Here is a 57671-nt window from a genome sequence, read left to right as displayed (position 1 = left end):
ACACCGTCAGCAACGGCGCCTTCACCATCCCCATGATGAAGCGGTCGGGGTATCCGGCCAACTACGCGGGCGCGGTGGAGGCGGCGTCCTCGACCGGCGGGCAAATCGCGCCGCCGATCATGGGCGCCGCGGCGTTCATCATGATCGAGTTCACCGGCATCCCCTACCTGCAGATCCTGCAGGCGGCGATCATCCCGGCGGTGCTGTTCTTCGTCGCCCAGTTCGTCGTGGTGCACTACGACGCCAAGCGCATGGGCATCCGCGGGATGCCGCGCTCCGTGCTGCCGAACGTGCGTCTGCTGATGGCCACCCGCGGCTACCTGCTGGTGCCGATCATCGGGCTGTTCGCGCTGCTGTCGGTGGGCTACTCGCCGATCTTCTCGGCGATGGGCGCGATCGGGCTGACCGTGGCGGTCAACCTGCTGACGCAGATCGTGATGTTCGTGCTGCGGCGCTGGCGCGGCATGGAGGACCGGCTGACGCTGTGGACCCTGCTGGACGGGCTGGTCGACGCGGCGCGTGTGGCGCTGCCGATCATCATGGCGTGCGCGGCGGCCGGCATGATCGCCGGCGTGATCACGCTGACGGGCCTGGGACAGAAGCTCAGCGACGGCCTCGTGGGGCTGGCCGAGAACATCCTGGCTCCCGGCGTGCAGGTCGTCACCTTCGACGTGTTCCCCGCGACGACGGTGCTGCTGGTGTGCACGCTGGTGCTGACGATGCTGGCCTGTCTGATCCTGGGCATCGGCGTGCCGACCACGGCGAACTACGTCATCACCGCCACCCTGGCGGCTCCGGCGATCATGGCGATCCTGGAGCCGGGGGTCGAGGAGAACACGGTCGCGGTGCTGCTCATGGCGCACATGTTCGTGTACTACTTCGGGGTGATGGCCGACATCACGCCGCCGGTGTGCCTGGCGGCCTACGCCGCCTCAGGCATCTCGGGCGGCAATCCGCTGCGCACCGGCGGGCACGCGGTGCGCATCGCGATCTCGGGGTTCCTGGTGCCCTACATGTTCGTGTTCTCCCCGGAGCTGCTGCTGCAGGACGTGACGTGGATCACGGGCACCTGGGCCGTGGCGACGTCGCTGCTGGGTGTGTGGCTGGTGGGCCTCGCGGTCGTGGGCTTCGTCAACACCCGGCTGCACTGGTCGCTGCGGCTTCTGGTGGCCGCGGCCGGGTTGGCGATGCTGCACTCGGGCTGGGAGAGCGACCTGTTCGGGCTGGTCGTCGGCGGCGCCGTGCTGGGCTGGCAGTTCCGGGCGGGCCGCGGTGCGGGCTCGGACCGCTCCGAGGTGCCCGCGGTGCCGTAGGGGCCGGGCCGCCGCTCCGCACGAAGGGGCGGCGGCCTTGACCTCAACTTCACTTGAGGTAGCAGGCTCGGGCCATGGCATCGACACAGCAGGCACCGATCATGTTCCGCAACACGATGCGGGTGCACCCCGAGCGGTTCGAGGCGTTCCGCGGCGCGATCGCGAGGGCGGTGGCCTTCACCGAGCAGCACGCCCCCCAGCTGATGGTGGAGGTCTACCTCGACGCAGAAGGCGCGCAGGCCTACAGCTTCCAGCTCTACCCGGACTCCGCGGCCGTGCTGGAGCACTGGCGGATCTCCGACCCCCACATCCGCGAGGTCATGGAGTACAGCACCGTGCTGGGGCTGGACGTCTACGGCGAGCCGGACGCGGCCGTGCGCGAGGGGCTGGACTCCTTCTCCCGCGAGGCCGGAGTGCCGGTGACGGTCCACCCGCGCGTCGCCGGCTTCACGCGGTCCGCGCCCGCGCCGCGCTGAGTACCGGGGCGACGCCGAGCCGGGCGGTCGGCCGGGTCCGGGCCGCCGCCCGCACGCGGGGCGGCGGCCTTCGCCGTAACGGAAGCCGGAAGCCGGAAGCCGCCGGGACGGCACCGGGCGGCACAGGCACTAGCCTGGGAGCCGTGAGCCAGACTCGTACCTACCAAGTGCGGACCTACGGCTGCCAGATGAACGTCCACGACTCCGAGCGCCTCTCCGGCCTGCTGGAGGACGCGGGCTACGAGCGCGCAGCCGAGGACACCACCGCCGACGTCGTCGTGTTCAACACCTGCGCGGTCCGCGAGAACGCCGACAACCGCCTCTACGGCAACCTCGGCCACCTGCGCCCGGCCAAGGACGCCCACCCCGGCATGCAGATCGCCGTGGGCGGGTGCCTGGCGCAGAAGGACCGCGGCGAGATCGTGCGCCGCGCCCCGTGGGTGGACGTGGTCTTCGGCACGCACAACATCGGCTCGCTCCCGGTGCTGCTGGAGCGCGCGCGGGTGCAGCGCGAGGCCCAGGTCGAGATCGAGGAGTCGCTGGAGACGTTCCCCTCCACGCTGCCCAGCCGCCGGGAGTCGGCCTACGCCGCCTGGGTGTCGGTCTCGGTGGGGTGCAACAACACCTGCACGTTCTGCATCGTGCCCGCCTTGCGCGGCAAGGAGAAGGACCGCCGGCCCGGCGACATCCTGGCCGAGGTGCGCGCCCTGGTCGACGAGGGCGTCGCCGAGGTCACGCTGCTGGGCCAGAACGTCAACGCCTACGGCAGCGAGTTCGGCGACCGCCAGGCGTTCTCCAAGCTGCTGCGGGCCTGCGGCGAGATCGAGGGTCTGGAGCGCGTGCGGTTCACCTCGCCGCACCCGCGCGACTTCACCGACGACGTCGTCGAGGCCATGGCCGAGACCCCCAACGTCATGCCGCAGCTGCACATGCCGCTGCAGTCGGGTTCCAGCCGGGTGCTCAAGGCGATGCGGCGCTCCTACCGCCAGGAGCGCTACCTGGGCATCGTGCGGCGGGTCCGCGAGGCCATGCCCGATGCCGCGATCACCACCGACATCATCGTGGGCTTCCCCGGCGAGACCGAGGAGGACTTCGAGGAGACACTGCACGTGGTGCGCGAGGCCCGCTTCGCCGCTGCGTTCACCTTCCAGTACTCCAAGCGGCCGGGCACACCGGCAGCCGAGATGGAGGGGCAGCTGCCCAAGGAGGTCGTCCAGGAGCGCTACGAGCGCCTGGTGGCCCTGCAGGAGCGGATCTCGGCGGAGGAGAACCGGAAGCTGGTGGGCCGCGAGGTCGAGCTGCTGGTGGCCGAGGGCGAGGGCCGCAAGGACGGCGAGCGGCGCCGGTTGTCGGGCCGCGCGCCCGACAACCGGCTGGTGCACTTCGCGGTCGACGACGGCACCGCGGCGGCGCTGCGTCCGGGGGACTTCGCGTCGGTCGAGGTCACCTATGCCGCGCCGCACCACCTGGTGGCCGACTCCGGCGTGCGCCGGGTGCGGCGCACACGGGCGGGCGAGGCCTGGGCGGCGCGCAACGGCCGCGAGCCGGCCCCTTCGGGCGTGCTGCTGGGCATGCCCACCGTCGGCGCTCCCGAGCCCGAGCCCGCCGCGTCCGGGGGCTGCGGGATCGCGTGACCCGGTCCGCGCCGCGTCACGGCGGGCCCCGATCCGGTGGGCGCGGCCCGGTTCAGCCGCGGCCCAGGTGCAGCGGCAGCCGGACCAGGCGACGCAGGCCCGGCCGCGGATGCCACTCCGGCCCGCCCTCCGGCACGGCCGGAGACAGCTTTGGATAGCGCTCGAAGAGGCGGGTGAACGCCACCTCGCCCTCCTGGCGGGCCAGCGCCGCGCCCAGGCAGTAGTGCATGCCGTGGCCGAATCCGGTGTGCTGCTCGCCGCGGGTCGCGTAGGTCCGGCTGATGTCGAGGCGGTCGGGGTCCTCGAAGCGGCGCGGGTCTCGGTTGGCGCCGACGACCATCGCCATGACCGGTTCCCCCTGGCGGATGAGCTTCCCGCCGAGGGTTACGTCCTCGGTCGGCCAGCGGGGCCGGCTGCCGAGGACGGGGCCGCACCAGCGCATCAGCTCGTGCACGGCGCGCGGGGCGACCTCGGGGTCCCGGCGCAGCAGCGCGAGCTGGTCGGGATGGGTGAGCAGGGCGAGCGTGCCGTTGCCGATGAGGTTGGCCGTGGTCTCGTGGCCGGCGATCACCAGCGAGAGCACCATCGTGATGAGCTCCTTCTCGGTGAGCCGGTCGCCGTCCTCGTCGCGGACCGCGATGAGGGCGTCGAGCAGGTCGTCGCCGGGGTCTGCGCGCCGCTTGGCGATCATTGCGCGGACGTGCTCGACCGTTCCCACGAGCGCGCGGTCCATCCGCTCCGGCGAATCCGTCTGGATCAGGTCGTTGCCCCACCTGCGCCACAGCGGCCGGTCCTCCTCGGGCACGCCGACCATCTCGCAGATGACGGTGATGGGCAGCGGGTAGGCGAAGTGCTCGATGAGGTCCACGGTGCCGTCGTCGCCGGCGTGGTCCGGCAGCCTGTCGAGCAGGTCGTCGGTGATCTGCTCGACACGGGGCCGCAGTGCGTTGACGCGGCGGACGGTGAAGGCGCGGGAGACCAGCTTGCGCAGCCGGGTGTGGTCGGGCGGGTCGGCGTCGAGCAACGTGTCGGCCATGTAGGCCACGTACTCCTCGGACAGGCCCATCCTGACGAGCAGCTCGGCGCGCTTGTCGGTCTCGATCCCCGGGACGGAGAGCGGGTCGTTGGCGAAGCGCGGGTCGTCGAGGACGGCGCGGACGTCCTCGTGGCGGGTGACGATCCACAGGGGCGACCCGTCGAGGTTGCGGCCGAGGGTGACGGGCTCGGTCTCGCGGAGCCGGCCGAACCCGGTGTAGGGGTCGGCGAGCAGCGCGGGGTCGGTCAGTGCCGCGCCGCCGGGGTCGGCGGCGGAGTCGCGGCCGGTGGGTGTGCTCATGGCTGGGCCCTCCTTGGGGCGTCAGGTGCGCTTCTGGTTGGCGATCTCTTCGTGTACGCGGGCGAGCAGCCGCTCGAACAGCGTGATGACGTGGGGCGCGGCGGCGCGTGCGGGAGCGGGGTCGTCGCCGGGCACCTCCAAGGAGGCGCTGACGACGCGGGCGAGCATGCGGGCGTCGGCCGCGGTGTGGTCGCCGCCCTCCGCGCGCATGAACTCGGCCGCGCGCTGGGTGGCCACATAGCCGTAGAAGACGCGGACGAAGGCGTGCAGCTGCTGATCCAGCGGCGTGTCGGAGCGCAGTACCCCGTGTTCGCGGAGCGTGGCGAAGTACTCGGTGACGACGGCGATGCGCGCCCGCGTGTAGTCGCCGAGCTCGCGGAGGCCGCTGCTGACCAGCGAGCCGAGTGTCTCGCTGTCGCGGGTGAGGGTCGCGCGCAGGATGGGGTTCTCGGTGGCCGTGGTGTAGTTGGCGCTCGCCACCGCGCTGGGCCGGATCAGTTGGGGGTCGCGTCGGAAGGACGCGATCAGTCCGTCCATGAGCGTCGCCTGCACCCGCAGCAGCACCGTCAGAAACAGCAGCTCCTTGGTGCGGAAATGCAGGTAGACGGTGCCCTTGCCGACGCCCGCGCGCTTGGCGACGTCCTCGATGGTGATGCGGCGGTACCCCCAGGCGACGAGGAGCTCGGCCGCGGCGTCGAGGATGCGCTCGGCGCGCGCACTGTGCTCGGGGTCGGCGGGCTCCGGGGCGGATGCGGCCGGGTCGGGCTCGGGCACTGGTCCTGCTCTCTCCTGCGTCATCGCGGCATGGAATGCTGACTGTGTGACCGAATTTCAAAATTGGTCACGCGGTCACCTCCGACGGTAGCAGCGGACGCGCGCTGTGCAAGGACGTGCTGCGCACGGATTCCGCCGAGACGCGGTCGGCGGCCGCGGTAGCCTCGCGCGTGTGCTGATCGCCGCGGCCGTGTGCCCTCATCCGCCACTGCTGCTGCCGCAGGTCGCGCAGGGCGCCGCCGGCGAGCTCGACGGGCTGCGGGCGGCCTGCGACCGGGCCGTGGCGGGACTGGCCGCTTCCGGCCCGGACACGGTGGCGGTCGTCGGGTGCGGCGGCGCCGACCGGGTGCACGGCTCCGACGCCGCCGGGGGCCTCGACGCCTACGGTGTCCCGGTGCGGGTGGGGGAGGGGCCGCCGGAGCTTCCGTTGTCGCTGACGGTGGGCCGGTGGTTGTGCGATCGCTCGGACCTGCGGCCGGATCGCTACGTCGAGGTCCTCCCGACGGCGGCGCCGCGGGAGTGCGCCGAGCGGGGCGCCGCGCTGGCGGCCGCCGCGGACCGGGTCGCCCTGCTGGTGATGGGCGACGGCAGCGCCCGCCGCGGCGAGCACGCACCGGGCACGGCCGACCGGCGCGCCGCCGGGTTCGACGCCGCGGTCGCCGAGGCGCTGGACGCCGCCGACACCGCGGCGCTGGCGGGGATCGCTCCCGCTCTGGCGGCGGAGCTGATGGCCGGCGGCCGCGCGGCCTGGCAGGTCCTCGCGGGCGCGGCAGCGGGGGCGGGGCTGGGCGGCGGGCTGCTCGCCCACGAGTCACCCTACGGCGTGGGCTACTTCGCGGCGCTGTGGCGCTGATCGCGCGCGAGCCGCGGCCCGCGCGCGGCGGTCACGCGGCCTCGGTGGGCTCCACCGCGGCCAGGCGCGCGCCGAAGGGGTCGGCGAGCAGGCACCAGCGGCCGTAGGGGGAGTCGGCGGGCGCGCGCACGACGCTGCCGCCCGCGCCGCGGGTGTAGTCGGCCGCCGCGTCCGCGCTGCGCACCGCGAAGTAGGTGAGCCAGGCGGCGTGGCCGCTGCGGGGGCGGCCGTCGCCGCCGTAGACCCCGAGGACGGGCCAGCCGCCGCTGTAGAGGGTGACGAACTCGAACCCCTCCACCCGCTCGGGCTCGCAGCCCAGGACCCGCACCAGGAAGGACGCGGTCTCCTGGATGTCGTCGCTGGCGATCTCGCTCCACGCCGGACTCCCCGGGCCGGAGGCCTCGCAGCCGCGCAGCGTGCCCGGCTGCCACAGCCCGAACTCGGCGCCGGCCGGATCGCGGGCAAGGGCCATGGCTCCCAGGTCGCCGATGTCCTGGCGGGCCGAGGACAGGCGCCCTCCGGCCTCGGCGACGGTGCGCAGCGCCGCGTCGAGGTCGCGGGTGGCCAGCAGGACCGTCCACGCGGCGGGCTCGGCCGGGCCGGTGTCGCTGCCCCAGCGCTGGCTGATCCCGGCGACCCGCCGCCCGCGGAGGCGGGCCTGGGTATAGGGCAGGTCGTCGAACTCCCACCCGAACAGCCCGGCGTAGAACTCCTTGGCGCGGCCCAGGTCGGGCACCGAGAGCTCGAACCAGCAGGGCGCCCCCGCCGGGTACTCCACCGCAGTCGTCATGGGCGGGTCGTACCCGTGTTCGCAATCGCGCATTCGGGCGGTTCCGGGCGGAACGGGGTGCTCTCAGGTGCTCACCAGTTCCAGAGCGCGTGCGACGAGGCCGGGGTCGTCGTGGTCGAGCCAGCGCACGCGGGGGTCGCGGCGGAACCAGGACTCCTGGCGCCGGGCGAAGCGGCGGGTGGCGCGCACGGTCTCCGAACGGGCCTCCTCCTCGTCGCAGTCGCCCTCCAGGTAGTGCAGTACCTGGGCGTAGCCCAGCGCCCGCGAGGCGGTGCGGCCCTCGGCGAGCCCGCGCTCGCGCAGCGCGCGCACCTCCTCGACCAGACCGGCGCTCCACATCCGGTCCACGCGGTCGGCGATCCGCGCGTCCAGCTCCGGGCGCGGCACCCGGACGCCGATCTGGACGCACGGGTAGCGCGACGTGTGCTCGGGCAGCGTCGCGGTGAAGGGCCGCCCGGTCAGCTCGATGACCTCCAGCGCCCGCACGATCCGCCGGCCGTTGCCGGGCAGGATGGCCTCTGCGGCCCGCGGGTCGCTCTCGGACAGGCGCGCGTACAGCGGTGCCGGGCCGCGCTCCTCCAGCTCGGCCTCCAGCCGGGCGCGGATGGCGGGGTCGGTCCCGGGGAAGTCCAGCTCGTCCAGCGCGGCGCGCACGTACAGGCCCGAGCCGCCCACCAGGACCGGTGTGGCGCCGCGCTCGCGCAGCCCGTCGATCCGGGCGCGGGCCAGCTCCTGGTACTCGGCGACGTTGGCGGTGCGGGTGACGTCCCAGATGTCGAGCAGGTGGTGGGGTACACCCCTGCGCTCCTCCGGGGCGAGCTTGGCGGTGCCGATGTCCATCCCGCGGTACAGCTGCATCGAGTCGGCGTTGACGATCTCGGCGCCGCCGGAGGCCGCGCCCAGGCGCAGGGCCAGTTCCACGGCGAGGTCCGACTTGCCCGCGGCGGTGGCTCCCACCACCGCGACCACCGGGTCTTGGGTACCGTCCCGGTGCCCGTCCACTCGGTCCCGCCTCTCCATGTCCTGACTGCCGCGTTCCGCTGCTGCGCGCGGGGCTGCCGGGCCGCCGGCGCCCCCGCTTCCAGTGTGGCAGCGGCGGCGCCCCGCCTGGTCCCGGGCGGGAGCGCCGCAGCCGTGGGCGGGCGCCGCCGCCCCGCGCCGCCGCCGCTGCTCACCGGCACGGCGGCGGCCTCGTGCGCGCTTAAGATTGGGCCCATGCGATTCGCCAAGGGGCACGGCACCGAGAACGACTTCGTGATCCTCCCCGACCCCGACGGGGCGCTGGACCTGCGCCCGGCCGCGGTCGCGCGCGTGTGCGACCGCCGCGCCGGGATCGGAGCCGACGGGGTGCTGCGCGTCGTGCGCACCGCCGCCCTGGGCGAGGCGCTGACCGGCCCGGCGGCCTCGGCCGCCGAGTGCGAGTGGTTCATGGACTACCGCAACGCCGACGGAAGCGTCGCCGAGATGTGCGGCAACGGCGTGCGCGTGTTCGCCCGCTACCTCGCCGACCGCGGCCTGGTCCCGGGCGGCGAGCTGTCGGTGGGCACCCGGGCGGGGGCGCGCCGCGTGGTGCTGGAGGACGACGGCGACGTCACCGTGGACATGGGCCGCCCCGAGGTGCTCGGCGAGGGCAGCGCGGTGCTGGCCGGCGGCCCGGTGCAGGGCGTGCGCGTGGACGTCGGCAACCCGCACCTGGTCTGCCGGGTGCCGGGCGGCCCGGCCGGGGTGGACCTGAGCGGGCGGCCGCGGCTCGACCCCGCGCAGTTCCCCGAGGGCGCCAACGTCGAGGTGTTCGCCGAGGCGGCGCCGGGGACCCTGGAGATGCGCGTCAACGAGCGCGGCTCCGGCGAGACCCGCTCCTGCGGAACCGGCATCGTCGCCGTCGCGGCCGCGGCGACCCCGCCCGGTGCGGAGGCCGCCTGGCGTGTGCGCGTTCCCGGCGGCGAGTGCGTCGTCCTCCTCGACGCCAAGGGCGCCCGCCTGCGCGGCCCGGCGGTCCTCGTGGCCGAGGGCGAGCTGCTGATGGACGTGGAGTCCTGACCACGGCTGTGCCGGAGCCCCTCAGGCGAAGAGCTGGTCCGCCGAGTGCCCTCCGATCGCGTTCGCCGTCGGGACACGCTCAACGGAACAGTTCATCGACCGACGCGGCGGTGAGCGCACGCATGAGCCAGGTCGTCAGCGTGTCCTCACACGTACACGCCAGGATGCGCTCGCGCTCCTCCTCCGCGACCTCGACCCCGTGCGCCTCGAGGATCTTGAGGATCGACTTGGCCTCGCCACGTGCCTCGCCGCGTGCCTCGCCGCGCACCTCACCTTCACGGACGTACCTGCGGGCGAACTCGCTGCGGTACTTGTGCCCGGTGGTCGCCATCAGTTCCTCCCAGTTGCACGCGTGTTCGATGCTGGGCATGGCGGAAAGTTACCGGGATCGGACCAGGTCGGCTGCTGTTTCGCGGGAAAACCGAGTGTTTCCGCGGCAGGGTTGTGCACCCGGCGTGTCCGATATCCGGGCGAGGTGCGGCGCGGAGCGGCCGCGCGGGAGCATGCCGCCGCCTTGCACCGTTGCGACCTGCGCGGACCGGTTCCGACGGGGTCCGGCGGACGGCGCACGCCCCGATCTCCGGGCGCCGGCGCCCGGAGATCCGGTCTCGGCCGATACCGGGGCGGATCCGGTCGGCCGGTCCGGGGTCAGCGGGGGAGCAGCGTCGCCGGGTCGAGGCCGCGGATGGAGGCGTCGAGGACCTGGGCGGTGTGGGCCACCGAGATCGGTGTGCCCGCGCGCTCCATGGCCGAGGCGATCTGCAGCGAGCAGCCGGGGTTGCCCGCCACCAGGAGTTCGGCTCCCGTCGAGCGCACGTCCTCGCTCTTGCGCACCCCCAGGTCGCCGGCGGCCTGCGGGCGCAGCAGGTTGTAGACGCCCGCCGAGCCGCAGCAGACCTCCGGGTTGGGCAGGTCGGCCACCTCCAGCTCGGGGATCGCGCGCAGCAGCTCACGCGGCTGGGCGGCGACGCCCTGGCCGTGCGACAGGTGGCAGGCGTCGTGGTAGGCGGCGCGCAGCGGCAGCGGACGCCGGGGGGCCCGCGGACCCAGCCGGACCAGGTACTCCGACAGGTCCACCACCTTCGCCGACAGCTCCTCGGCGCGGCGCACCTCCTCGGGGCCCGCACCGGCCTCCTCCATCAGCCGGCCGTAGTGCTTCATGGACGCGCCGCATCCGGCGGAGTTGACCACGACCGCGTCCACACCGGCCTTGGAGAAGGAGGCGACGGTGGCGCGCGAGAAGTCGGCCGCCTCCTCGGCGCGTCCGGTGTGCGAGGACAGGGCGCCGCAGCAGCCCTGGTCGCCGGGCACCACGACGTCGCAGCCCTCGCTGGCCAGCACGCGCGCCGTGGCGGTGTTGACCTGCGGGAAGAACGCCCCCTGCACGCAACCGGTGAGCATGCCCACCACAGCGCGCCGCCGACCGCGCGCCGGGACCACCTCGGGCAGGCGCGGCACGGCCCCGGCCAGCGGCGGTGCGATGCGCTCCATCGTCGCCAGGGCGGGGGAGACCCGCTCCAGTACCCCCGAGCGGCGCACCAGCCGGTTCAGCCCGCTGGCCTGGTAGGCCTTCAGCGGCGCCCGGAGCAGTTCCAGCCGCCGGCGGTACGGGAACAGCGCGAAGACCGCCTTTCGCAGCAGCCGTTCGCCGGGCGGTCGGCGGTGCTCGCGCTCCACGGTCGCGCGGGTCGACTCGATCAGCGCGTCGTAGGCGACGCCCGAGGGGCAGGAGCTGACACACGCCAGGCAGCCCAGGCAGTTGTCGAAGTGGCCCGTGGCGGCCTCGCTGAGCACGTCGTCCTCGCGCATCTGGCCCATCAGGTGGATGCGACCGCGCGGGGAGTCCATCTCCTCGCCCCACAGCACGTAGGTGGGGCAGGTGGGCAGGCAGAACCCGCAGTGCACGCAGTCGCCGAGCAGGTCGTCGAAGGAGCGGGTGCCCTCACGGGCGCCGGGGGCGGTCTCGCTGTCGGTCACGGCGTCCTACCTTTCCGCACGGTGTCGCCTAATGGTCGCCTGGATTCCGGTCGGCTTCCGTAAGCCGGAGCGTCAGATCCCGCCGGCGAACCGGCCGGGCGCCAGGAGGTCGCGGGGGTCGAAGCGCAGCTTGACGGCGCGCATCAGCTCCAGGCCGGGCACCTCGCCCCAGCGGTCCAGGTCGGCCCCGGCGAGGGCGGGGGCCGTGCGGACGAGGGTCACAGCGCCCTCGACGGCCGAGCGCACCGCGGAGGCCACGGCGCCGACCGGCTCCGCGCCCACCGAGGCGGGCAGGGCGGCGAAGAGGACGCCCGCGCCCGCCGACCCGCCGACGGCGGCGTCGGTGCCCTGCCGGCGGGCGGCCTCGCGCACCAGCCGGGCGGCAGCGGCGACGTGTCCGATGGGCACCGCGATCTTGAGCAGGGTGTCGCCTGCTCCGCCGGGCAGGACGCCCCACCGCGCGGGCGGGCCGGCGACGATGTCGGCGCCCTCCATCAGGTCGGCCACGGCGCGGGCGCGGGCGTCGATCCCGCCTTCGGCGCCCTCCAGAAGCACGCGCAGCGACAGCGGGCCGTCCGCGGGCCAGTCGAGCTCGGCGGCGGCGGGCACGGCGCCCGACCCGAGGACGGCGCGGGTCCACCGCTGAACCGTCTCGGGGTCGGCGGTAGTCGCACCGACGGTGCGCAGCGCTTCGGGCAGGGGGTGCAGCCGGAACGTCGCCGACGTGATCAGCCCCAGGGTCCCCAGGGCTCCGGTATGCAGTTTGCCCAGGTCGTATCCTGCGACGTTCTTGACGACGCGGCCGCCGGAGGAGGCGGCGACCCCGTCAGCGCGCACGGCGGTCATGCCGATGACCAGGTCGCGCAGCGGACCGTGCAGCAGGCGGCGCGGCCCCGAAAGCCCGGTGGCGAGGGCGCCGCCGACCGTCCCGCCGGCGACGAGCGGGTCGAGGGTCAGCCGCTGCCCGGCCGCGGCCAGCTCGGCCTGCAGGTCGGCCAGCGGGGTGCCCGCGCCGGCCTGGACGACGAGGTCGCCGGCGGCGTGCTCGACGCCGGTCAGCGCCGTGGTCTCCAGCACCAGGTCGCAGCGCCGCGGCGGGGCTCCCCAGTCCAACGCCGTGCCGTTGCCGCGCACGACGGTGGCCAGGTCCAGGCGTCCGGCGGCCGCCAGCAGCGCCTGGGCCGCGGCCGTGTCGGGCGGCCGGGCGACGTAGCGGGGGACGTGCCCGCAGACGGCGTCGGCCGGGGTGCCCTCGCGCACCACCGCGCCGCCTTCGCTGAGCGCCTCGGCCAGGGGCGTCGTGGTCGTCTCGTCCTGTGTCACTGCCGTGCTCCCGCTTCGTGGTCCGCCGCACCGCGCCCGCACCGCGGCCCGCCGCACATCAGAACTGCTCCGCCGCGCCCTCGGCCACGAGGGGGTGGACGCCCTTGCGTACACCGGGCCGCTCCCCGCACAGCCGCGGTGTGGGCAGCAGCTTCTCGGGGTTGGCGATGCCGCCGGGGTCGAAGGCCGAGCGGAACAGGTCCATGGTCTCCAGGTCGTCGGGGGAGAACATCTCGGGCATCTGGCACGCCTTGTCGACGCCGACGCCGTGCTCGCCCGTGATGGAGCCGCCGTGCTCGATGCACAGGTCCAGGATCTTGCCGGAGACCTCGGCGGCGCGCTCGGAGGCGCCGGGCTCGGAGTCGTCGAACAGCACGAGGGGGTGCAGGTTGCCGTCGCCGGCGTGGAAGACGTTGGCGACGCGGATGCCGGAGGCGGCCGACAGTTCGGCGATACGGCTCAGCACCTCGGGCAGTGCGGTGCGGGGGACGACGCCGTCCTGGACGATGTAGGCGGGGCTGATGCGGCCCACCGCGGCGAAGGCGGACTTGCGCCCCTTCCAGATGCGGGCGCGCTCGCCGGCGTCGTCGGCGGTGCGGACCTCGAACGCCCCGGCGTCGCGGCACATCCGCGTGGCGCGGTCGAACTGGGCGTCGACGTCGGCGGCGGGCCCGTCGAGCTCGACGATCAGCACGGCCCCCGCACCGGGCGGGTAGTCGCAGGCCACCGCCGCCTCGGCGGCCTCGATGGACAGCGCGTCCATCATCTCCACGGCCGCCGGGAGCACGCCGGCGGAGATGATGGAGGAGACCGCCGAGCCTCCGGCGTCCATGGTCTCGAAGGCCGCCAGCAGGGTGCGGACCTTCTGCGGCGCGCGCAGCAGCCGCACGGTGATCTCGGTGGCGATGCCCAGCGTGCCCTCGGAGCCGACGAACGCCCCCAGCAGGTCGTAGCCGGGCGCGTCGGCGGCCTTTCCGCCCAGCCGCACCACGTCGCCCTGCGGTGTGACGATCTCCAGACCGGTCACGTGGTTGACGGTGAAGCCGTACTTGAGGCAGTGCGCGCCGCCGGAGTTCTCGGCGATGTTGCCGCCCACCGAGCACACCTGCTGGCTGGAGGGGTCGGGGGCGTAGTAGTAGCCGTGCGGGGCGGCGGCGCGGGTGACCTCCAGGTTGGCCACGCCGGGCTGGACGACGGCGCGCTCGTTGTCGACGTCGATCTCGATGATGCGCCGCATCCGGGAGGTGACGATGAGCACGCCCTCGCTGTGGGGCAGCGCGCCCGCCGACAGTCCGGTCCCGGCGCCGCGCGGCACGTAGGGCACCCCGCTCTCGGCGCACAGCCGCACCACCGCGGCGACCTGTTCGGTGCTGGTCGGCAGGACGACCACGCCGGGTGTGCTCGCGTGGTAGGTGAGGCCGTCGCTCTCGTAGGTGCGGCGGCGGTGCTGCTCGGTGATGACGCCGTCGTCGCCGCAGACCTCGCGCAGTCGCGGGATCAGCGCGGTGAGCGGTTGCGGCATGTGGGGCTCGCCCTCCCCGTCTTCGGTACCGCGGCGGGTCGGCCGCGGTAGGTCCGTACTCTCTCCCACTTCCCGCCCGCGGGCAAGGGCAACCGGGTGCGGCGGAGCGCTGCTCGCAGGCGGTCCTCCGCCGCGCCCGGCCGGTTCAGGGCATGCGCTCGTAGGCGGGCAGCGTCAGGAAGTCGACGTACTCGTCGGCCAGCGCGACCTCGGTGAACAGCTGTTCGGCCTGCTCGAACAGAGCGGCGTCGTAGGCGTCGCCGTGCTGCTCGCGGATGGCGGCCATCTCCTCGTCGACGAGCCGGCGCACGAGGTCGCGGGTGACCTCGGGGCCGTCGTCGAGCGTGACGCCGTTGTGCAGCCACTGCCAGACCTGGGAGCGGGAGATCTCGGCGGTGGCGGCGTCCTCCATCAGGTTGTGGACGGCCGCCGCGCCGTTGCCGCCGATCCAGGAGGCGAGGTACTGCAGGCCGACGTTGATGTTGGCGCGCAGCCCGGCCTCGGTGATGCCGCCCTCGGCGGAGTCCACGGCCAGCAGGTCGGCGGCCTTGACCGAGACGTCGTCGCGCTTGCGGTCGATCTGGTTGGGCCGCTCGCCCAGCACGCCGTCGAAGACCTCTTTGGCGACGGGGACGAGGTCGGGGTGGGCCACCCAGGAGCCGTCGAAGCCGTCACCGGACTCGCGGGATTTGTCGTCGCGGACCTTGGCCAGGGCGCGCTCGTTGACCTCGGGGTCGCGGCGGCTGGGGATGAACGCGGCCATGCCGCCGATGGCGTGGGCGCCGCGGCGGTGGCAGGTGCTCACCAGCAGCTCGGTGTAGGCGCGCATGAAGGGCGCGGTCATGGTGACGGCGTTGCGCTCGGGCATGAGGAAGCTGCGGCCGCGGGTGCGGTGCACCTTGATGATGCTGAAGAGGTAGTCCCAGCGCCCGGCGTTCAGGCCGGCGGAGTGCTCGCGCAGCTCGTAGAGGATCTCCTCCATTTCGAACGCCGCGGGGATGGTCTCGATCAGCACGGTGGCGCGGATGGTGCCCCGCGGGATGCCCAGGTGCTCCTGCGCGGCCGCGAAGATGTCGTTCCACAGCCGTGCTTCGAGGTGGCTCTCCAGCTTGGGCAGGTAGAAGTAGGGGCCCTTGCCCTTGTCGAGCTGGCGGCGGGCGCAGTGGAAGAAGTAGAGCGCGAAGTCGACGATGCCCCCGGCGGTGCGGGCGCCGTCGACGAGGATGTGCTTCTCGTCCAGATGCCAACCGCGGGGGCGCACGATGATCGAGGCGAGCTCGGAGTCGTCCTTGAGCGCGTAGGACTTGCCCTCGGGGGTGGTGAAGTCGAGGGTGCGGTCCAGCGCGTCGCGCAGGTTCAGCTGGCCGCCGATCATGTTCTCCCACAGCGGGGTGTTGGCGTCCTCGAAGTCGGCCAGCCAGACCTTGGCGCCGGAGTTGAGCGCGTTGACCGTCATCTTGCGGTCGGTGGGGCCGGTGATCTCGATGCGCCGGTCGGTGATGCCGGGCGCGGGCGGGGCGACCTGCCAGGACGTGTCCTCGCGGATGTGGCGGGTCTCGGGCGGGAAGTCCAGGTCGGCGCCCGCGGAGATCTGCTCCTGGCGGCGGGCGCGGGCGGCCAGCAGCTCCTGCCGGCGCCCTTCGAACCGCCGGTGCAGGTCGGCGACCAGGGCGAGGGCGTCGTCGGTGAGGATCTGGTCGAAGCGTTCGTGCATGGGGCCGGTGATCTCGACCCCGGTGGTGGCGGCCATCGGAATCCTTCCACGAAGCGAAAGTTATTTCTGGTATGTGGAATTTACGTTACTGGCGGGTTCGACCCCGGTCAACGGCGGGCGCGCGGGGTGGGCGGCCACTCTTTTCCCTGGTGGAAAGGTCGGGTGCTTTTGCCCTCCTGTCACCCGCGGCCGCCCTTGACGGAGACGCTGCGCGTCGCGTTTTTTCTGTCACCCGCGGCCGCCCTTGACGGAGACGTCGAGCATCGCGTTTCTTGCTTCTGCCACCTGCCGTTATCCCGCAGGAGACGCGGGTCGCCCGGCTCGCCGTGCCGCCCGCCGAGGGGACCCGCTACCGGGGGCGCCCCCTTCGCAGTCTTCTCCTTTCCGCCACCCGTTGCCACTCTGCGTGTCGGGCGGGGTGGCGGCGCTGCGCCGCGGGAAAGACGGCGCTGCGCCGCGGGAAAAAGGGGTGCCGCCTGTCAGCGGCGCGTGCAACCATCGAAGCGCGGGAACAAGGACCCGCTGCCCCGGCGTTGAACCACCTGGAGGGATATGAATACTTTCGTTGACCGCGGTACGCTCGACTCCGCCGAGCACATCCTCGCGGAGCCCGCGCACCGCGCGGCCGGACTCCGGCCGCACACCGTCGAGGACGCGCACGCCGCCGAACAGCCCGAGCAGGGGGAGCTCGAACTCGCCGAGCGCCACGCGCTCCGCCGCGTCGAAGGGCTCTCCACGGAGCTCACCGACGTCACCGAGGTCGAGTACCGCTCGCTTCGCCTGGAGCGCGTCGTCCTGATGGGGGTGTGGACCAGCGGCACCCAGCGAGACGCCGACAACTCGCTGACCGAGCTGAAGCAGCTCGCCGAGACCGCCGGCGCCGCCGTCCTCGAAGGCGTCACCCAGCGCCGCCGCAAGCCCGACCCCGCCACCTACATCGGGCGGGGCAAGGCCGAGGAGCTGCGCGAGATCGTCGAGAGCACCGGCGCCGACACCCTGGTCTGCGACGGCGAGCTCGCGCCCGGCCAGCTTCGCCAGCTTGAGGACATCGTCAAGGTCAAGGTCATCGACCGCACCGCGCTCATCCTGGACATCTTCGCCCAGCACGCCCGCAGCCGCGAAGGCAAGGCCCAGGTCGAGCTCGCACAGCTCAGCTACCTGCTGCCCCGGCTGCGCGGCTGGGGCGCCACGCTGTCCCGCCAGGCCGGCGGCCGCGCCGGCGGCGGCAACGGGGGCGTGGGTCTGCGCGGGCCCGGTGAGACCAAGATCGAGACCGACCGGCGGCGCATCAACGCCCGCATGGCCAAGCTGCGCCGGCAGCTCGCGCACATGGTGACCTCCCGCGACGTCAAGCGCGACAAGCGCCAGGTCCGCCAGGTGCCGGCCGTATCCATCGCCGGATACACCAACGCCGGCAAGTCCAGCCTGCTCAACCGGCTCACCAACGCCGGCGTGCTGGTCGAGGACGCGCTGTTCGCCACCCTCGATCCCACGGTGCGCCAGGCGCGCACGCCCGACGGGCGGGCGTTCACGCTCAGCGACACCGTCGGGTTCGTCCGCCACCTGCCCCACGAGCTGGTCGAGGCGTTCCGGTCCACGCTGGAGGAGGTCGCCGACTCCGACCTGATCCTGCACGTCGTCGACGCCTCGCACCCCGCCCCCGAGCAGCAGCTCTCCTCGGTGCGCGAGGTCTTCACCGAGATCGGCGCGGGCGACGTCCCCGAGGTCGTCGTCTTCAACAAGACCGACGCGGCCGACCCGCTGGTGCTCAAGCAGCTGCGCGCCAAGGAGCCGCGGGCCGTCGACGTCTCGGCGCGTACCGGTTCCGGTGTCGAGGAGCTGATCGCGGCCGTCGCCGACGCGCTGCCCAGCCTGGAGCGCGAGGTCCGGGTCATGCTGCCCTACGAGCGCGGCGACCTGGTCTCGCGTGTCTACGAGGAGGGCCGCATCGTCGACCAGGAGCACACCGGCGAGGGCACCCGGCTGCACGCGTTCGTGCCGGGCCTGCTCGCCGGAAAGCTCGACGGCTACGCGGCGGTCTGACGGGGCGCGGCGGTGTAGCCTGTCGCTCAAGCTGACGCATACGGCGGAACCCCGCCCGGGGTTCCGCCGTTGTGTTGGGGACGGGTGAATCACGGGGCCGAGAGGTGTACACGGCGTCGGAGGATGAACTACGGTTTTGTGCCACTGGCACCAGCCCCCGTGAGTCGCCCGCCTCGCCGGCGCACCACCTCCCCCCGCCAGTTGAGTCGAGAACGAGGTCGCTTATGTCCGCTCGTGTGTACCGGCCCGCATCCGCGATCCGGCGGCCATGACTACTGGGGCGGGCCGGTGAGACGATGACAGTACGATTGCTGACCAACATCGGGCGGCTGTGGACAGGCACCGATCTCCTCAGCAACGCGGCGATGCTCGTGCACCACGACCGCATCGCCTGGGTCGGGCCGGCCGCCGATCTCCCGCAGAGCCTGCCCGGAGTCATCGACGACATCGTCGACGTCGACGAGGTCGACAACATCGGCGGCGGCCTGGTCACCCCCGGGCTGATCGACGCCCACTGCCACCCGGTCTACGCGGGCAACCGCTACGCCGAGGTCGCCATGCGCGCCAGCGGCGCCTCCAGGTCCGAGATCAGCGGCGCCGGCGGCGGGGTGGCCTCCACCGTCACCGTCACCCGCGGGACCGACCCCTGGACCCTGTGCAACGCGGTCCGCGAGCGGCTGCGGCACTGGGTGCTCTCGGGCTGCACGACCGTCGAGGCCAAGACCGGCTACCACCTCACCCGCGACGGCGAGCTCGCCGACGTGCGGCTGCTGCGCTCCCTCGAGGAGGAGCCGGGCATGCCGCGGCTGCAGGTGACGTTCTTCGCCGCGCACGCGGTGCCGCCGGAGTACTTCGGCCGCCCGCACGACTACGTCGACGCGGTCGCCTCCTGGCTGAGCGACGCCGCCCAGGCCGGAGCCCACGGTGTCGACGTCTACTGCGACAACCAGCAGTTCACCCCCGACGACGCGGTCCGACTGCTCTCCTCCGCACGCGCGGTCGGCCTGGCCACCCACATGCACGCCTGCGCCAAACCCCGGCACGGCGCGGTGCGGATGGGCGCCGACATGCAGTGCTCGTCGGTCGATCTGCTGCACGAGACCGACGAGGACGACGTCCTCGCGCTGGCCAAGACCTCCACTCCGGTCGTCGTGTGCCCCACCACCTCGCTGCACGAGCGCCGCACCCCGCCGGTGCGCTCGCTGCTGGACCACGGCGTCCCGGTCGGCCTGGGCACCGACCACAACCCCGGCCAGTCGGGCACCATGTCGCTGCCGCTGGCGATCTCGATGGCCATCTCCATGTTCAACATGAGCGTCCTGGAGGCCCTCCGCGCGGCCACGGTCGGCGGCGCCTACGCGCTGGGGCTCACCGACCGCGGCTTCCTGGCGCCGGGCCAGTACGCCGACATCGTCCAGTGGGACGCCGACCACGAAGGCGCCTTCGCCTGGTCCTACGGCCTGAACACCATCCGCGTCTGGCGGGGCGGCGAGACGATCCGCTAGCGCGCGACAGCAGACAGTCGGGGATGCGCCTTCCCGCCCGAAAGCGGCACCGCCGGATCCGCTGCGCACGCGCCGCGGGCGAAACGCCTCCCTGCCGTCGGTCGCGCCCCGCGTTCGACGCGGGCGCGCCGTCCACGTCGGGGACGGTAGCGCCGATAGGGTGTCGCCGCCCTCGGCCGGTGCGGCCGGGTCTGCGGTAGCGAGTGCTACGGCGCCGTGGCCGCCCCCGTTCGGCCGCCCCGCTTCGACCGGCGCCGGGTCACACGGCCGTGCGGTAGTGGTAGCCGCAGACCTCCGTGAAGCCCGCCCGCCGGTACAGCCGCACAGCCGGGTCGTTGGAGCGTTCCACCTGCAGGTACAAGCGGTCGGCCCCGTGTGCCGCGGCCCAGTCGGCCAGCGCGGCGAGCACCGTGCGGGCGGCGCCGTTGCCGCGCGCGGCCGGCAGCGTCGCCATCCCGAAGACGCCCGCCCAGCCGGTATCGGCGACGGCGCGTCCCACCGCCGCGGTCGCGGTGCCGACGCGCGCGCGGGCGTAGGCGGAGGGGTGCCCGACGCGGGCGAGGACGGCTGCTTCCCGGTCGGCGTCCTCCGCTGTCCCGCCGTGCACGGTCCGCCAGGCGTCCAGCCAGGCGCCGGTGGGCTGGTCCTCCACTGCGACGCGCACGGGTCCCGGCGGCGCGGCAGGCGACCGCACCGCGGACGCCGGCGCCGTCTGCAGCGACAGCGAGCCGAGGCGGCGATATCCCCGACCGGCCAGCGCCCCGTCGAGGCCGTCGGGGCACGCCCCGGGAGTGATTTGGAACAGCGCGGGTGCGCCGTGTCCGGCGTAGAAGCGCTCCGCCCGGTCGATCCCGCGCTCCAGCGCCGCCGCCCCCTCGGATCCGCCCGCCCCGGCGTCACCGTGCGGCAGCGCCGCTCCCAGCCACCAGGCGCGCCCGGGAGCGTGGCGCAGCCACCAGTCGCCGACGACCTCGATTCGCTCGGCGGGCTGAGCGCGGGCGGCGCGCTCCTGCAGCGCCCGCACCGAGCCCAGGGGGTCCGCCGCCTCAGGAACCGGAACCGCGCACACCTGTGATCCGCACCCAACCGGCGCAAGCGCCCTCAGAGGGCGGCGCCGGGACCGGGCTCAGCGCTGGTTGCGGGCCGTCGCGATCTGGATGACGGCCCGTTCGAGCGCATACGCCGGATCGCGGCCGGCGCCCTTGATCAGTGCGTCGGTCTCGGCGACCACCGCCATCGCGCGCGCGACGCCCTGCGGGGACCAGCCGCGGGCCTGCTGGCGCAGCGTCTTCAGCTTCCACGGCGGGATCTTGGCCCGCTTGGCGAGTTCGGCGTCGGCGGCGCCGCGCTGCGGCTGGGCGACCACCGCCAGTCCGCGCACCGCACCGGCCAGCGCGCTGTTGATCAACACCGGCGCGGTGCCCACGGCCAGGCACCAGCGCAGCTGCTCCAGCGCCTCGGGCAGGCGGCCCTCGACGGCGCGGTCGGCGACGGTGAAGCCGGTGGCCTCGGCCTTGCCGCTGTGGTAGCGGGCCACGGCCGCGGTGTCGATGCGGCCTTCGGTGTCGGAGACCAGTTGGGTGCAGGCGGCGGCCAGCTCGCGCAGGTCGTTGCCGACCGCGTCCAGCAGCCCTTGGGCGGCGTCGCCGGTGATCTGGCGGCCCGCGCGGGAGAACTCGCCCTTCACGAACTGGAGGCGCTCGCTCGCCTTGGTCGGCTTGGCGCAGTCGAACCTGCGGGCGCCGGCCTTCAGCGCGGCGTCCAGCAGGGCCTTTCCCTTCGCACCGCCGGCGTGGACGAGAACCAGCGCGACGTCGTCGGCCGGGTTCTTCAGCAGCCCGGTGACCTCGGCGGCCAGGTCCTTGTTCAGATCCTGAGCCGAGCGCAGCACCACCACGCGCCCTTCGCCGAACAGGGACGGCGAGGTGGCCTCGGCCAGCTTGCCGGCGGTGAGCTGTGCGGGCATCAGGTCGTGCACGTCGACGCCGGGGTCCTCGGTGCGTGCCGCGGCGACGATCTCCGCGACGGCGCGGTCGGCGAGCAGCTCCTCGTCGCCGACGACGACGGACAGCGGGGGAGCGGACGTGGTGGCCATAGCTGCAGCATGCCATGCCGCCGGGACGGTTTCACCAGCCGTACGGAAGGGGCGACGGGATCAGCGGCCCGTCCGCAGCCGCGAGGCGGCCTCGGCCAGGGTCTCCGCCTGCGCGGGCCAGGAACCGCCGTCGAGGCTGAGGGTGACGGCCCGCGCGCCCGCGTCGGCGTAGGCCGCGAGGCGTTCGGCGACCCGGTCCGGCCCGCCGGTCACGGGCAGCCGCGCCGCCTCCTCCTCGCTGACACCGTGCAGTCCGACCAGGTTGTCGACGAACGCCCGCACGGCCGCCGCGGAGCCGTTGAGAACACCGTGGCCGCCGACGCTGATCTCGGGAACCGGCCGCCCGAGCTCCGCGGCGATCTCCCGCAGGCGATCGGCCTTCGCGGCCAGGTCGGCGGGTGCGATGAGCGAGGGCGCCCAGCCGTCGCCGTAGAGCACGGCGCGGCGCATGGCGGCCTCGGAGTTGCCGCCGACGAGGATGGGCGGGGCCGCGGCGGCGGGGGCGAGGGTCACGGGCTCGCCGTCCACGTCGGTGGGTTCGCCCCGCACGAGCCGCGGCAGGACCGCCAGGACGTCGTCGGCGCGGCGACCGCGCTCGCTGAGCGGGGCGCCCGCGGCCCGCCAGAACGGCGACCCGGGGAAGCCGCCGAGGCCGGCGCCCAGCACGACGCGGCCGCCCGAGAGGTGCTGAAGCGCCTGGACCTGCGCCGCGACGAGGGCCACCGGGCGCAGCGGCAGGCTCAGGACGCCGGTCTCCAGGCCGATCCGGCTCGTGCGCCCCGCCGCGGCGGCGAGGACCGCCAGCGGCTCCACGCCCGGTGTCCCGTCGCCGAACAGCAGGTCGGGCACCGAGACGCCGTCGAAGCCGAGGTCTTCGAGGTGCTGCGCCATGGCGAGGTCCGGGACCCCGGCGTCATCGGCGGGCAGGGAGGTGCTGATCCGCATCCGGATTCCCATCGTCGACTCCTCGGTGGAAGAGGGCGCTGTCGGGTCACCACGCTAGAACCTCAACTTCCCTTGAGGTCAACGCCGCGCTTCCCACCGCCGAGCGGAACCGGCGAGAGTCCCGGGCGGCGTGATCGCCGTGCGATGGCGCCGGGTGTGCGGGCGCGGATGTGGCGGGGCGGTGTGTCCGGAGGCTCCTTTGCCGTAGCCGTAGCCGTAGCCGTAGCCGTAGCCGTAGCCGTAGCCGTGCCGGGCGCGTGCGCTGCCGCGGAGTGCCGCCGGGGCCGACACGCGTCCGGCGCGCTGATGGCGGCCGTTCGCCGGTCGGCGAGCGGCATGGAGCCGCCGGGCGGCCGCCCCCGCCGCACGGATACCGGCGAGCGCTCGGGCCGACGGGCGCAGGCCCGACCACCCGCCGTCCCCGCCGCCGCACCCGCCGGGCGGGCAAGGTCACCGGGGCCCGGCCGGGTGAGCGTTGAGTCGGCCGCCGCCCGTGGGCGGGGCCTTTGCCGCGGCGTGGCTTGCGGCGGGGACCGGGCTCGTGGCAGACGACCTCAGGTCCCTCGGGGCCGGGGACGACGGCGATGTCGCCGTGCACGTCGGTGCGGTAGTTGGCGGCGGCGACCGACTGGAGCAGCGACCAGGTGGAGGGTTCGGGATGGCCGTAGGAGTTGTCGGCGCCCACCGAGGTAAGCGCGATGTCGGGGCGGGTGGCGGCGAGGAAGCCGGGGTCCTGGGTGCCGGCGCCGTGGTGAGGGACCTTGAGCACTTCCACGCCGCGGACGGCGTGCGTGCTGCGCAGCAGTGTGCGCTGTGCGGGCTCCTCGATGTCGCCGGTCAGCAGGACCCGCAGTTCACCGCTCGCGGGCGGCAGGTCCGCCAGCAGCACGATGCTGCCGTCGTTGCCCCCTCGGGACCCGGGCGGAGGCCAGACCACGCTGAGCGTCCACGGCGCGAGGCGCCACCGCTGTCCCGCGGAGGCGGTGCGCATCGGGACCTCCGCGCGCCGCAGCAGGCGCACGGACGGCGGGTGGTCGAAGCCGGGCGGCAGCAGTGCGAGCCGCGTGTCCCGGCCCGACAGCGCTCCCGCCGTACCCCCGGCGTGGTCGACGTCGCCGTGGGTGATCACCAGCAGGCCGATCCGGCGGATGCGCAGGCCGGTCAGGCACCGCGAGACCGCCACCGGGTCGGGACCGGTGTCGACGACCACCGCCCGCCCGCCATCGGTACGCAGGACCAGCGCGTCGCCCTGCCCGACGCGGCAGGCCACCACCGCCCAGCCGGCCGGGGGCCAGGCGGGAGCCAGCCAGTGCACAGACAGCGCCGTCAGCGCCGCGGCCATGCCCACCGCGCACACTGCGAGGCGGACCCGACCGCGCAGCGCAAGCAGCACCACGAGCAGGACCGCCAGGGCCACGGCGCCCGCCGCCGTCGCGGGCCACGGCACGGCACGCCCGGGCAACCGGGCCGCGGTGGCGGCAACGGCGCCGATCCACAGCACGGCGGCACCGGGCAGCCACGCCGCGACGCCGGCCGCCGTCGGCCACACCAGCGCCAGGCCCGCGACGGCGAACCCGCCGACCGTCGCGACCGGAACCGCGGGGGCCGCGAGCACGTTGGCGGGCACGGCCACCCAGCTCACCTCGGCCGAGAGCACCACGAGCAGCGGCAGGCACGCCACGTGCGCCGCCAACGCGACGGCGACGGCTTCGGCGGCCCAGCGCGGCATGCGCGCCGACCAGCGGTCGCGCCACGCCGGCGCGAGCACCATGATCCCGCCGGTGGCCAGCACCGACAGCGCGAACCCGAAGGAGCGGGAAAGCCCGGGGTCGAACAGCAGCAGTCCCAGCACCGACGCCGCCAGCGCCGTGAGGCCCACGCGCCGGCGCCCCAGCGCAAGAGCCGCCAGCGCGATGGCGGCCATGAAGGCGGCGCGCAGCACACTCGGCTCGGCCCGCGCCAGCAGGACGAACACCGCGATGGTGACCGCGCCGACGAAGGCCGCGGTCCAGCCCGGGCGGCCGAGGCCCCGGCAGGCGGCGAGCGCCACACCGGTCATGATCGCGAGGTTGGAGCCGCTGACCGCGAGCAGGTGGGTCAGGCCGCTGTCCTCGAACTCGGCGACCGTCTGCGGCTTCAGGCCCGCGGTGTCGCCGACGACGAGCGCCGGCAGCAGTCCGGCCGCCGGATCGGGGAGGCCCGCAGACGCCTCGCGCAGCCGTGCGCGGGCCTCTCCTGCCCACTCCTGCCGGGCCGAGGGCGGGTGGACGCGGTCGGGCGGTCCCCGCACGATGAGCAGTCCGCCCGTGGGACCGCCTCCGGCCGGGAACACCGTGCCCGAGGCCCGGACGCGCTGGCTCGGCAGCAGGCGGCGCCAGGCCTCGCCGGAGGCGAGCACGACGACGGGCACGCGCGTGCGCACCTGCGTGCCGCCCGGCGGCGCGCCCATGACGGGCTCGCGCGTGCGGACGGACTCCGCACGGGCTTCGACGACGAGCTGCGAGCGGCCGGGTGCCGGCGGCCCGCTGCGCTGGCGGGGGTCGGCGGTGACGACCAGTTCGATCTCCGCCCACGCGCGCTCATCGGCCAGCTCGGGCAGCGGAGAGGCCTCGACCGCCGCGAGCCGTCCGCCGGTCGCCAGCGCTCCCGCGGCCGAGCACGCCAGCACCGCCACGACCAGTACGCGCGCCGCGCCCGCACGCCCGCGCGCGCCCACCCACAGCCCGCCCGCGCATAGCGCGAGCGCGCCCGCGACCAGGAAGGCGGCGCCGGAGGAGCCGCCGAGCAGCGCGGCGGTGCAGGCCCACGTGCCCACCGCCGGCGGCACCAGCCGGAGGTCCGGGGCGCGCGCGTAGTCGGGCGCGTCCGTTCCCAGGTAGGTCACGGCCGCCTGCCGGGCGGGGCGGCGGTGGGCGGGTGTCGGGGCGGCGTCCGCCGGCGATGGCGAACGGCAGCCGCGGGGCGCCGCTGCCGGGCGCGCGGCGGCGCTCCGTCCGCGGGCCGCGCCGCGGCGCCCGCGGCGCCGGTCACCCGGCGGCTCCGGCGACGCGCACGCGGTCGGCGAGGTCGGCGAAGCGCTGCTCCCCGATGCCGCTGACGTCGTGCAGCTGCTCGACCGAGGCGAAGCCGCCGTTCTCGGTGCGGAAGGCGATGATGCGCTCGGCGAGCACGGGGCCCACACCCGGCAGCTCCTGGAGCTGGTCGACGGTAGCGGTGTTCAGGTCGATCGGCGCGGACGGGGCCGTGCCGCCGGAGGCCCCGCCCGCGGCGCGGGCAGGCGGGGGAGCCGGGGGCGCTCCGACGAGGATCTGCTCGCCGTCGAGCAGGGGCCGCGCCAGGTTGAGGGTCTCCGTGTCGGCGTCGGGGGTCGTCCCTCCGGCCTCTTCGACCGCGTCGGCGACCCGCGAGCCCGCCGGGAGGGTGATGACTCCGGGGGAGCGGACGTCGCCGCCGACGTGCACCGTGACGTCGGCGGCCGGGGTCGGGGACGCCGCCGGATCGGGCGGCGCGGGCGCCGCTCCGCCGTCGCCGGGAAACGGGGACGCCCCGGCCTGCAGAGTGGGCGGCGGCTCGGGCTCGGGACGGGCCTGCAGCAGGAACCAGCCGGTCGCCGCGGCGGCGACGACGCATACGCCGAGCAGAGCGCGCAGGCCGGCGCGGCTCAGCCGCGGCTGGTCGGCCAGCCCGGGTGCCAGGCGTTCGACGAGCGCGGACCAGCGCCGCCACCGGACGAGCTCCGGCCCGACCTCCTCGTAGCCCCGCGGCGGCGCGGAGGGACGCGGCACGCGGCACTCGGCCTGCGCGGTCGAGACTTCGGCGTCGCGGTCATCGAGCGGAGACGTGCGGCGACGGTCGCCATGGTGGCTGTGGTGCTGTGCGTCGGTGGAGGGGGTGATGTCGTCGCTGTGCCCGGGCTCCGGCGGGGGCGGTTCGGTGTGGTGGTCGTGCGGGGCGGGTTCGGGTCGGGGCGGTTCGGTGTGGCGACCATGGTCCGGGTGGGTGTGGTGCTGGGCATGGGTGGCGACGGTGGTGCTGTCCCGCTGCCCCGGTGCCGGCGGGGGCGGTTCGGTGTGGTGGTCGTGGTCGTGGTCGTGGTCGGGGTGGGTGTGGTGCTGGGCGTTGGTGGCGGGGGTGGTGTCGTTACTGTGCCCGGGCTCCGGAGCGGGTTGAGCGGTGTGGGCGTGCTGCTGTGCGTCGGTGACCCCGGTGACCCCGGTGGCCGCGGTGATCCCCGTGAGCTCGGTGGTCCCGCGTTCCGGCTCCGGGGCCGGCGGAGGGGGACCGGGTGTGGCGGGCGCGCCGTCGGTGCCGGAGCCCGGCGGGCGGGTGCTGTTCCGCGCCTCCTGCCGCGCGTGCCTGCCGCGCTGCGTGCGCTGCGGCCGCCCACTCACGGCGTGCTCCGAGGCGCCGTGGTCCGCCGCCGGGCTCGTCGCCGCGGGGGCGCGGCGGTGCCGCCCGGCATGCGTATCGCGCTCTTCCGGCCCGCCGGCCCCCGAGCGGTCGTCGGCTTCGACCGCGGCGGCGGGGCGAGCAGCCTTTCCCCCGGCGCGCGGGCGGTCGGGCGGGCGCCCGGAACCGCTTGCGTCGCCGCCCGGCGGCCGTGGCCCGGACGGAGCGGGCCCCGGGTGACCGGCTGGGGGCCGCGTGGCCCCGCGTGCACCCGGAGCGGGCCCCGGGTGACCGGCTGAGGGCCGCGTGGCCCCGCGTGCACCCGGAGGAGCCGCGTGGGGCGGAGGCGGCGGGTCGGCACTGCGCAGGTCCGCCGCGCGTCCTGGGCTCTCCGGGGCGGGAGGCGCGGGTCCACCGCCGGCCGGGTGGACGGCGTAGGGAGGCGGGGGCGGGTCGTCGGTGCGGTGCGGGAGGGCGGGGAGCTGCTGCGAGGGCGGGGTGGGCCGGTCGGTACCGGTGCGATCTGCGGTCGGGGGCGCTGTCGCGGTGCGTGGTACGCGCGGGGGGACCGGCGGCAGTGCCGGCGCGGCGATCCCGGGCGGTGGGGCGGGCGGGTCCGTGGCACCTGTGGCGGTGCCGCCGCCGAAGCCGAGCCGGCCGCGCCTGCGTCGTCCGGGTCCGGTGCGCGGCGCATCGTCGGTGGCGGAGCGCCGGGGACGACGCAGCCGTGGTAGCCGCCGGGCGGCGGCCTGCCGAGCGGCACGGTCCTTCGGGCCGGGCGCCGATCGGCGCCCGGCCGTCGGCTCGGGGCCGCCACCGTGAGCTGCGGCAGAGGGCGGAGGCGGCGGGAGGGCGGCATCCGGGACCCGCCCGGGTGCGGGCGGAGCCCGGTGGGCGTCGGTCGCACCCGAACCGGCCGGGTCGGCGGCGCGGTGCCGGTGCGGCGGGCGGTCGGACAGCGCTTGGAGGCGGCGGAGCGCGGCGATCGCGTCAGGGTCGGAAGGGGGAGTGCTGCGGGAGCGGGCGCGGCGGGCGGGCAGTGCAGGCGACATGGGCACGAAGCTAAGCGTCTTCGCCCCCGCCCGTCCTCCCGGATTTCGCGGCTGTGGAAAACCGCGTGCTTCACCGGACTGGGCGAGGAGGCCGCCGAGAGCCGTCCGGCGACACCGGGACCGGGGCACCGTCCTTGCGGGTCACCGTCTTTGCTGGCCACCGCCCCTACCGGCAGCGGTGGAAAATCGACTCAGCGCACGCCGTCGCCGGCGTCCGGTGGGCCGGGTTCGGCCGCTGTGATCTCGGTGGCCAGGTTCCGCAGCAGCCGCGCGATCTCCTGGTGCCGGTCCGCGGCGACCGCGGGCTTCAGCTCGGGGAACATGCGGCTCCAGGCCAGCGAGCGGCTCATCGCTGCGAGACGGGTCGCTCGGGGGACCGCGGCACGCAGGGCCGTGGCCGGGAGGGTCTGCGTCCACGGTTCCAGGTAGGCGTCACGCAGGCGCTGCTCGGTGCGGGAGTCGGCGCCGAGCTCGCGGACGGCGATGCGCAGCGGCACGAGCAGGCTGAAGAACGGGTGGGCGACCGCGGCGTCGCCCCAGTCGGCGAAGCGGTAGCCGCCGTCGAGCACGAAGACGTTGCCCACGTGGAGGTCGGCGTGGTCCAGCGACGGCGGCAGCCCGGTGTCGTCGAGCGCCTTGCACTCGGCGTCGAACGCCGACCGGTGACGGATCAGCAGGTCGGCGCCGTCGCCGAGCGCCTCGGTGACGCCGGGGTCGGCGAGGAGGCCGTCCAGCAGCCGGCCCAGGGCCGTCGGCCGCAGGTCGGGGACGCCCAGAGCAAGCATGTCGCGAGCGCGCGCGGCGAGGAGCCGCTGCATCTCGCTGTAGGCGCCCAGTGCGGCCTCCCACACGCCGAAGTCGTCGACGGAGGCCATCTGCTCGCGCAGCGCGCTGCCCGCGTCGGGCAGCAGGGACCAGCCGCGTTCGACGTCGATCCCCAGCGGGGTGAGGACCCTGACCGGCACCCATGTGTACAGGGCTCCGTGCAGCGCCGCCTCGAACTCGCCCCCCGGCGCGTCGGCCTTGAACCAGACCGGCCCCGAGGAGGAGGAGAAGCGGGCCGTCGTCGACCACGGCCGCACTCTCACCCGCGGCGGGTCGGGAAGCAGCCGCTCGCCGCGCTCGGCGAGGCGTTCCGCCACCCAGGAGCACACGCTTTCACGCCGATCGGGGTCGTCCCACAGGCTCAGCCGGAGGTCGGTGAAGTCCACGGCCCCTACGCTAGTGTCCGCGCTCCGCGGGCCCGCACGCCTTGCCTCTGTCTCCCGCCGCGCAGCGAGGAGCCGCCGGCCGCCGGTCCCGCGCGCGTCCGGCGGCCGGGCACGGCAAAGGGCCGCCTCCCGCTGTGCGGAAGACGGCCCCGACGCGATCGCGCCGACGCTCGACCGGGAACGCCCGGTCGGCCTCAGCTCGCGTTCTGCAGCTTGTCCAGACGCCGGGCGATGGCGCTCTTGCGGTTCGCCGCCTGGTTCTTGTGGATGACGCCCTTGCTCGCGGCCTTGTCGAGCTGGCGCGCAGCCGAGCGCTGCAGGACGACGGCCTGCTCGACGTTCCCGCCCTCGGCGGCGACCCGGAACTTGCGGATGGCCGTCTTCAGCGAGGAGCGCACCGACTGGTTGCGCTGCCGGCGCTGCTCGTTCTGCCGGATGCGCTTCTTCTGCGACTTGATGTTCGCCATGCGAAAACGTGCTCCAGTTGCTTCTGATCTGCGGCTCGGGCGCGCGTGCCCCGTCCGCGGGCAGCCGTTCCGCGGGGAGGCCGGTCGCGCGCCGACGCCAGGTGTGTGAGTCCCAAGGGCTCATACTGAACGTGGAACGTCCGAGACACGGGACTACCATTATGCCTTGCGCAGGGGAGTGCCCGCGCCGAGCGCGCCCGGTACCGCCGTGGCGCCGGTCGCGCCCGCCTCCGCTCAGCCGCCCTGCCGCTCCCCCTGCCCGCCGCCCGGGCGCGCCCATCCGTCCAGGTAGGCCCGCCACTGCCCGCCGGTCGCCGAGAAGTCGGCGTAGAGGGCGGTGCCGAAGCGCTCGCGCCGCTCGCCGCCGTCCGACAGCCCGAGGCGGATGCCGCGCACCGCCGCCGCCGTGGTCTCGGCCTCCGGGTTCCGCGCGGCGTGGTCGTCGGGGTAGGCGGGCACCCCCATCAGCAGCCGCACGTCCTCGGGGACCGCGTCCAGGGCCACCTGCGTCTGGCGCACGACGAACCCGCCGTAGAGCCCTTCGGTGGGCATCCCGGTGTCGTAGGACATCACGGCCACCTGGTCAAGGTGCTCGGCCACCCGCCCCAGGTACCCGCTGGACCAGAACGGGTCCGCGGGCGCCAGCAGGCCGAGGGTGAAAGCCAGCCCGCCCAGCGGCTCCACCGTCGGCACCGCGCTGGACAGCAGCGCGTCCTCGGGCAGCCGGTCGCGGGTCGACTCCAGCAGCTCCAGGAGGCCGGGATCGTTGTTGGGCACCGGCTCGAAGTTGTAGTGGACGCCGTCGAACCCGGCACCGACCATGCCGGCGCTCGCCTCGACCACGCGCTTGCGGACCGCCTCGTCGCCGAGGGCCAGGCCGCCCTCCTCGACGCGCTGGCCCACCCACGCCGAGACGCGCACGTCCGGCAGCTCCTCGCGGAACATGCGCAGGAACCCCTCCAGCTCGGGGTGCTTGGCCGGGTCCAGCCGCCCGTCGGTCTCCAGCGGTCCCACGTGCACGTACACGTCGCTGATCCCGCCCTTCTCGATGCGCGGCTTCAGCCGGGACAGCTCCGTGTGCCCGTAGCGGCCGTCCACCCATGCGTGGCCCATCCACAGCGCGTTCGAGCCGTCGGAGACGGCCCAGGAGGCGGGCTCTCCGGTGTACTGCACGCGCACCAGCAGCGCCGCTCCCAAAGCCACGACCACGACTGCGGCGATCGCCGCGAGCACGCGCTGCAGGAACCACTTCACGACCGTCCTCCGATCTCGCATAACCTGATGTACGCCGCTCGAGCCATTCTCGCCCGGACGCGCCCCGCGGCGCGGCCCCGGGCGCATGGGATCATGGGCGGCACACCGCGCAGCTTCGCCGCCCCGCTGCGGCTCGGCGCCCCGCCATCCTGGCCAACCTGCGAGCTATCCGAACGGAGCACGGTGCCTCAGCCGAACCGGACCGATCCCGCGCTGATCCGCAACTTCTGCATCATCGCGCACATCGACCATGGCAAGTCGACGCTGGCCGACCGCATGCTTCAGCTGACCGGCATCGTCGAGGACCGCCAGATGCGCGCGCAGTACCTCGACCGCATGGACATCGAGCGCGAGCGCGGCATCACCATCAAGTCGCAGGCGGTGCGCCTGCCGTTCACCGCCCTGGACGACACCACCTACGTCCTGAACCTCATCGACACCCCCGGCCACGTCGACTTCACCTACGAGGTGTCGCGCTCCCTGGCCGCCTGCGAGGGCGCGATCCTGCTGGTCGACGCCGCCCAGGGGATCGAGGCGCAGACGCTCGCCAACCTCTACCTGGCGCTGGAGCACGACCTCACGATCATCCCGGTGCTCAACAAGATCGACCTCCCGGCGGCGATGCCCGACAAGTACGCCGCCGAGCTGGCCGGGATCATCGGCTGCGAGCCCTCCGACGTGCTCCGGGTCAGCGCCAAGACCGGCATGGGCGTGGAGGAGCTGATCAACGAGATCGTGCGCCAGGTCCCGCCGCCGGTGGGCGACGCCGACGCGCCCGCCCGCGCGATGATCTTCGACTCGGTCTACGACACCTACCGCGGCGTGGTCACCTACGTCCGGGTGGTCGACGGCCACCTGGGCACCCGCCAGCGCATCAAGATGATGGCGACCGGCGCCACCCACGAGATGCTGGAGGTGGGCGTCATCTCGCCCGAGCCGACCAAGGTCGAGGGCCTGGGCGTGGGCGAGGTCGGCTACCTCATCACCGGTGTGAAGGACGTGCGCCAGTCGCGCGTCGGCGACACCGTGACCTCGGCGTCGCACGGCGCCACGGAGATGCTGCCGGGCTACCGGGACCCCAAGCCCATGGTGTTCTCCGGGCTGTACCCCATCGACGGCAGCGACTACCCGGTGCTGCGCGACGCGCTGGAGAAGCTCCAGCTCAACGACGCGGCGCTGGCCTTCGAGCCCGAGACCTCGGCGGCGCTGGGCTTCGGATTCCGCTGCGGCTTCCTGGGCCTGCTGCATCTGGAGATCACCCGCGCCCGCCTGGAGCGGGAGTTCGACCTGGACCTGATCTCCACCGCGCCCAACGTCGTCTACCGCGTGGTCATGGAGGACGGCACCGAGCACACGGTGACCAACCCGAGCGAGTTCCCCGAAGGCAAGACCGAGGAGGTCCACGAGCCCATCGTGCGCGCCACCCTGCTGGCGCCCGCCGACTTCGTGGGTCCGATCATGGAGCTGTGCCAGGCGCGCCGCGGGGCCCTGCAGGGCATGGACTACCTGTCCGAGGACCGCGTCGAGATGCGCTACACGCTGCCGCTGGCCGAGATCGTGTTCGACTTCTTCGACCAGCTCAAGTCGCGCACCAAGGGGTTCGCCTCCCTGGACTACGAGCCCTCCGGCGAGCAGGCCTCCGACCTGGTCAAGGTGGACATCCTGTTGCAGGGCGAGATGGTCGACGCGTTCTCGGCGATCGTGCACCGCGAGAAGTCCTACGCCTACGGCGTGGACATGACCAAGAAGCTGCGCGAGCTCATCCCGCGCCAGCAGTTCGAGGTCCCGGTGCAGGCGACGATCGGTTCCCGGGTGATCGCGCGCGAGAACATCCGCGCCATCCGCAAGGACGTGCTCTCCAAGTGCTACGGCGGCGACATCAGCCGCAAGCGCAAACTGCTGGAGAAGCAGAAGGAGGGCAAGCGCAAGATGAAGGTGGTGGGCCGCGTGGAGGTCCCCCAGGAGGCGTTCATTTCCGCGCTGTCCACCGAGGAAGCCGCCGACAAGGACACCAAGAAGCGCTGAGGGGGTGCGGGGCCCGGCCCGGCCCCGCACGCCGCCCGGGCGGCTCCGGCCGGCCACCGGCGCCACCAGGACGGCCCCGGTCGGCGCCGGTTCCCCGGCTGCCGGGCGCGGCCGCCTGCGTAGCACACCGCCGGCGCCCGGTGCTCAGCCCTTGACCGCGCCGCTGGTCAGGCCATCGGCGATGTAGCGCTGCAGGAACCAGAACACCGACAGCACCGGGAGCGCGAGCAGCAGCGTGCCCGCCGAGAACATGCCGAAGTTGGAGTCGCGCTGGTCGGCGACCATGCCGTACAGCCCTACCGCCACCGTCTTGGCCTCCGGGTCGCGCAGGAACACGCTCGCGATCAGGAACTCGTTGACGGTCGCGATGAACACGAGCAGTCCCACCACCGCCAGCACCGGTGTGACCAGCGGCAGCATGATGCGGAAGAACGACTGGGCGTGGGTCGCGCCGTCGACCTGGGCCGACTCGTCCAGCGCCGGCGGGATGGTGTCGAAAAAGCCCTTCATCAGCCAGGTGTTGATGCTCAGCGCGCCGCCGAGGTAGACCAGCATCAGCCCCCAGGGGGTGTTGAACCCCACCGACGGCCAGTACTCGCCGACCGTGCTGAACATCAGATAGATCGCGACGATCGCCAGGAACTGCGGGAACATCTGGATCACCAGCAGCCCGTAGAGTCCCAGCCTGCGCCCGGCGAAACGGAACCGGCTGAAGACGTAGGCCGCCAGCGCCGAGAGGAGCACCGTCGCCGCGGCGTTGGCCAGCGCGATCAGCAGCGAGTTCAGGTACCACCGACCGTAGGCGGTGTCGGCGAGCAGCTGCGTGAAGTTCTGCAGCCCGGCCGCCCGGGGCACCAGCGTGGAGCTGCTGAGCGTGCCCAGCGGGTTCAGCGCGGCCGACACCACGAACACGATCGGAAACAGCGCGAACACCAGGAACACCAGCATCACCAGGTGGCGCCAGCCGGTGCGGCGCGCCCACAGCGCGGCGCGGCCGCGCCTCCCGCGGCGCTGTGCCGGCAGCCGCGCGGATGCCTCGGATCGTGCCATCAGCGGTGCACCTCCTCCAGTGACGCGCTTCTGCGCAGGCTGACCACCGACATCACCGTGACGATGAGGAAGATGAACACCGACAGCGCGGCCGCGTAGCCGTACTGGGCGCCGCTGACCCCGAAGGCCAGCCGGTAGGTGTAGGTGATCAGCAAGTCGGTCGCTCCGGCCAGCGGGTTGTCCGTCGGGAAGGGACCGCCCTCGGTCGTCAGCCACACCGCGTTGAAGTTGTTGAAGTTGAACGCGAACGTGGCCACCAGGATCGGCGCCATGGCCACCATCAGCAGGGGGAAGGTGACCTGGCGGAGGGCCTGCCAGGCGCCTGCGCCGTCGATGCGCGCCGCCTGCACGAGCTCGCGCGGGATCGACTGCAGGGCGCCGGTGGCCACCAGGAACATGTAGGGGAAGCCCAGCCAGATGTTGACGATCAGCACCGCGGCGCGGGCCGTCCACGGCTGGCCGAACCAGTCGACGTCCGGCCCCGGCAGCATCCGGTTCAGCAGGCCGAAGTCGGCGTTGAACATCGACCGCCACAGCAGGAACATCGCAAAGGAGGGCATGGCGTAGGGCAGCACCACCAGCAGCCGGTAGGCGGTGCGTCCGCGCAGCCGGTGCCGGGTGTGCAGGGTCAGCGCAACGCCCAGCCCCAGCGCGAACACCATCGCCGTGGTTCCGGCGGCGAAGGCGACGTTCCAGGTCAGGATGCCCACAAACGACGATCGGGTCTCGGGGTCGCCCACGAAGCGCAGGAAGTTGTCCAGCCCGACGCCGACCCGCCACCCCTGCGGCAGCCGCTCCCCGTTGTCGGAGACGAACGCGCCCCGCTCGTCGTCGGCGGTGTAGACCCGCCCGTTCCGGGAGTCGGTGATGCAGTCGCAGCCGGAGTCGTAGGTCAGGCTGGACCGGCCTTCGTAGGCGCTGGAGAACCCGCTGGAGCGGATGCCGGTGCCCGCGCCCGTGGGAACGGCGAACCCGGTGATCTCCTCGCTGCGGGAGTTGGCCTCGCTCGGCGGGACGACGGTGTAGCCGGGCGCGTCGGTGATCTTGCCGGAGGGGCCGACCTCGGCCCCGGTGAGCGGCCGCAGCCCGTCCTCGTCGCCGGCGTAGGCCGCGCCGTCGGGCGCGGTCAGCAGGAACACCAGTTCACCTTCGGGCGAGGACCCGCGGGCGGCCACCGTCAGCGTGTAGGCGGTGGCGTCGGCGGTCCGCTCGACCGAGGAGGCCTCGATCTGGTCGATCGCCTGCTCCTTGGTGCCGCGGTGCCCGTCGCTGTAGTTGGTCACCGAGGTGCTGAGGGTGTAGAGGACCGGGACGATCTGGAAGGCGACGAGGAACAGCGTGCCCGGGAGCAGGTACTTGGCGGGTACGGCGCGCTTGGAGAGGTAGACGTAAAAGATGAGCGCCGTGGCGGCCACGACCACGCCGACGCCCACCCACTGCCCGGCGGCGTAGAGCGGGAACACCGCCCACAGGGCGATGGCGGCGGCCAGGGCGAGCATTCCGGTCTTGGCCGCCTGCCCGGCGGCCGACCCGCGCGGGGCCAGCGAGCCGCCGGGCAGAGGTGGCCGGGCGGGCGCCCCGCCGGGGGCGCCCCCGGCGCTGGAGCGGTCCTGTGCCACGGTCAGCCGATCTCTTCGCGGATCGCCTCGGCGGCCGACTCGACGGCCTCCTTCGGGTCGGCGCCCCCGATCACCGCGGCCTGCGCCTTGCCGAAGGGGTCCCAGACGGCGTCCATCTCGGGGATGGCCGGCATGGGCCGCCCGTTGGCGCCCGCGTCGGTGAACGCGCCGACGTCGGCGTCCTCTTCGCCGACCTTCTCGGCGACCTCGTTCAGCGCGGGCGGGCGGGGGTCGGCCTCGTACAGCGCTGTGGCGAGTTCGGGGTCGGTGACGTAGTTGGTGACGAACTCCTGGGCCAGCACCTTGTTCTTGCTGCCGGAGGCCACGAAGAACGCCTGCACGCCGACGAAGGGCACCGGCTCCTCGCCGCCCTCGAAGCCGGGGACGGGCGAGATGCCGTACTCGACGCCGGCCTCCTGCACCGCGGCCAGCGACCAGGGGCCGGTGACGAAGTAGGCGGTCTTGCCCTGGGTGAAGAGGCTGCCGACGTTGTCGCCGTCGATCGAGCGCTTGAACGCGCCTTCGCCCTCCTCGCCGAACTCGGCGATCCGCTCGAACGCCTCGACGGACGCGGGCTTGCCCACACCCAGGTCGGAGGGGTCGGGGGCGCCGTTGTCGCCGGTGCCGAAGAGGTATCCGCCGGCGGAGGTGTAGAAGGGCTGCATGTGGTAGGGGTCGCCGGTCTGGCTGACCTGGAGGCCGAGGATCTCCTGGACCTCGCCCTCGTCCTTGAGCCGCGACCCGGTCTCGACGAGGTCCTCGACGGTCTCGGGCGCCTCGGGCGCGAGCGCGGTGTTGCGGATCAGCGCGAGGTTCTCCATGGCGTAGGGCACGCCGTAGAGCCGGCCGTCGTAGGTGGTGGCCTCGACGGCGACGTCGTTGAGGGCGTCGACCTTCTCCTGCGGCAGCTGGACGGGGTCGATGGCGCCGTTCTGCACCAGGTTCCCGATCCAGTCGTGGGCGCCGACGAGCACGTCGGGTCCGGATCCGCCCTCGTGCGCGGTGACGAAGTCGGCCTGGATCGTGTCGACGGCCACCTCGCGCACGTCGACCTTGATCCCGTTGGCCTCGCCGAACTCCTCGGCGAAGGGCTCCAGTACCGCGGTCCGTTCGGGATCTGCCCAGATGACCATTCCACCCTGGGGCTGGTCGGCCTCCTGGCCTCCACCTGCGCACGCCGTCGCAAGCGCGAGGGCGGCGGTTCCGGCGAGGAGGCCGGCGCTGCGGATTCTCATGTGGCTCCCTTTTCGGGCGTGACGCCGCGGACGCTCCCCCGATCTGTCCCGGCTTGTCGGTTGTAGGAGGTGAAGTGACGCTAGCAATACTTTGCAATAACTGAAAGGTCTTGCAGAGAAATCCGGTCACAATGTGGAAACGCGGCCGAAGCCGGCGGGAGGGCCAAAGCGGGCCCGCGCTCGGACCTCGGGAGCGCGCCGGAGGGCGGCGTGCGCCCGCGCACGCCGCCCTCCGGGCCCCCGAAAACCCCGTTCAGCTCTCGGCGGGCACCAGCCACACCGCCGTGTCGGGTGGCAGCACGAGCGCCTGCGCGCCCTCCCGCACGGGGCCACTGGCCAGCAGCACCCGCGTGCGCGGGGCGGGGAGCGGCGCCGGGAGCTCGGCGGGTTCACCGCCGAGGTTGACCGCGCAGGCGAACCCGTCGCCGCGGGTGAAGGCCAGCACCCCCGCGCCGGCGTCGATCCAGGCCAGGTCCGCGGCGGGGTCGATCGACGCGCGCCGGTGCCCGAGCGCGGAGGTGTACAGCGCCAGCGTGGAGTCGGGATCGCCGCGCTGGGCCTCCCGGCTGTAGCGCCCCCACTCCGGGGGCATCGGCAGCCACGGCCGGGTGCCGGGGGGCCCGAACCCGTACGGCTCCTCGCCGCCCTCCCACGGCAGCGGCACACGGCACCCGTCGCGCCCCCGCTCGGTGCGGCCGGAGCGCTCCCACGTCGGATCCTGCAGCGCGTCCTCGGGCAGGTCGGTCACCTCGGGCAGGCCCAGCTCCTCGCCCTGGTAGAGGTAGGCCGAGCCCGGCAGCGCCAGCGCGAGCAGGGCGGCGGCGCGCGCCCGGCGCAGTCCGCGCTCCCCGGCGCCGAAGCGGGTGGGGTGGCGGGTGACGTCGTGGTTGGACAGCACCCACGTCGTCGGCGCTCCCACGGCGCCGTTGGCCGCCAGCGAGTCGTCGACGACCCGCCGCAGCACCGCCGGGTCCCAGCCCGCGGTCAAGAACTGGAAGTTGAACGCCTGGTGCAGCTCGTCGGGGCGCAGGTAGCGCGCCACCCGCGGCGCGTCCTCCACCCACGCCTCGGCGACCAGTGCCCGCTCGCCGGGGTAGGAGGCCACGATCGCGTTCCACCGGCGGTAGATGTCGTGCACGCCGTCCTGGTCGAAGTAGGGCAGCTCGACGGAGCCGTCGAGCAGGTCGGCCTTCTGGCCTTCCGGCAGGTCGGGCAGTGCGGGGTCTTTGACCATGCCGTGGGCGACGTCGATGCGGAACCCGTCGACGCCGCGGTCCAGCCAGAAGCGCAGTACGTCGTCGAACTCCGCGTGCACGTCGGGGCTGGTCCAGTCGAGATCGGGCTGCTCGGGGTCGAACAGGTGCAGGTACCACTCCTCGGGCGTGCCGTCGGGCCGCTTCAGCCGTGTCCACGCCGGGCCGCCGAAGATCGACCTCCAGTTGTTGGGCGGCCGGTCGCCGCCGGGTCCGCGCCCCGTGCGGAAGACGTAGCGCGAGCGCGCCGGGTCGCCCGGAGCGGCCGCCACCGCCTCGCGGAACCAGGCGTGGGCCGAGGAGGTGTGGTTGGGCACGACGTCGATGATGATGCGCAGCCCCAGCTCATGGGCGCGTTGCGTGAGGTCGTCGAAGTCGGCCAGCGTGCCGAAGCGGGGGTCGACGTCGCGGTAGTCGGCCACGTCGTAGCCGCCGTCGGCGAGCGGGGACACGTAGAAGGGGGTCAGCCACACCGCGTCGACTCCGAGCGCGGCAAGTTCGGGGAGCCTGCTGCGCACGCCGCGCAGGTCGCCTTCGCCGTCGCCGTCGGAGTCGGCGAAGCTGCGGACGTAGACCTGGTAGATGACGGCGTCGCGCCACCACTCCCTGCCTGTGGCGGGCGGTGCGTTCCCGTGGTCCGGGGGGTTGGGCATAGGGGTCGTTCCCTCCGTTGCCTGGACGGCGGTTCGTGCAAACTATTGCGCAAGATTACCTACCGGTTGCAAGGGTCGGGCGGAAACTGCATTAGAGTGCTCGCATGGGTCCACGTTTGGCCGACATAGCCCGCCATGCCGACGTGAGCGAGGCGACGGTCTCCCGAGTGCTGAACAACAAGCCCGGCGTCGGCTCCGAAACCCGGGCGGCCGTCCTCACCGCGCTCGACGTGCTGGGCTACGAGCGGCCCGAGCGCCTGCGGCGGCGCTCCGCCGGCCTGGTCGGCATGGTCGTACCCGAGCTGGAGAACCCGGTGTTCCCGATGTTCGCCCAGGCGGCCGAGGGCGCGCTCGCCCGGCAGGGCTACACCCCGGTGCTGTGCACCCGCCCCCCGGGCGGCATCGTCGAGGACGAGTACGTCGAACTGCTGCTGGAGCGCAACGTCTCCGGTATCGTCTTCGTCTCCGGACTGCACGCCGACGCCACGGCGGACCACGGCCGCTACCACCGCCTGATCGCGCAGAAGTTGCCGATCGTGCTCGTGAACGGCTTCGCCGAGGAGGTGCCGGCCGCGTTCGTCTCCTGCGACGACCGCGAGGCCGGACGGCTGGCGGTCGGCCACCTGGCCGAACTGGGCCACACCCGGATCGGTTTCACCAGCGGCCCCGAGCGCTACGTGCCGGTCCAGCGCAAGCTCATCGGCTACCGCTCGGCCATGGCCGAACACGGTCTCGACACCGAGGACCTGGTCGAGCTGTCGCTGTTCGGCGTCGAGGGCGGCCACGCCGCGGCATCCCGGCTGCTGCAGCGCGGGGTCACCGCCATGGTCTGCGGCTCCGACCTCATGGCGCTGGGAGCGGTGCGCGCCGCCCGCCAGCGCGGCCTGTCCGTGCCCGGCGACTTCTCCGTGGTGGGCTACGACGACTCCCAGCTGATCGCCTTCACGGACCCGCCGCTGACCACCGTGCGCCAGCCGATACAGGCCATGGCCATGGCGACCGTGCGCACGCTCTGCGACGAGATCGCCGGCCACAGCGTCTCCCGCACCGAGTACCTGTTCGACCCCGAGCTGGTCGTGCGCGGCTCCACCGCCGCCGCGCCGGCGTCCTCCGCGGTCCGCGCCAGGCCCGCCGGCGTGTCATGAGCGCCCGCGGCCGCGGGCGCCGGGGTCCCACCGGGCCCCGGGGGCGGCGTGCTCTAGCCTGTGGCCCATGCCCATCGTCGCCTCGGTCAACACCGGCACCGCGGTCTCCGCCGACTGGGCGGGTCGCCTCAAGCGCACCGCCATCGACAAGCGCCCGGTTTCCGGTCCCGTGGCCGTGCACACGCTCGGCGTCGCCGGCGACCAGCAGGCCGACCGCGACAACCACGGCGGCCCCGACAAGGCCGTCTACGCCTACTCCCGGGAGGACCTGGACCTCTGGCAGGAGCGCCTGGGCCGGCCGCTGCGGGACGGCGTCTTCGGCGAGAACCTCACCACACGCGGCATCGACCTCGGCACCGCGCTGATCGGTGAGCGCTGGCGCGTGGGAACCGTCCTGCTGGAGGCCGCCCTCCCGCGCACACCCTGCGGGGTGTTCCGGTCCTGGATGGCCGAGACCGGCTGGGTCAAGCGGTTCACCGCTGAAGGGCGCACCGGCGTCTACCTGCGTGTCCTGGCCGAGGGGGAGCTGGCCGCGGGCGACGGGATCACCGTGGTGCACCGGCCCGACCACGGCATCGGCGTGGCCGCGGCGTTCCGCGCCCGTTATGAGCGCGACCCCGAGCTGCTGCGCCGGGTCCTGGCCCTTCCGGGCCGCTCGGCGGTGTGGGAGGAGTCCGCCGCCGCCCTCGGAGTGCGCCCCGCCCAGGGCTGAGCAGCCCAGCCGGGGCCCGGCGGCGGACCGTTCGGTCGCCGGCGTCGCCGACACTGGAAGCATGCCTTCCGTGCCTCTCGACGGCGAGCCCGTTCCCGCCGACGGCTCCCTGCCCGCCGGCGCCGCAGCCGGCGCGGGAACCCGCCCCTTCGGCGTGTACGTGCACGTGCCCTTCTGCGCCACACGCTGCGGCTACTGCGACTTCAACACCTACACCGCCGCCGAGCTGCGCTCGCGCGACGGCGGACACACCGCCACCCGCGAGGACTACGCCGACCGGGCCGTCGCCGAGATCCGCCTGGCCCGCCGCGTCCTGGGCTCCGCCGAGATCCCCGTCAGCACGGTGTTCTTCGGCGGCGGCACCCCCACGCTGCTGCCGCCTGAGGACCTGGGGCGCATCCTCGCGGCCGTCGGCACCGAGTTCGGCCTGGAGCCCGGCGCCGAGGTGACCACCGAGGCCAACCCCGAGACCGTCGACCCCGGTGTGCTGGCCCGGCTGCGAGAACAGGGCTTCACCCGTGTCTCCTTCGGCATGCAGAGCGCCGCGCAGCACGTGCTGGCGGTCCTGGACCGCGCCCACACACCGGGACGGCCCCAGCAGTGCGCCCAGTGGGCGCGCGAGGCCGGGTTCGACCACGTCAACCTGGACCTGATCTACGGAACGCCGGGCGAGACCGACGCCGACTGGAAGGAGTCGCTGCGGGCGGCGGTCGAGGCGGGCGTCGACCACGTCTCGGCTTACTCGCTGATCGTCGAGGACGGCACCCGCCTGGCGGCGCGCGTGCGCCGCGGCGAGCTGACCGAACCCGACGAGGACGTGCTGGCCGACCGCTACACCATGGCCGACGACGCGCTCACCGCCGCCGGCCTGCACCCGTACGAGGTCTCCAACTGGGCCCGCGGCGACGAGGCGCGCAGCCGGCACAACCGCCTCTACTGGACCGGCGGCGACTGGTGGGGGATCGGCCCCGGCGCGCACAGCCACGTCGGCGGCACCCGCTGGTGGAACGTCAAGCACCCCGCGGCCTACGCCGCCCGCCTCGCCGAGGACCGCTCGCCCGGCCACGCCCGCGAGGTGCTCGGCGAGGCCGACCGCCGCTTCGAACGGATCATGCTCGAGCTGCGCCTGGCCGAGGGCTGCCCTTTGGACTTGCTCGACGAGCGCGGGCGCGGCGACGCGGAGCGCGCCGTGGAGGAGGGTCTGCTGGAGGCCGGCGCGCACGCCGAAGGCCGCGCCGTGCTGACGCGGCGCGGTCGGCTGCTGGCGGACGCGGTGGTGCGCCGGCTGGCCTGAGGGCGCCCATGCCGGATCGCTCGGTCGCCGGCGCCCTCCCTGTTCCGGGGCGGAGACCGGCTACTTCAGCATCGGGATGGCCATCGGGTACTTGTACCACTCGCCCTTGTTGGAAGCCACAGCGGCGATGATGGCGAAGATGACCGCGACGGCGATCACGGCGAAGATGGTGATGAAGCCGATGATGACGATCATCAGCAGGTAGGACACGAGCTGCCCGATGAACATCGTCATCTGGAAGTTGAACGCCTGGGCCGCCTGGTGGCGGATGTAGGGCGACTCGTCCTTCTTCACGAAGTACATGATCAGCGGGAGCACCCACGTGGTGAGCAGCCCGCCCAGATGGGTGATCAGCGCCATCTGCCGCTCGTCGGCGGAGGGGTTGTACTGGCCGCCGGGCTGCCCGTAGCCCTGCTGGTAGCCCTGTTGGTGGTATCCCTGCTGGTAGCCCTGCACCGGCGCCGGGTACTGCGGCTGGCCGCCGGGGTAGGGCTGCTGGCCGTATCCGGGCTGGGGGCCCGTACCGTAGCCCTGCTGCGGACCCGACTGGGGCCCGTAGTTGGGGTCGACCCCGGGCGGCGGGCTGTAGCCGCCGGGGTAGTTCGGGTAGCCGCCGGGCTGCTGCTGGCCGCCGCCGTGGGGCTGGTCCGGCTGGGGTGGGTAGCTCATGTCTGCTGGTCTCCTCTGTGAGTGGCCCCCGGCGTCCGCCGGGGGCGCTGCGATCGCATCAGGCGCGGCGCCGCTCCTGCCGGACGGCCGGGCCTCGTGAGTCTCGGCCGGGCGCCCGGCCGCTGAAGGCCTCTCCCGGTCAGACTCCGCAACCGGGTGCTGGGTTCCCGCGCGGCGCGGGCCGGCGGCGCCGCCCGCCCGCCCGCGCCCCGCGGCCGGTCACTTGACCATGCGGATCGACACCGGATAGCGGTACTGGCTGCCGCGGTTCGCGCTGAGCGCGGCCAGCACGCCGAGCACGATCGAGGCCACCCAGATCACCGCCACGAGCACGGAGCCGATCCAGGAGATGGACGGTGCGAAGACCCCGAGGCCGATGTAGACCGCCCAGGCGATGAAGTAGGGGATCAGCAGGGTCAGCTGGAAGTTCAGCGCCTCGCCCGCCTGATGGCGGACGAACGGGGAGTCCTTGCGCTTCACCGAGTAGATGATCAGGGCGGGCAGCCAGCCCAAGCACGACAGGATGACGCCGGAGAGGTGGGCGATCATCGCCCAGGTGGCGTCGTCGGAGGCGTCGGGCCGGTGAGGTCGGCCCGGAGCGTAGCCGGGCTGCTGGGGGAAGCCCTGCTGGGGGTAGCCCTGCTGCCCCGGGGGCGGGCCGCCGGGGAAGGCGCCCGGCTGCTGCTCGTAGCCCTGCTGCTGCGGCGCGCCCGGCTGCGGCCCGTACCCGGGCTGCTGCGGCTGCTGGTAACCGGGCTGGGGCTGTTGGTAGGGCGCCTGGGGATGGCCGGGTTGCGGCTGGCCGTAACCCGGTTGCTGCTGGCCCGGCGCCGTCCCGTATCCCGGCTGGGGCTGCTGCGGCTGCGGGTATCCGGGGGCCTGCTGCTGGTAGGGCTGCTCGCCGTATCCGGGTTGTCCGTAGCCGGGCTGTCCGCCGCTGGGCTGGCCGTATCCGGGTTGTCCGTAGCCGGGTTGTCCGTAGCCGGGTTGTCCGTATCCGGGCTGAGCGTAGCCGGGCTGTCCGCCGCTGGGCTGGCCGTAGCCGGGCTGTCCGCCGCTGGGCTGGCCGTAGCCGGGTTGTCCGTAGCCGGGCTGTCCGCCGCTGGGCTGGCCGTATCCGGGCTGAGCGTAGCCGGGCTGGCCGCCGCTGGGCTGGCCGTAGTCCGGCTGCGCGGCGCCGGGTTGCCCGTATTCGGGCTGTCCGTAGGCGGGCTGCCCCCCGCTGGGTTGGCCGTACTCGGGCTGCCCGTAGCCGGGCTGCTCGCCGGTGCCCGCCTGCCCCTGGCCGGGCTGCCCGCCAGAGGGAGCGCGGCCTGGTGCCGACTGGTCACCGGAGGGCCCCTCCTGGGGCTGTGGTCGGTTGGGCGGGGTCTCGCTCATCTTGTCCCTTGGCTGTGCCGATTGCGTTGGGCCGATAGTGCCATCAGGTGCCCCGTCAGGCCACCGCGCACCCCTCGCGCGCGGTACGCCCGGACACGTCTTAGTCTTGCACCCCGTGCGCCGCGGTGACGAAGTCGATGAGCTCTTCGACGCGGCCCAGCAGCTCCGGTTCGAGGTCGGCGTAGCTGCGCACCGACCCCAGGATCCGGTGCCAGGCCTCACCGGGCTCCTCGTCGCTGCCCAGTGCCCGCAGGACCCCCTCCTTCCACGATACGCCGCGCGGCACCCGCGGCCACGCGGAGAACCCCAGCACGGACGGCTTGACCGCCTGCCAGATGTCGATGAAGGGGTGGCCGGTGACCAGCACGTCGGGCGAGGCGACCTGCTCGGCGATGCGGCTCTCCTTCGAGCCCGGCACCAGGTGGTCCACCAGGACGCCCAGCCGCCGACCCGGCTCCGGGCCGAAGTCGGCCACGATCGCGGGCAGGTGGTCGACGCCTTCGAGGTACTCCACGACCACGCCCTCCACGCGCAGGTCGTGCCCCCAGACCTTCTCGACGAGCTCGGCGTCGTGGACGCCTTCGACGTAGATGCGGCTCTGCCTGGCCACCCGCGGGCGCGCGCCCCGCACGGCGATCGACCCGGAGGCGCTGCGGGCCGGGCCCGAGGGCTCCGCGGCGGGCCGTACCGCGGTCACGGGGCGGCCGTCGAGGAGGAAGGCCGCGGGTTCGAGGTCGAAGACGCGGTGGCGGCCGTGCCGGTCCTCCAGGGTCACGGTCCGCTTGTCCCATCCCACGACGGCGCCGCAGAACCCCTCGTCGGCCGACTCCAGGACGATCCCCTGCTCCAGCGCGACCTCGGCGACGGCGCCCTTGCGCGGCAGGCGCCACTCGCCCGCCAGGACGTCTGGGCCGTACCTCTTGCCCGAGCTGTCGGAGTTGGTGTGCACGGCGGGGATTGTATCCGCGGTCGCGCCGCCGCGCTGGGCGGCGCGGGGGCCGGTCGGAGGCGACGCGCCGCCGTGCGGCGGGATCCGGCGGCCCGTTTTCGATCCGACCTTGCACGACGGCATAGAATTAGCACTTAGGACCATGGAGTGCCAGGAGGTGAGCACGTGCTCGACGAGCGGAAGCTGGCGGTTCTGCGTGCGATCGTCGAGGATTACGTGTCCACGAACGAGCCCGTGGGGTCCAAGGCGCTGTCGGACCGGCATACCCTCGGTGTTTCCCCCGCTACCATCCGCAACGACATGGTGGCCCTGGAGGAGGACGGCTACATCGCCCAGCCGCACACGAGCGCCGGGCGGGTCCCCACGGACAAGGGCTACCGGCTGTTCGTGGACCGGCTGTCCACCGTGAAGCCGCTCTCCGGAGCCGAGCGGCGCGCCATCGAGACCTTCCTCGGCGGCGCGGTCGACCTCGACGAGATCGTGGGGCGCACGGTGCGCCTGCTGGCCCAGCTCACACGCCAGGTGGCGGTGGTACAGTACCCGTCGCTCACGCGGTCGTCGGTTCAGCACGTGGAGCTGGTCCCGCTGGGCCAGCAGCGCGTGATGATGGTCCTCATCACCGACACCGGCCGCGTCGAGCAGCGGGTCATAGACGGTCTGGAGGCGGTCAGCGAGGACGCTGTGGACAGCCTCCGGCAGATGCTCAACCGGGCTCTGGTGGGCACGTGGCTCACCGAGGTCCCCAGTGCCGTGGAGGATCTGCCCGGCCAGCTGCCGCCGGACGACCGCGCCCTTGCCGCGGCCGTGCTGTCGGTTCTGCTGGAGAGCCTCGTCGAGCGCCACGACGAGAAGATCGTCCTCGGTGGTACGGCGAATCTCGCCGCGATGGATTTGTCGGCTAGCCTGCGGGACGTACTCGAGGCTTTGGAAGAAAACGTCGTGCTGCTCCGTTTGCTGGGAGAGGCGGGCGACCCTTCCATGCTGACGGTGCGCATCGGCGCCGAGAACTCTCACGAGGGTCTGAGATCCACATCGATCGTCTCGGCCGGTTACGGGATCGGCGATCAGCCTCTGGCCAAGATCGGTGTGGTCGGCCCCACTCGGATGGACTACCCAGGAACGATGGGAGCGGTACGCGCTGTGGCTCGGTACCTCGGACAGATACTTGCGGGGCAGTAAGTGGCGAGAGACTACTACGAGATCCTCGGGGTGCGGCGCGACGCATCCAAGGACGAGATCAAGAAGGCGTATCGGCGGCTCGCCCGCGAACTCCACCCGGACGTCAACCCGGACCCGGCCACGCAGGATCGCTTCAAGGAAGTGACCCAGGCCTACGAGGTCCTCTCCGACGACAGCAAGCGCCGGATGTTCGACATGGGCGCCGATCCCTTCGCGCCCTCCGGCGGAGGCGGCGGAGCGGGGGCCGGCGGCTTCGGCGCGGGCGGCTTCCCCTTCGACGACATCATGAACGCGTTCTTCGGCGGCGGCCAGCCCGGCGGCGGGCGCAGCCCCCGCGACCGGGCGCGGCGCGGGCGCAGCATCAAGGTCCGCATCGAGCTGGACCTCTCCGAGACCGCGTTCGGCGTGACCAAGGACGTCACCTTCCCCACGGCGGTGCTGTGCAACACCTGCCAGGGCGAGGGCACGGCCAAGGGCACCCACCGCCAGACCTGCGACATGTGCCAGGGGCGCGGTGAGGTCTCGCAGGTCGCGCGGTCGTTCCTGGGCCAGGTCATGACCACGCGGCCGTGCCCGCAGTGCTCCGGGCAGGGCTCGGTCATCACCGATCCCTGCGCCGACTGCGCCGGCGAGGGCCGCGTGCGCGAGAAGGTCACCCGCAAGGTGCAGATCCCCGCGGGCGTCGAGGACGGCACCCAGATCCAGCTGGCCGGCGAGGGCGAGGTCGGCCCCAACGGCGGCCCGCGCGGCGACATCTTCCTGGAGATCGTGCAGCGCCCGCACCCGACCTTCGAGCGGCGCGGCGACGACCTGCACTGCACCATAACCGTGCCGATGACCGCCGCCGCGCTGGGTGCCTCGTTCACCTTCGAGACGCTCGACGGCACCGAGGAGATCGACCTGCGGCCCGGCACCGGCTCCGGCCACGTCATCACGCTGCAGGGGCGCGGCAGCCGCCACCTCGACGGCGCGGGGCGCGGCGACCTGATGATCCAGGTCGACGTCGAGACCCCCGCCAAGCTGGACGAGGAGCAGGAGGCACTGCTGCGCAAGTTCGCCGAGCTGCGCGGCGAGGACCAGCCTCCGGGCAAGTTCAGCCCGGGCCACGGCGGCCTGTTCTCGCGGCTGCGCGACGCCTTCGGGGCGCGCTGAGGCCTCGGCCGCGGCCTCCGCGGATCGTCCGCCGGGCGCTCGGACACGGGCCGGCTCCGCGTGCTCGCACGCACGGAGCCGGCCCGCGTCTGTGGCCGGCCGTCGTGCCGGGCGCCCGCGCCCGGCCCTGGAATTGGGGTGAGGTGTGACACCTCCGGTCTTCTTGTGCGAACCCGGCCGGCTCGACGGCGGCACCGTGGTGCTGTCCGGCCCCGAGGGCCGGCACGCCGCGACGGTGCGGCGGGTCGCCGTGGGCGAGCCCCTGCACCTGGTCGACGGCGCCGGGACCCGCGCGCGCTGCCGGGTGCTCGAAGCCGGCGGGGACCGCGTGGTCTGCGCGGTCGAGGAGCGCGGCGTCGACCCGCCGCCCCGCCCGCACCTCACCGTGGTCCAGGCGCTGCCCAAGGGCGACCGCGGCGAGCTGGCGGTGGAGGTCATGACCGAGGCGGGCGTCGACCGCATCGTGCCCTGGGCGGCCGAGCGGTGCATCACCCGCTGGAAGCCCGAGCGGGCGGCCAAGTCGCTGGCCAAGTGGCGCGCCGCCGCGCGCGAGGCCGCCAAGCAGTCGCGGCGCAGCCGGATCCCCGAGGTCACCGAGCAGGCCGGAATCGGCGAGGCCTGCGCACGGGTCGCCGCGGCCGGCGTCGCTGTCGTGCTGCACGAGGACGCCGGGGTCCGCCTCTCGGCGCTGCCGCTGCCCGAGCGCCTGACGGCACCCGAGCCGCCCGCGGCCGGCGCGGGGGCGGGGCCCGCCGACGAGGACGGGATCGTGCTGGTGGTCGGCCCCGAAGGCGGATTCTCCGAAAGCGAGCTGGGCGCGCTGGAGACAGCGGGCGCGGTGCGCGCCCTGCTGGGCCCGACGGTGCTGCGCACGTCCACCGCCGGCGTGGCCGCGCTCTCTGTGCTCCAGGCGCGCTGCGGGCGGTGGTGAATCCGCCGGTGCGGCCGCCGGGCGGTGCTCGGAGCGTCGGCGGCCGCACCGCCGGAGCGGGGCGGAACGCCGGCGCCCTGTGAAGGGCCCGGGGGAGGGCGCGGTCGGCGCCGGGACCCCCGGCAGCCGTCCGGGACTTCGCCGCTGCGGCGACCGCGTGGCTCGCGCGCTCGCCCGTCACCGCTTCGGCGCCGGGCGACCGCTTAGCCGACCCCGACCGCCGACTCGCCGGTGCCCGTGCCCGTGGTGGTGTCGCCGGGGTCGGAGGTGCCGGGCGTGTCGGAGCCGCCGCCGGTGTCGTTACCGCCGTCGTCGGGCGGCGTCGTGGAGTCGCCGGTGGAGCCGTCGCCGGGGTCCTCCGGCTGGGGTTCCTCGGTGGGGTCGGTGGGCTCGTCGGAGGAGTCGCACTCGGGCCGCGACGTGCCGTCGGCGCCGGCGCCCGGCCCGGTCGAGGAGCTCGGATTCGGAGCGGGTGACGGCTCGCCGCCGGTGGAGCAGTGCTCGGCCGTGCCGTAGGGCGCGCCGCTGTTCTCGGGCTCCTCGGGGGGTGCCGGCCGCGTCGTGGGCTCCGCGCCGCCGCTGGGCCGGTCGGCGGGGTCGGGGCGGGACGGAGGGCTCGTGATCCCGTCCTTGTCGGTGGCGCCCGGGCCGCCCGCGGGCGGGGAGCCGGTGTCGTCGGTCGGACTGGTCAGCGACTGCGGCAGGATCTGGTCGCGCACCTGGGGGGTGCCCAGCAGAACCGAACCCGCGATCAGCGCCGCGGCCCCGACCGCGAGCGACGGCCGCAGCCACGAGGCGTTCAGCAGCGCGGTCAGCCGGCTCGTGCGCTGCGTGCGGGCCCGGATGGCGTTCAGCGCCTCGGGGGAGGAGTCGACGGAGTCGGCCTCGGCGCGCAGTATGGCGCGGAGGCGCTCTTCGATCGGGTCCTCTGGTGGTTCGGTCATGTCGTCTGCTCCAGAACCGAGCGGAGCGCGGCTATCCCCCGGGCGGTGTGACTCTTGACTGCGCCGCGGCTGATGCCCATCGCGTCGGCGATCTGCGCCTCGGACAGGTCGCCGTAGTACCGCAGCACGATCGCCTCCCGCTGCCGGGTGGGGAGTTCGCGCAGCGCCTCGATGACGGCCGCTCGTTCGAGTTCACCCATGGCGCCCTGTTCGGCGCTGGGGGCGTCGGGAAGGGCTTTGGGCGCGTGCTTTTCTACCACGGCTCGGTGCCGCAGCACCGAACGGGCCCGGTTGACCACGGACTGGCGCAGGTAGGAGAGGGCCTTGTTCGGGTCGCGCAGCCGCCGCCATGCGCCGTGCATGGCGACGAAGGCGTCCTGGACGACCTCTTCGGCGGTTCCGGAGTCGCGCACGAGCAGTGTGGCCAGCCGGACCAGCGGTCGGTACTGCGTGGTGTACAGCTGGGTGACGGCTTGGTCGGCGTCCCAGTCGACGGCGACCGGTGCGGCCGGGGCTCCTGCGACCATGGTTTCAGTCACGTCGGTTTGACGCGCGCCCTTGTCGTCGGGTTTACGAAAGGGCATACCTCTACTTCTCGTTCCGCGTCGAAATCGCCGTGATCGTGTGCTTCGGACCGCCCGCCGCGGTCCGCCCCGGACGCGGGGGGTGCCCGCGGTCCGCCGTCCCCGTGCCGCCGGCAGTGTGCTGACGGTACAGGACGGCGCGGTCCACGCTGTGCGAAGCAACAGGATAGCCCGCGGCGCCGCGGAAGGGGCGCGGCGGCCGGGATGCGCCCGCAGGAGCGGACGGCTTTGGAGACGACCTCACAGGAGCACCACTAGCAGAGGGGACATCTTGGCGACGGGACGACGGCGCGGAGGGCGCCGCGGAAGGACGGTGTGACGCACACCGTAGAAGATGGTGCCCGCCTTCGGCAGCCGGACGGCCCAACACGGCCGCCATTCGCAGCGGCGCCGCGCGTGGGTCTCCGGCTCGGGACATTCCCGTTCAGCACACCGTGCGCCACTCGGGCATCATGGGGTGCGCCGTGCGCGCGGCATCCCGAGACGGGGGCGGCGCGGCGGCCGCAACGACCACCCGGACGGAGAGGCCCCAGGTGAGCACGACCGATCCCGACTGCCTGTTCTGCAAGATCGTCTCCGGCGAGGTACCCGCCGAGATCGTCCGCGACGGCGAGCGCGTGCTGGCCTTCCGCGACATCAATCCCCAGGCGCCCACGCACGTGCTGGTGATCCCGCGCGAGCACCACCCCGACGCCGTTTCGGCCGCCGGGGCCGGTACCGGCCTCGTGGACGAGGTCGTGCGCGAGGCCCACTCCATCGCCGAGGACGAGGGCGTCGCCTCCACCGGCTACCGCATGGTGTTCAACACCGGGTCTGGCGCCGGGCAGACGGTGTTCCACCTGCACTGCCACCTGCTGGGCGGGCGCGGCCTGGAGTGGCCCCCCGGATAAAACCCCTCGGGGGCGCCGCGATCCCGTTGGTAGACTGGAAACCGACGACAGCGTTCGCTTCGATCACTGCGGCCACGGTGATCACGTCCCCGGCTCGGGGCCGCGCGACAGGCGAACCCGATTCCAGACTCCGTATTCGCGAGAGGCAGGGGCGAGACGGCCGCAAGGCCACATCATGGTCGAGTCAACACAACAGAGCACGCAGGTGAAGATCGCGGTGCCCGAAGAGCACATGATGGTCAACCTGCTGGGCTCGGGCGACGAGCTGCTCCGTACCGTCGAGCGCTCCTTCGACAGCGACATCCACGTCCGCGGCAACGAGATCACGATCAGCGGCAGCCCCGAGGAGACCTCGGTGGTGGTGCGGCTGATCGAAGAGCTGCTCGAACTCGTGAAGAACGGCACCGTGGTCACCCCCGACGCCATCGACCGCACGCTGAGCATGCTGCGGTCGCCGGGAGGCGGCGGCGAGCGCCCCGCGGACGTGCTGACGCACAACATCCTCTCGGCGCGCGGGCGCACCATCCGGCCGAAGACCCTGAACCAGAAGCACTACGTCGACGCCATCGACCGCCACACCGTGGTCTTCGGCATCGGCCCCGCCGGAACCGGCAAGACCTACCTGGCCATGGCCAAGGCGGTCAAGGCGCTGCAGAACAAGCAGGTCAACCGCATCATCCTGACCCGCCCCGCGGTCGAGGCGGGCGAGCGCCTGGGCTACCTGCCGGGCACGCTCTACGAGAAGATCGACCCCTACCTGCGCCCGCTCTACGACGCGCTGCACGACATGCTGGCGCCGGAGTCGATCCCCAAGCTGATGTCGGCCGGCACCATCGAGGTGGCGCCGCTCGCCTACATGCGGGGGCGCACGCTCAACGACTCCTTCATCATCCTCGACGAGGCGCAGAACACCTCACCCGAGCAGATGAAGATGTTCCTCACGCGCCTGGGCTTCGGGTCCAAGATCGTGGTGACCGGCGACGTCACCCAGGTCGACCTGCCCGGAGGCACCACCAGCGGGCTGCGCACCATCGAGAACATCCTGCACGGCATCGACGACATCGGCTTCTGCCGCCTGAGCAGCACCGACGTGGTGCGGCACAAGCTGGTCAGCGCCATCGTCGACGCCTATGGTCGGTACGACACGCAGCAGAACGGTTCCCCGAGCGCGCGCGGGCGGCCGGGGGCGTCCCGCTCCGGCCCGGGCACCGGCACCTCCGGGTGACGCGGCCGCGGGCCGCCGGGTCCGTGCGCAGGACGCACGGGCGCGCGGCCCGCATGCCGCCCCCTACCGAGTACGAGACGAAGGCGCGCTGAGCAAAATGAGTATCGACGTCGCGAACGAGTCCGGCGTCCCGGCAGACGAGGAACGGCTGAGCCGGCTGGCCCGTTTCGTCCTGGACGCCATGCGGATCCACCCCCTGGCGGAGCTGTCCATCGTCCTCGTCGACGAGGAGCCGATGGCCGAGCTCCACGTGCGCTGGATGGACGAGACCGGGCCCACCGACGTCATGTCGTTCCCGATGGACGAGCTGCGCCCCGGCGGTCAGGACCGCCCGTCGGAGCCGGGCGTGCTGGGCGACGTGATCATCTGTCCGCAGGTCGCCGCCCGCCAGGCCGAGAAGGCCGGGCACAGCGCCCAGGAGGAGACCGACCTGCTGTGCACGCACGGCATCCTGCACCTGCTGGGCTACGACCACGCCGAACCCGACGAGCACAAGGAGATGTTCGGGCTCCAGGCCGAGCTGCTCGCGGGCTGGCGGTCGGGTGACGGTGCGGCGGGCGACCGGCCGCAGGAGAGAGAAGACACCGCGCGATGAACGCCGGCTGGCCGGGTGCCGAGCCGGCGGCCACGCCCCCGGTGGACACGGCGGCGGCCGCGGGCGCGGTCGGGATCGACCCTCTCTACGCCTTTCCCGCCGCGCTGGTCTTCGCCCTGGCCGCCGCGTTCTTCGTGAGCGCGGAGGTGGCGGTCACCCGCGCCTCGGGGATGGAGGCCGAGCCGGCCGACGACGACACACCCGCGGCGCAGCGGCTGCGCCGGGTCCTGGCCGAACCCGCCGAGCACCTGAACACGGTGCTGCTGCTGCGCGTGGCCTGCCAGGCGCTGGCCGCGGTGGCGCTGGCGGTGGGCTTCGTCGGCTGGCTGGGCCTGGGCTGGCTCTCGGCCGCCTGCGCGGTGGTCGTGATGACCGTCGTTGACTACGTGTTCGTCGGCGTCACACCGCGCATCCTGGGCCGCCAGTTCGCCGCCTCGCTGGCCGCGGCCAGCGTCGCCTTCCTCGCGCCCCTCGCGCCGGTGCTGGGCCCGGTCTCGGGGACGCTGGTGCGGCTGGGCCGGTCGCTGACCCCGCGCAACCTGGGGGACCGCAGCGGCCCGTTCACGAGCGAGAGCGAGCTGCGCCGCCTGGTGGACCTGGCCGAGCGCGGCCACGTCATCGACGCCGAAGAGCGGCAGATGATCCACTCGGTGTTCAAGCTCGACGACACCTCGGTGCGCGAGGTGATGGTGCCGCGCACCGACATCGTCTTCGTCGAGCGCGACTCCTCCCTCGACGACGGGCTGTCCCTCGCGCTGCGCAGCGGGTTCTCCCGCATCCCCGTCACCGGGCAGGACGAGGACGACGTCGTGGGCATCGTCTACCTCAAGGACGTCGTCGCGCGCATGCGCCAGGAGTGGGCGCGCGGCGCCGCCGGTGCCGGCAGGGCCGAGCCGGCCGGGGCCGAGACGGTGGGCGACGTCATGCGCGCCGCGTCCTACGTGCCCGACTCCAAGCCGATCGACGAGCTGCTGCGCGACATGCAGCAGCGGCGCATCCACGTGGCCGTGGTGATCGACGAGTACGGCGGTACGGCCGGGCTGGTCACCATCGAGGACATCGTCGAGGAGATCGTCGGCGAGATCACCGACGAGTACGACGACGAGGTCCCGCCCATCGAGCGGCTGGACGAGCGCCGGGCGCGCGTGACCGCCCGCCTGCCGCTGGGCGAGCTGGCCGAGCTGTTCGGGACCGAGCTGGACGCCCCCGACGTCGAGACGGTCGGCGGGCTGCTCGCCTACGCGCTGGGGCGCGTGCCCATCACGGGGTCCCAGGCCGTCTACGCTGGGTTGCGGCTGACCGCCGAGGACACGGTGGGACGCCGCAACCAGACCGCCACGGTACTGGTGGAGGCGCTGGAGTCCGCGGAGGCGGGTGAGGAGTAAGACGCGCGGCGGGGCCCGCCCCGCCCGCCGCGGCAGCGCCTGCCTGCGCGCCGCGGAACGCCGGATGCCGGGTTCTGCCGGCTCCGGGCCACGACACGACCCCGCTGGGAGGAGACCCCACCGTGACCGAGCCAGCCGCGCCGGAGCAGCTCGACCCCGAGGACGAGAAGCTGGTCACCCTGGCGCGCGCCACGCGCGCCCGCACCCAGGCCGCCGAGGGCGCGGCGGTGCGCGACGAGACCGGCCGCACCTACACCGCGGCCACCGTGGCGCTGCCGTCCCTGAAGCTCACCGCACTGCAGGCCGCCGTCGCCGCGGCGGTCTCCAGCGAAGCGGGCGCCCTGGAGGCCGCCGCGGTCGTGACCCGGGCCGCGGAGCCGGCCGAGGCCGACCGGGCCGTGGCCGCCGACATGAAGACACCGCTGGTGGTGCTGGCCGCTCCGGACGGCACGCCCACCGCGGTCCTGCACCCCTGAGCGCGCGAGCGCGTCGGACCCGCGGCGGTGGCGTCCGCCGCGGGAGCGGATGAGACTGGAGAGATGGACGACCTCGACCTGGACAAGCTGCGCACTCCGCTGGAGATGCCCTCCTACCCGGAGGGCTTCCGCAGCGGGTTCGCCTGCTTCGTCGGCCGCCCCAACGTGGGCAAGTCGACCCTGATGAACGCGCTGGTGGGCCAGAAGGTGGCCATCACCAGCACCCGGCCGCAGACCACCCGGCGCACGGTGCGCGGGATCGTGCACCGCGACGACGCCCAGCTGATCATCGTGGACACCCCCGGGCTGCACAAGCCGCGCACGCTGCTGGGGGAGCGGCTGGACAGCCTGGTGCGCTCGACCCTGGTCGAGGTCGACGCGATCGGCTTCTGCATCCCCGCGGACGAGCCGATCGGGCGCGGCGACACCTACATCGCCCGTGAGCTCGCCGCTCAGCGGGACACCCCGGTGATCGCGCTGGTCACCAAGACCGACCGCGCCGACAAGGCCGCGGTAGCCGAACAGCTGATGGCGGTGGAGCGGCTGGGGGAGTGGGCCGACATCGTGCCGGTCTCGGCGGAGTCGGGCTTCCAGGTCGACACGGTGGCCGACGTGCTCTGCGAGCGCCTGCCCGAGGGCCCGCCGCTGTACCCCGGGGGCGACCTCACCGACGAGCCCGAGGAGATGCTGGTCGCCGAGCTGATCCGCGAGGCGTCGCTGGAGGGCGTCCGCGACGAGCTCCCGCACTCCATCGCGGTCGTGGTGGAGGAGATGCTGCCGCGCCAGGAGACCCGCGAGGGCCGCGAGATGATCGACATCTACGCGTCGCTGTACGTGGAGCGCCCCAGCCAGAAGGCGATCGTGATCGGCGCCAAGGGCGCGCGCCTGCGGGAGGTGGGCTCGGCCGCCCGCCGCCACATCGAGGGGCTGCTGGGCGCCCGGGTGTATCTGGACCTGCGGGTGCGGGTGGCCAAGGACTGGCAGCGCGACCCCAAGCAGCTGCGGCGCCTGGGCTTCGACCAGCAGACCTGACCCCCGGGCCCGACCCCGGTCGCGCCCGCCGCCGGGCCGTCTCGCCGCGGGCTGCGCGGCCCTCCCGGCGGCCCGGTGCCGCGGCCCCGGGGCCGCGGGGCGGAGGCGGTCTGCGGCGGCCCCGGCCGAGTGCGAGCGCGTCCGTGACGCGCCCGCCCCTCCGCGGCACCGGAGGCTTAGTCGCGGTGATCGAGGTCGCCGGCCAGCTGCAGGGCGGTGCGGCGCACGATCGGGGCGGCGCGGGCGACGAAGTCCCAGCTCACCCGGGCCTCAGGGCCCGAGATCGAGACCGCCATCATCGCCGGTCCGCCCTGCACGGGCACGGCGAGGCAGCGCACACCCACCTCCTGCTCGCCGTCGTCGATGGCGTAGCCGCGTTCGCGGATGCGGTTCATCTCCGCGAGGAAGGCCTCAGCCCCGGTGATGGTGCGGTCGGTGGCGGCGGGCATACCGGTGCGGCGCAGCGTCGCCAGCGCCTCCTTCTCCGGCAGCTGGGCCAGCAGCGCCTTGCCCACGCCCGCCGAGTGCGCCGGTACGCGCCGGCCCACCTCGGTGAACATCCGCATCGCGTGCTGAGAGGGCACCTGTGCGACGTAGACGACCTTGTCGCCGTCGAGCATGGCCAGATTGGCCGTCTCGCCCAGCTCGTCGACGAGGTGGCCCAGGTGCGGGCGCGCCCAGGTGCCCAGCATCCGCGAGGCGCTGTCGCCCAGGCCGATGAGCCGGGGGCCCAGCGCGTAGCGGCGGGACGGGAGCTGGCGCACGTAGCCGTTGGCGAGCAGGGTGCGGATGATCCGGTGGATGGTGGGCAGCGGCAGGCCGGAGGATTCGGCGAGCCGGCTCAGCGAGACCTCGCCTCCGGCCTCGGCCATGATCTCCAGCAGGGAGAACGCGCGGTCCAGCGACTGCACGCCGCCCGAGCGCGCCCTGGGTGCGGGGTCGGCGTCGGCCGCCGCCTGTGACGAAGCCAAGTCAGCTGCTCCCATCTCGTGCTCCGGCGGCCGCGGCGCCCCCGGGGGCCGCCGGCAGCCCGCCGACTCTTGTTGTTCCGAATTGTAAAAGTTAGTGTCCGCGATATAGAAGGCGTAGGCGCGATGAGAGTCTCCGTCATCCGCGTCCGAGTGCGCGGCCGCCCGGGCGGAGGCGGCGGTGGTGAGGCGGTGGCTCAGGGGTGGTTGCAGGCGGAGGCGGCGGGGGCGTGGCGCCGGGCGCGGACACCGGCCCGTCCCCGTCGCGGCTGGCGGGGGCGCTGGAGGAGATGAACGCCGGGCTGGACGCCCGGCTCGCGCGCGCCGACGCGCGGCTGCGCCGCGACTACCCCGGCGCGGACGGCGGGCGGCAGCCGGTGCACACCGTCTACGTGCCCGCCGACCGCATCAGGCGCGGCCTCGCCGCCGCCTGGGGTGAGCAGGCGGTGGCGGCGCTGCGCGCGTTCGCCCCGGGTGCGGCCGAGCTGGCCGCGGCGACCGGCCTGGAGGAGGCCGACGTGGCCGCGGCACTGCCTCGCGTGCTGGCCAAGCTTGACCGGGAACCGGTCGAGGATCTGCGCGTCGACGCCGAGGACGGCTACGGGGTCCGCACCGACGACGAGGAGGACGCCCACGTCGGGGCGGCGGCGGCCGCGCTCGGCGCGGACGTCGCCGCCGGGACCGCGCCGCCCGGCGTCGGCATCCGCATGAAGGGCATGGAGGCCGAGGGGCGCCGCCGCGGGACACGCAGCCTGGCGCTGTTCTTGAGCGGGCTGCTGGAGGCGGCCGGCGGGCTGCCGGAGGGCCTGCGGATCACCCTGCCCAAGATCACGTCGGTGGAGCAGGTGGAGGCCGCCGCGTGGGCGCTCGCCCGCATGGAGCGGCTGTTCGGGCTGGCGGAGGGGCGGCTGCGGTTTGAACTGCAGGTCGAGACCCCGCAGTGCGTGATCGGACCCGGCGGCACCGCGGACCTCGCCCGGATGGTGCGGGCCGGCGGCGGCCGCGTCACCGCGCTGCACTTCGGCACCTACGACTACACCGCCGCCTGCGGTGTGACCGCCGCGCACCAGGCCATGGACCACCCGGCCGCCGACTACGCCAAGGCGGTGATGCAGGTCGCGGCCGCCGGGACGGGCGTCCGGCTCTCGGACGGCGCCGCCAACGTGCTGCCCGTGGGCGCGGCCGAGCAGGTGCACGCCGCCTGGCGGCTGCACACGCGGCTCGTGGTGCGCTCCCTGGAACGGGCCTTCTACCAGGGGTGGGACATGCACCCGCACCAGCTGCCCACCCGGTACCTGGCCACCTACGTCTTCTACCGCCGGGCGTTCGGCCCGGCGGCCGCCCGCCTGGCCGACTACCTGGGATCGGTCGGCGGCACCGTCCTCGACGAGCCCGCCACGGCCCAGGCCCTTGCCGCGGTGCTCACCCGCGGACTGCAGTGCGGCGCCCTCGACGAGCCCGAGGTCGCCGCGGCGTGCGGCGCGGGCGCCGACGACCTGGCGGCCCTGGCGCAACGCCGGGTCGGCTAGATCGTTGATGGGAGTTGTTGTGTGTCCCGGGTCAGTGGTCGTAGGCGATCAGTGACCGCTTGACCGGGGCGCCGATCAGCCAGT

At 73.9% G+C, this 57671-nt stretch carries 48 protein-coding genes (1 of these 48 running past the window's edge); 21 read left to right on the top strand and 27 right to left on the bottom strand.

Annotated elements, in window-relative coordinates; translation table 11 throughout:
- From ABEA15_RS06025 to miaB, 3 genes are all read left to right on the top strand, one after another.
- Positions 1-1313: the 3' portion of a TRAP transporter permease gene (locus ABEA15_RS06025; protein WP_345555804.1), read on the top strand. The gene continues 970 nt to the left of window position 1, outside the view; only the last 1313 of its 2283 coding nucleotides appear in the window; the start codon falls outside the window, past its left edge; its stop codon occupies positions 1311-1313.
- A 74-nt stretch (positions 1314-1387) separates the two neighbouring features.
- Entirely contained in the window at positions 1388-1789 is a 402-nt protein-coding gene (locus ABEA15_RS06020; RefSeq protein WP_344140601.1) for a hypothetical protein, read from the top strand.
- Between the two features lie 167 nt (positions 1790-1956).
- A complete protein-coding gene (miaB, locus tag ABEA15_RS06015; RefSeq protein WP_344140775.1) occupies positions 1957-3423 on the top strand; it encodes a tRNA (N6-isopentenyl adenosine(37)-C2)-methylthiotransferase MiaB in 1467 nt (488 codons plus the stop codon).
- 52 nt (positions 3424-3475) lie between these two features.
- Here miaB and ABEA15_RS06010 read toward each other — a convergent pair whose 3' ends face one another.
- Complete coding sequence (locus ABEA15_RS06010) at positions 3476-4759, bottom strand: cytochrome P450 family protein (protein WP_345555803.1); 1284 nt, start codon at positions 4757-4759, stop codon at positions 3476-3478.
- 21 nt (positions 4760-4780) lie between these two features.
- A complete protein-coding gene (locus ABEA15_RS06005; protein ID WP_345555802.1) occupies positions 4781-5533 on the bottom strand; it encodes a TetR/AcrR family transcriptional regulator in 753 nt (250 codons plus the stop codon).
- A gap of 172 nt (positions 5534-5705) precedes the next feature.
- On the opposite strand from ABEA15_RS06005, the gene ABEA15_RS06000 reads away from it, so the two are divergent.
- Positions 5706-6386: a class III extradiol ring-cleavage dioxygenase family protein gene (locus ABEA15_RS06000; protein ID WP_345555801.1), complete on the top strand. Its 681-nt coding sequence runs from the start codon at positions 5706-5708 to the stop codon at positions 6384-6386.
- A 31-nt stretch (positions 6387-6417) separates the two neighbouring features.
- Here ABEA15_RS06000 and ABEA15_RS05995 read toward each other — a convergent pair whose 3' ends face one another.
- Both ABEA15_RS05995 and miaA read right to left on the bottom strand, forming a co-directional pair.
- Positions 6418-7176 (bottom strand): VOC family protein, encoded by a 759-nt coding sequence (locus ABEA15_RS05995; protein ID WP_345555800.1) that lies wholly within the window; start codon positions 7174-7176, stop codon positions 6418-6420.
- A gap of 63 nt (positions 7177-7239) precedes the next feature.
- Entirely contained in the window at positions 7240-8145 is a 906-nt protein-coding gene (gene miaA, locus ABEA15_RS05990) for a tRNA (adenosine(37)-N6)-dimethylallyltransferase MiaA (RefSeq protein WP_345555895.1), read from the bottom strand.
- A 246-nt stretch (positions 8146-8391) separates the two neighbouring features.
- Here miaA and dapF point away from each other — a divergent pair, with 246 nt between their 5' ends.
- Positions 8392-9216, top strand: coding sequence for a diaminopimelate epimerase (dapF, locus tag ABEA15_RS05985; RefSeq protein WP_345555798.1), 825 nt, complete (start codon positions 8392-8394; stop codon positions 9214-9216).
- Positions 9217-9295: 79 nt separating this feature from the next.
- Here dapF and ABEA15_RS05980 read toward each other — a convergent pair whose 3' ends face one another.
- The 5 genes from ABEA15_RS05980 to aceB all read right to left on the bottom strand — a co-directional run bounded on the left by ABEA15_RS05980 (position 9296) and on the right by aceB (position 15788).
- On the bottom strand, positions 9296-9586 hold the full coding sequence (locus tag ABEA15_RS05980; protein ID WP_345555797.1) for a hypothetical protein: 291 nt from the start codon (positions 9584-9586) through the stop codon (positions 9296-9298).
- A gap of 278 nt (positions 9587-9864) precedes the next feature.
- The gene (locus tag ABEA15_RS05975) at positions 9865-11193 is read right to left on the bottom strand and encodes a (Fe-S)-binding protein (RefSeq protein WP_345555796.1); all 1329 of its coding nucleotides are present in this window, start codon (positions 11191-11193) and stop codon (positions 9865-9867) included.
- Between the two features lie 72 nt (positions 11194-11265).
- On the bottom strand, positions 11266-12516 hold the full coding sequence (locus ABEA15_RS05970) for an FAD-binding oxidoreductase (protein ID WP_345555795.1): 1251 nt from the start codon (positions 12514-12516) through the stop codon (positions 11266-11268).
- A 58-nt stretch (positions 12517-12574) separates the two neighbouring features.
- Positions 12575-14038, bottom strand: a complete 1464-nt coding sequence (locus ABEA15_RS05965; protein ID WP_345555794.1) for an FAD-linked oxidase C-terminal domain-containing protein — start codon at positions 14036-14038, stop codon at positions 12575-12577.
- 145 nt (positions 14039-14183) lie between these two features.
- Positions 14184-15788: a malate synthase A gene (gene aceB, locus ABEA15_RS05960; protein ID WP_344140580.1), complete on the bottom strand. Its 1605-nt coding sequence runs from the start codon at positions 15786-15788 to the stop codon at positions 14184-14186.
- 516 nt (positions 15789-16304) lie between these two features.
- Between aceB and hflX the strand changes: the two genes are divergently transcribed.
- Both hflX and hutI read left to right on the top strand, forming a co-directional pair.
- Positions 16305-17795 (top strand): GTPase HflX, encoded by a 1491-nt coding sequence (gene hflX / locus ABEA15_RS05955; RefSeq protein ID WP_345555793.1) that lies wholly within the window; start codon positions 16305-16307, stop codon positions 17793-17795.
- A 296-nt stretch (positions 17796-18091) separates the two neighbouring features.
- Positions 18092-19300 carry an imidazolonepropionase gene (gene hutI / locus ABEA15_RS05950; protein ID WP_344140575.1) on the top strand — a complete coding sequence of 403 codons (1209 nt, stop codon included), beginning with the start codon at positions 18092-18094 and terminating at the stop codon, positions 19298-19300.
- Positions 19301-19559: 259 nt separating this feature from the next.
- On the opposite strand, the gene ABEA15_RS05945 is transcribed toward hutI, so the two are convergent.
- The 8 genes from ABEA15_RS05945 to ABEA15_RS05910 form a co-directional block, all read right to left on the bottom strand.
- Complete coding sequence (locus ABEA15_RS05945) at positions 19560-20369, bottom strand: GNAT family N-acetyltransferase (protein WP_345555792.1); 810 nt, start codon at positions 20367-20369, stop codon at positions 19560-19562.
- Positions 20370-20426: 57 nt separating this feature from the next.
- Positions 20427-21395 (bottom strand): DNA polymerase III subunit delta, encoded by a 969-nt coding sequence (gene holA, locus ABEA15_RS05940; protein ID WP_345555791.1) that lies wholly within the window; start codon positions 21393-21395, stop codon positions 20427-20429.
- Positions 21396-21455: 60 nt separating this feature from the next.
- A complete protein-coding gene (locus ABEA15_RS05935; RefSeq protein ID WP_345555790.1) occupies positions 21456-22352 on the bottom strand; it encodes an LLM class flavin-dependent oxidoreductase in 897 nt (298 codons plus the stop codon).
- A gap of 34 nt (positions 22353-22386) precedes the next feature.
- The gene (locus tag ABEA15_RS05930; RefSeq protein WP_345555789.1) at positions 22387-25224 is read right to left on the bottom strand and encodes a ComEC/Rec2 family competence protein; all 2838 of its coding nucleotides are present in this window, start codon (positions 25222-25224) and stop codon (positions 22387-22389) included.
- A 142-nt stretch (positions 25225-25366) separates the two neighbouring features.
- Positions 25367-26731 (bottom strand): ComEA family DNA-binding protein, encoded by a 1365-nt coding sequence (locus ABEA15_RS05925; protein WP_345555788.1) that lies wholly within the window; start codon positions 26729-26731, stop codon positions 25367-25369.
- A gap of 1241 nt (positions 26732-27972) precedes the next feature.
- Positions 27973-28992 (bottom strand): phosphotransferase, encoded by a 1020-nt coding sequence (locus ABEA15_RS05920; RefSeq protein WP_345555787.1) that lies wholly within the window; start codon positions 28990-28992, stop codon positions 27973-27975.
- A gap of 194 nt (positions 28993-29186) precedes the next feature.
- The gene (gene rpsT, locus ABEA15_RS05915) at positions 29187-29459 is read right to left on the bottom strand and encodes a 30S ribosomal protein S20 (protein ID WP_344140562.1); all 273 of its coding nucleotides are present in this window, start codon (positions 29457-29459) and stop codon (positions 29187-29189) included.
- 234 nt (positions 29460-29693) lie between these two features.
- Complete coding sequence (locus ABEA15_RS05910; RefSeq protein WP_345555786.1) at positions 29694-30713, bottom strand: glycoside hydrolase family 18 protein; 1020 nt, start codon at positions 30711-30713, stop codon at positions 29694-29696.
- A gap of 183 nt (positions 30714-30896) precedes the next feature.
- Here ABEA15_RS05910 and lepA point away from each other — a divergent pair, with 183 nt between their 5' ends.
- Complete coding sequence (lepA, locus tag ABEA15_RS05905) at positions 30897-32738, top strand: translation elongation factor 4 (RefSeq protein ID WP_344140558.1); 1842 nt, start codon at positions 30897-30899, stop codon at positions 32736-32738.
- A 144-nt stretch (positions 32739-32882) separates the two neighbouring features.
- Here the strand turns inward: lepA and ABEA15_RS05900 are convergent, their stop codons facing one another.
- The 4 genes from ABEA15_RS05900 to ABEA15_RS05885 form a co-directional block, all read right to left on the bottom strand.
- Positions 32883-33788, bottom strand: a complete 906-nt coding sequence (locus tag ABEA15_RS05900; RefSeq protein ID WP_345555784.1) for a sugar ABC transporter permease — start codon at positions 33786-33788, stop codon at positions 32883-32885.
- Positions 33788-35407 (bottom strand): ABC transporter permease subunit, encoded by a 1620-nt coding sequence (locus tag ABEA15_RS05895; RefSeq protein ID WP_345555783.1) that lies wholly within the window; start codon positions 35405-35407, stop codon positions 33788-33790. Before ABEA15_RS05895 ends, ABEA15_RS05900 begins: the two co-directional genes overlap by 1 nt.
- 2 nt (positions 35408-35409) lie before the next feature.
- Entirely contained in the window at positions 35410-36642 is a 1233-nt protein-coding gene (locus ABEA15_RS05890) for a sugar ABC transporter substrate-binding protein (protein ID WP_345555782.1), read from the bottom strand.
- A 253-nt stretch (positions 36643-36895) separates the two neighbouring features.
- A complete protein-coding gene (locus tag ABEA15_RS05885; RefSeq protein WP_345555781.1) occupies positions 36896-38548 on the bottom strand; it encodes a glycoside hydrolase family 13 protein in 1653 nt (550 codons plus the stop codon).
- A 104-nt stretch (positions 38549-38652) separates the two neighbouring features.
- Here ABEA15_RS05885 and ABEA15_RS05880 point away from each other — a divergent pair, with 104 nt between their 5' ends.
- The 3 genes from ABEA15_RS05880 to hemW all read left to right on the top strand — a co-directional run bounded on the left by ABEA15_RS05880 (position 38653) and on the right by hemW (position 41699).
- Complete coding sequence (locus ABEA15_RS05880) at positions 38653-39693, top strand: LacI family DNA-binding transcriptional regulator (RefSeq protein WP_344140548.1); 1041 nt, start codon at positions 38653-38655, stop codon at positions 39691-39693.
- 67 nt (positions 39694-39760) lie between these two features.
- Positions 39761-40405 carry an MOSC domain-containing protein gene (locus ABEA15_RS05875; protein WP_345555780.1) on the top strand — a complete coding sequence of 215 codons (645 nt, stop codon included), beginning with the start codon at positions 39761-39763 and terminating at the stop codon, positions 40403-40405.
- Between the two features lie 61 nt (positions 40406-40466).
- The gene (gene hemW, locus ABEA15_RS05870; RefSeq protein ID WP_344140544.1) at positions 40467-41699 is read left to right on the top strand and encodes a radical SAM family heme chaperone HemW; all 1233 of its coding nucleotides are present in this window, start codon (positions 40467-40469) and stop codon (positions 41697-41699) included.
- Positions 41700-41759: 60 nt separating this feature from the next.
- Here hemW and ABEA15_RS05865 read toward each other — a convergent pair whose 3' ends face one another.
- The 3 genes from ABEA15_RS05865 to ABEA15_RS05855 all read right to left on the bottom strand — a co-directional run bounded on the left by ABEA15_RS05865 (position 41760) and on the right by ABEA15_RS05855 (position 44697).
- Entirely contained in the window at positions 41760-42368 is a 609-nt protein-coding gene (locus ABEA15_RS05865; RefSeq protein ID WP_345555779.1) for a DUF4870 domain-containing protein, read from the bottom strand.
- A gap of 219 nt (positions 42369-42587) precedes the next feature.
- Positions 42588-43748 carry a DUF4870 domain-containing protein gene (locus ABEA15_RS05860; RefSeq protein ID WP_345555778.1) on the bottom strand — a complete coding sequence of 387 codons (1161 nt, stop codon included), beginning with the start codon at positions 43746-43748 and terminating at the stop codon, positions 42588-42590.
- Between the two features lie 100 nt (positions 43749-43848).
- Positions 43849-44697, bottom strand: coding sequence for a DUF3097 domain-containing protein (locus tag ABEA15_RS05855; protein ID WP_345555777.1), 849 nt, complete (start codon positions 44695-44697; stop codon positions 43849-43851).
- A gap of 165 nt (positions 44698-44862) precedes the next feature.
- Here ABEA15_RS05855 and hrcA point away from each other — a divergent pair, with 165 nt between their 5' ends.
- From hrcA to ABEA15_RS05840, 3 genes are all read left to right on the top strand, one after another.
- Complete coding sequence (hrcA, locus tag ABEA15_RS05850; RefSeq protein WP_344140536.1) at positions 44863-45876, top strand: heat-inducible transcriptional repressor HrcA; 1014 nt, start codon at positions 44863-44865, stop codon at positions 45874-45876.
- Complete coding sequence (gene dnaJ, locus ABEA15_RS05845) at positions 45877-47028, top strand: molecular chaperone DnaJ (protein WP_344140534.1); 1152 nt, start codon at positions 45877-45879, stop codon at positions 47026-47028.
- A 145-nt stretch (positions 47029-47173) separates the two neighbouring features.
- Positions 47174-47959 (top strand): 16S rRNA (uracil(1498)-N(3))-methyltransferase, encoded by a 786-nt coding sequence (locus ABEA15_RS05840; protein WP_345555776.1) that lies wholly within the window; start codon positions 47174-47176, stop codon positions 47957-47959.
- 203 nt (positions 47960-48162) lie between these two features.
- Here the strand turns inward: ABEA15_RS05840 and ABEA15_RS05835 are convergent, their stop codons facing one another.
- On the bottom strand, positions 48163-48903 hold the full coding sequence (locus ABEA15_RS05835) for a hypothetical protein (protein ID WP_345555775.1): 741 nt from the start codon (positions 48901-48903) through the stop codon (positions 48163-48165).
- Positions 48900-49430 carry a SigE family RNA polymerase sigma factor gene (locus ABEA15_RS05830; protein WP_345555894.1) on the bottom strand — a complete coding sequence of 177 codons (531 nt, stop codon included), beginning with the start codon at positions 49428-49430 and terminating at the stop codon, positions 48900-48902. Before ABEA15_RS05830 ends, ABEA15_RS05835 begins: the two co-directional genes overlap by 4 nt.
- Before the next feature lie 590 nt (positions 49431-50020).
- Between ABEA15_RS05830 and ABEA15_RS05825 the strand changes: the two genes are divergently transcribed.
- From ABEA15_RS05825 to era, 6 genes are all read left to right on the top strand, one after another.
- Positions 50021-50377, top strand: a complete 357-nt coding sequence (locus tag ABEA15_RS05825) for a histidine triad nucleotide-binding protein (RefSeq protein WP_345555774.1) — start codon at positions 50021-50023, stop codon at positions 50375-50377.
- Positions 50378-50552: 175 nt separating this feature from the next.
- A complete protein-coding gene (locus ABEA15_RS05820; protein ID WP_344140526.1) occupies positions 50553-51602 on the top strand; it encodes a PhoH family protein in 1050 nt (349 codons plus the stop codon).
- A 97-nt stretch (positions 51603-51699) separates the two neighbouring features.
- On the top strand, positions 51700-52197 hold the full coding sequence (ybeY, locus tag ABEA15_RS05815; protein WP_344140524.1) for an rRNA maturation RNase YbeY: 498 nt from the start codon (positions 51700-51702) through the stop codon (positions 52195-52197).
- Complete coding sequence (locus ABEA15_RS05810) at positions 52194-53582, top strand: hemolysin family protein (RefSeq protein ID WP_345555773.1); 1389 nt, start codon at positions 52194-52196, stop codon at positions 53580-53582. The genes ybeY and ABEA15_RS05810 overlap by 4 nt, the downstream gene beginning before the upstream one ends.
- A 122-nt stretch (positions 53583-53704) precedes the next feature.
- Positions 53705-54058 carry a cytidine deaminase gene (locus ABEA15_RS05805; RefSeq protein ID WP_344140520.1) on the top strand — a complete coding sequence of 118 codons (354 nt, stop codon included), beginning with the start codon at positions 53705-53707 and terminating at the stop codon, positions 54056-54058.
- 63 nt (positions 54059-54121) lie between these two features.
- Positions 54122-55090 carry a GTPase Era gene (gene era, locus ABEA15_RS05800; RefSeq protein ID WP_344140518.1) on the top strand — a complete coding sequence of 323 codons (969 nt, stop codon included), beginning with the start codon at positions 54122-54124 and terminating at the stop codon, positions 55088-55090.
- 176 nt (positions 55091-55266) lie between these two features.
- Here era and ABEA15_RS05795 read toward each other — a convergent pair whose 3' ends face one another.
- The gene (locus tag ABEA15_RS05795; RefSeq protein ID WP_386699325.1) at positions 55267-56001 is read right to left on the bottom strand and encodes an IclR family transcriptional regulator; all 735 of its coding nucleotides are present in this window, start codon (positions 55999-56001) and stop codon (positions 55267-55269) included.
- Between the two features lie 347 nt (positions 56002-56348).
- Between ABEA15_RS05795 and ABEA15_RS05790 the strand changes: the two genes are divergently transcribed.
- Positions 56349-57587: a DUF6986 family protein gene (locus ABEA15_RS05790; protein WP_345555893.1), complete on the top strand. Its 1239-nt coding sequence runs from the start codon at positions 56349-56351 to the stop codon at positions 57585-57587.
- Positions 57588-57671: the final 84 nt, after the last annotated feature.

The sequence above is a fragment of the Streptomonospora halophila genome (assembly GCF_039542725.1).
Taxonomy (GTDB): Bacteria; Actinomycetota; Actinomycetes; order Streptosporangiales; family Streptosporangiaceae; genus Streptomonospora; species Streptomonospora halophila.
This window is presented reverse-complemented; position numbering and strand designations above follow the sequence as displayed.

Coding starts and splice junctions, on each gene's coding strand:
- ABEA15_RS06020 (WP_344140601.1), top strand. CDS start 1,388: ATGGCATCGACACAGCAGGCACCGATCATGTTCCGCAACACGATGCGG.
- ABEA15_RS06010 (WP_345555803.1), bottom strand. CDS start 4,759: ATGAGCACACCCACCGGCCGCGACTCCGCCGCCGACCCCGGCGGCGCG.
- ABEA15_RS05995 (WP_345555800.1), bottom strand. CDS start 7,176: ATGACGACTGCGGTGGAGTACCCGGCGGGGGCGCCCTGCTGGTTCGAG.
- dapF (WP_345555798.1), top strand. CDS start 8,392: ATGCGATTCGCCAAGGGGCACGGCACCGAGAACGACTTCGTGATCCTC.
- ABEA15_RS05980 (WP_345555797.1), bottom strand. CDS start 9,586: ATGCCCAGCATCGAACACGCGTGCAACTGGGAGGAACTGATGGCGACC.
- ABEA15_RS05965 (WP_345555794.1), bottom strand. CDS start 14,038: ATGCCGCAACCGCTCACCGCGCTGATCCCGCGACTGCGCGAGGTCTGC.
- aceB (WP_344140580.1), bottom strand. CDS start 15,788: ATGGCCGCCACCACCGGGGTCGAGATCACCGGCCCCATGCACGAACGC.
- hflX (WP_345555793.1), top strand. CDS start 16,305: ATGAATACTTTCGTTGACCGCGGTACGCTCGACTCCGCCGAGCACATC.
- hutI (WP_344140575.1), top strand. CDS start 18,092: ATGACAGTACGATTGCTGACCAACATCGGGCGGCTGTGGACAGGCACC.
- holA (WP_345555791.1), bottom strand. CDS start 21,395: ATGGCCACCACGTCCGCTCCCCCGCTGTCCGTCGTCGTCGGCGACGAG.
- ABEA15_RS05935 (WP_345555790.1), bottom strand. CDS start 22,352: ATGGGAATCCGGATGCGGATCAGCACCTCCCTGCCCGCCGATGACGCC.
- rpsT (WP_344140562.1), bottom strand. CDS start 29,459: ATGGCGAACATCAAGTCGCAGAAGAAGCGCATCCGGCAGAACGAGCAG.
- ABEA15_RS05900 (WP_345555784.1), bottom strand. CDS start 33,788: ATGGCACGATCCGAGGCATCCGCGCGGCTGCCGGCACAGCGCCGCGGG.
- ABEA15_RS05890 (WP_345555782.1), bottom strand. CDS start 36,642: ATGAGAATCCGCAGCGCCGGCCTCCTCGCCGGAACCGCCGCCCTCGCG.
- ABEA15_RS05885 (WP_345555781.1), bottom strand. CDS start 38,548: ATGCCCAACCCCCCGGACCACGGGAACGCACCGCCCGCCACAGGCAGG.
- ABEA15_RS05880 (WP_344140548.1), top strand. CDS start 38,653: ATGGGTCCACGTTTGGCCGACATAGCCCGCCATGCCGACGTGAGCGAG.
- ABEA15_RS05875 (WP_345555780.1), top strand. CDS start 39,761: ATGCCCATCGTCGCCTCGGTCAACACCGGCACCGCGGTCTCCGCCGAC.
- hemW (WP_344140544.1), top strand. CDS start 40,467: ATGCCTTCCGTGCCTCTCGACGGCGAGCCCGTTCCCGCCGACGGCTCC.
- ABEA15_RS05865 (WP_345555779.1), bottom strand. CDS start 42,368: ATGAGCTACCCACCCCAGCCGGACCAGCCCCACGGCGGCGGCCAGCAG.
- ABEA15_RS05860 (WP_345555778.1), bottom strand. CDS start 43,748: ATGAGCGAGACCCCGCCCAACCGACCACAGCCCCAGGAGGGGCCCTCC.
- ABEA15_RS05835 (WP_345555775.1), bottom strand. CDS start 48,903: ATGACCGAACCACCAGAGGACCCGATCGAAGAGCGCCTCCGCGCCATA.
- ABEA15_RS05830 (WP_345555894.1), bottom strand. CDS start 49,430: ATGGTCGCAGGAGCCCCGGCCGCACCGGTCGCCGTCGACTGGGACGCC.
- ABEA15_RS05820 (WP_344140526.1), top strand. CDS start 50,553: ATGGTCGAGTCAACACAACAGAGCACGCAGGTGAAGATCGCGGTGCCC.
- ybeY (WP_344140524.1), top strand. CDS start 51,700: ATGAGTATCGACGTCGCGAACGAGTCCGGCGTCCCGGCAGACGAGGAA.
- ABEA15_RS05810 (WP_345555773.1), top strand. CDS start 52,194: ATGAACGCCGGCTGGCCGGGTGCCGAGCCGGCGGCCACGCCCCCGGTG.
- era (WP_344140518.1), top strand. CDS start 54,122: ATGGACGACCTCGACCTGGACAAGCTGCGCACTCCGCTGGAGATGCCC.
- ABEA15_RS05790 (WP_345555893.1), top strand. CDS start 56,349: ATGAACGCCGGGCTGGACGCCCGGCTCGCGCGCGCCGACGCGCGGCTG.